The 57,671-nt window shown below is 57.9% G+C and carries 44 protein-coding genes (1 of these 44 running past the window's edge); 34 read left to right on the top strand and 10 right to left on the bottom strand.

Annotated features, from left to right (window positions below):
* The 3 genes from ACI5FR_RS31575 to ACI5FR_RS31585 form a co-directional block, all read left to right on the top strand.
* A partial coding sequence (locus ACI5FR_RS31575) for a sensor histidine kinase (protein WP_405461957.1) occupies positions 1 to 1,196 on the top strand: 1,196 nt, incomplete at its 5' end.
* The gene (locus ACI5FR_RS31580; RefSeq protein WP_405461959.1) at positions 1,174 to 2,760 is read left to right on the top strand and encodes a response regulator transcription factor; all 1,587 of its coding nucleotides are present in this window, start codon (positions 1,174 to 1,176) and stop codon (positions 2,758 to 2,760) included. The genes ACI5FR_RS31575 and ACI5FR_RS31580, both read left to right, overlap by 23 nt.
* Positions 2,761 to 2,793: 33 nt before the next feature.
* Positions 2,794 to 4,455, top strand: coding sequence for a type 2 periplasmic-binding domain-containing protein (locus ACI5FR_RS31585; RefSeq protein ID WP_405461963.1), 1,662 nt, complete (start codon positions 2,794 to 2,796; stop codon positions 4,453 to 4,455).
* 457 nt (positions 4,456 to 4,912) lie between these two features.
* Here the strand turns inward: ACI5FR_RS31585 and ACI5FR_RS31590 are convergent, their stop codons facing one another.
* Positions 4,913 to 5,809, bottom strand: a complete 897-nt coding sequence (locus ACI5FR_RS31590; protein WP_405461966.1) for a LysR family transcriptional regulator — start codon at positions 5,807 to 5,809, stop codon at positions 4,913 to 4,915.
* A gap of 299 nt (positions 5,810 to 6,108) precedes the next feature.
* Between ACI5FR_RS31590 and ACI5FR_RS31595 the strand changes: the two genes are divergently transcribed.
* From ACI5FR_RS31595 to ACI5FR_RS31660, 14 genes are all read left to right on the top strand, one after another.
* Entirely contained in the window at positions 6,109 to 7,437 is a 1,329-nt protein-coding gene (locus ACI5FR_RS31595) for an LLM class flavin-dependent oxidoreductase (protein WP_405461972.1), read from the top strand.
* Between the two features lie 17 nt (positions 7,438 to 7,454).
* Positions 7,455 to 8,801, top strand: a complete 1,347-nt coding sequence (locus tag ACI5FR_RS31600) for an LLM class flavin-dependent oxidoreductase (protein ID WP_405461986.1) — start codon at positions 7,455 to 7,457, stop codon at positions 8,799 to 8,801.
* The gene (locus tag ACI5FR_RS31605; RefSeq protein WP_405461988.1) at positions 8,798 to 10,444 is read left to right on the top strand and encodes an ABC transporter substrate-binding protein; all 1,647 of its coding nucleotides are present in this window, start codon (positions 8,798 to 8,800) and stop codon (positions 10,442 to 10,444) included. The genes ACI5FR_RS31600 and ACI5FR_RS31605 overlap by 4 nt, the downstream gene beginning before the upstream one ends.
* A 44-nt stretch (positions 10,445 to 10,488) precedes the next feature.
* Positions 10,489 to 11,412 (top strand): ABC transporter permease, encoded by a 924-nt coding sequence (locus tag ACI5FR_RS31610; protein WP_405461991.1) that lies wholly within the window; start codon positions 10,489 to 10,491, stop codon positions 11,410 to 11,412.
* 43 nt (positions 11,413 to 11,455) lie between these two features.
* Positions 11,456 to 12,352 carry an ABC transporter permease gene (locus tag ACI5FR_RS31615; RefSeq protein WP_405461993.1) on the top strand — a complete coding sequence of 299 codons (897 nt, stop codon included), beginning with the start codon at positions 11,456 to 11,458 and terminating at the stop codon, positions 12,350 to 12,352.
* A gap of 30 nt (positions 12,353 to 12,382) precedes the next feature.
* Positions 12,383 to 14,428: a dipeptide ABC transporter ATP-binding protein gene (locus ACI5FR_RS31620; RefSeq protein ID WP_405461995.1), complete on the top strand. Its 2,046-nt coding sequence runs from the start codon at positions 12,383 to 12,385 to the stop codon at positions 14,426 to 14,428.
* Between the two features lie 50 nt (positions 14,429 to 14,478).
* Positions 14,479 to 15,363, top strand: a complete 885-nt coding sequence (locus tag ACI5FR_RS31625; protein WP_405461998.1) for a CoA transferase subunit A — start codon at positions 14,479 to 14,481, stop codon at positions 15,361 to 15,363.
* Entirely contained in the window at positions 15,360 to 16,106 is a 747-nt protein-coding gene (locus ACI5FR_RS31630) for a CoA-transferase (RefSeq protein ID WP_405462001.1), read from the top strand. Before ACI5FR_RS31625 ends, ACI5FR_RS31630 begins: the two co-directional genes overlap by 4 nt.
* 40 nt (positions 16,107 to 16,146) lie before the next feature.
* Positions 16,147 to 16,737, top strand: a complete 591-nt coding sequence (locus tag ACI5FR_RS31635; protein WP_405462004.1) for a cysteine dioxygenase family protein — start codon at positions 16,147 to 16,149, stop codon at positions 16,735 to 16,737.
* 42 nt (positions 16,738 to 16,779) lie between these two features.
* On the top strand, positions 16,780 to 18,003 hold the full coding sequence (locus ACI5FR_RS31640) for a CaiB/BaiF CoA transferase family protein (protein ID WP_405462006.1): 1,224 nt from the start codon (positions 16,780 to 16,782) through the stop codon (positions 18,001 to 18,003).
* Complete coding sequence (locus tag ACI5FR_RS31645; RefSeq protein WP_405462008.1) at positions 18,000 to 18,479, top strand: DinB family protein; 480 nt, start codon at positions 18,000 to 18,002, stop codon at positions 18,477 to 18,479. Before ACI5FR_RS31640 ends, ACI5FR_RS31645 begins: the two co-directional genes overlap by 4 nt.
* 200 nt (positions 18,480 to 18,679) lie before the next feature.
* Positions 18,680 to 19,603, top strand: coding sequence for an ABC transporter permease (locus ACI5FR_RS31650; RefSeq protein WP_405462010.1), 924 nt, complete (start codon positions 18,680 to 18,682; stop codon positions 19,601 to 19,603).
* Between the two features lie 52 nt (positions 19,604 to 19,655).
* Positions 19,656 to 20,525, top strand: a complete 870-nt coding sequence (locus tag ACI5FR_RS31655) for a carbohydrate ABC transporter permease (RefSeq protein ID WP_405462013.1) — start codon at positions 19,656 to 19,658, stop codon at positions 20,523 to 20,525.
* Between the two features lie 86 nt (positions 20,526 to 20,611).
* Complete coding sequence (locus tag ACI5FR_RS31660) at positions 20,612 to 22,210, top strand: extracellular solute-binding protein (RefSeq protein WP_405462016.1); 1,599 nt, start codon at positions 20,612 to 20,614, stop codon at positions 22,208 to 22,210.
* 77 nt (positions 22,211 to 22,287) lie between these two features.
* On the opposite strand, the gene ACI5FR_RS31665 is transcribed toward ACI5FR_RS31660, so the two are convergent.
* Entirely contained in the window at positions 22,288 to 23,235 is a 948-nt protein-coding gene (locus ACI5FR_RS31665) for a nucleoside hydrolase (RefSeq protein WP_405462019.1), read from the bottom strand.
* Positions 23,236 to 23,356: 121 nt separating this feature from the next.
* On the opposite strand from ACI5FR_RS31665, the gene ACI5FR_RS31670 reads away from it, so the two are divergent.
* Positions 23,357 to 24,109: a helix-turn-helix transcriptional regulator gene (locus ACI5FR_RS31670; RefSeq protein ID WP_405462022.1), complete on the top strand. Its 753-nt coding sequence runs from the start codon at positions 23,357 to 23,359 to the stop codon at positions 24,107 to 24,109.
* A 188-nt stretch (positions 24,110 to 24,297) separates the two neighbouring features.
* Positions 24,298 to 25,314 carry a M14 family zinc carboxypeptidase gene (locus ACI5FR_RS31675; protein ID WP_405462023.1) on the top strand — a complete coding sequence of 339 codons (1,017 nt, stop codon included), beginning with the start codon at positions 24,298 to 24,300 and terminating at the stop codon, positions 25,312 to 25,314.
* Between the two features lie 418 nt (positions 25,315 to 25,732).
* Here ACI5FR_RS31675 and ACI5FR_RS31680 read toward each other — a convergent pair whose 3' ends face one another.
* Complete coding sequence (locus tag ACI5FR_RS31680) at positions 25,733 to 26,377, bottom strand: transcriptional regulator (protein ID WP_405462026.1); 645 nt, start codon at positions 26,375 to 26,377, stop codon at positions 25,733 to 25,735.
* 339 nt (positions 26,378 to 26,716) lie between these two features.
* Between ACI5FR_RS31680 and ACI5FR_RS31685 the strand changes: the two genes are divergently transcribed.
* From ACI5FR_RS31685 to ACI5FR_RS31710, 6 genes are all read left to right on the top strand, one after another.
* Complete coding sequence (locus tag ACI5FR_RS31685) at positions 26,717 to 27,685, top strand: ABC transporter permease (protein ID WP_405462029.1); 969 nt, start codon at positions 26,717 to 26,719, stop codon at positions 27,683 to 27,685.
* A 2-nt stretch (positions 27,686 to 27,687) separates the two neighbouring features.
* Positions 27,688 to 28,560 (top strand): carbohydrate ABC transporter permease, encoded by an 873-nt coding sequence (locus tag ACI5FR_RS31690; RefSeq protein ID WP_405462032.1) that lies wholly within the window; start codon positions 27,688 to 27,690, stop codon positions 28,558 to 28,560.
* Between the two features lie 86 nt (positions 28,561 to 28,646).
* Positions 28,647 to 30,236 carry an extracellular solute-binding protein gene (locus tag ACI5FR_RS31695; RefSeq protein WP_405462034.1) on the top strand — a complete coding sequence of 530 codons (1,590 nt, stop codon included), beginning with the start codon at positions 28,647 to 28,649 and terminating at the stop codon, positions 30,234 to 30,236.
* 199 nt (positions 30,237 to 30,435) lie between these two features.
* The gene (locus ACI5FR_RS31700; protein ID WP_405462036.1) at positions 30,436 to 33,999 is read left to right on the top strand and encodes an OmpL47-type beta-barrel domain-containing protein; all 3,564 of its coding nucleotides are present in this window, start codon (positions 30,436 to 30,438) and stop codon (positions 33,997 to 33,999) included.
* 59 nt (positions 34,000 to 34,058) lie between these two features.
* Complete coding sequence (locus ACI5FR_RS31705) at positions 34,059 to 36,407, top strand: helix-turn-helix domain-containing protein (protein ID WP_405462039.1); 2,349 nt, start codon at positions 34,059 to 34,061, stop codon at positions 36,405 to 36,407.
* Positions 36,404 to 38,128 (top strand): hypothetical protein, encoded by a 1,725-nt coding sequence (locus ACI5FR_RS31710; protein WP_405462041.1) that lies wholly within the window; start codon positions 36,404 to 36,406, stop codon positions 38,126 to 38,128. The genes ACI5FR_RS31705 and ACI5FR_RS31710 overlap by 4 nt, the downstream gene beginning before the upstream one ends.
* Before the next feature lie 115 nt (positions 38,129 to 38,243).
* On the opposite strand, the gene ACI5FR_RS31715 is transcribed toward ACI5FR_RS31710, so the two are convergent.
* Entirely contained in the window at positions 38,244 to 39,608 is a 1,365-nt protein-coding gene (locus ACI5FR_RS31715; protein WP_405462044.1) for an extracellular solute-binding protein, read from the bottom strand.
* A 102-nt stretch (positions 39,609 to 39,710) separates the two neighbouring features.
* Positions 39,711 to 40,154: a DoxX family protein gene (locus ACI5FR_RS31720; protein ID WP_405462047.1), complete on the bottom strand. Its 444-nt coding sequence runs from the start codon at positions 40,152 to 40,154 to the stop codon at positions 39,711 to 39,713.
* 285 nt (positions 40,155 to 40,439) lie between these two features.
* Here ACI5FR_RS31720 and ACI5FR_RS31725 point away from each other — a divergent pair, with 285 nt between their 5' ends.
* The 4 genes from ACI5FR_RS31725 to ACI5FR_RS31740 all read left to right on the top strand — a co-directional run bounded on the left by ACI5FR_RS31725 (position 40,440) and on the right by ACI5FR_RS31740 (position 45,119).
* Positions 40,440 to 41,426, top strand: a complete 987-nt coding sequence (locus ACI5FR_RS31725) for a hydroxyacid dehydrogenase (protein ID WP_405462050.1) — start codon at positions 40,440 to 40,442, stop codon at positions 41,424 to 41,426.
* Positions 41,427 to 41,497: 71 nt separating this feature from the next.
* Entirely contained in the window at positions 41,498 to 42,451 is a 954-nt protein-coding gene (locus ACI5FR_RS31730) for an aldose 1-epimerase (RefSeq protein ID WP_405462053.1), read from the top strand.
* 264 nt (positions 42,452 to 42,715) lie between these two features.
* Positions 42,716 to 44,362 (top strand): MDR family MFS transporter, encoded by a 1,647-nt coding sequence (locus ACI5FR_RS31735; protein ID WP_405462056.1) that lies wholly within the window; start codon positions 42,716 to 42,718, stop codon positions 44,360 to 44,362.
* A 166-nt stretch (positions 44,363 to 44,528) separates the two neighbouring features.
* Positions 44,529 to 45,119, top strand: coding sequence for a hypothetical protein (locus tag ACI5FR_RS31740; protein ID WP_405462059.1), 591 nt, complete (start codon positions 44,529 to 44,531; stop codon positions 45,117 to 45,119).
* A 244-nt stretch (positions 45,120 to 45,363) separates the two neighbouring features.
* Here ACI5FR_RS31740 and ACI5FR_RS31745 read toward each other — a convergent pair whose 3' ends face one another.
* Complete coding sequence (locus ACI5FR_RS31745; RefSeq protein ID WP_405462060.1) at positions 45,364 to 46,029, bottom strand: DNA-binding response regulator; 666 nt, start codon at positions 46,027 to 46,029, stop codon at positions 45,364 to 45,366.
* Positions 46,030 to 46,309: 280 nt separating this feature from the next.
* Positions 46,310 to 46,729, bottom strand: coding sequence for a MarR family winged helix-turn-helix transcriptional regulator (locus ACI5FR_RS31750; protein WP_405462062.1), 420 nt, complete (start codon positions 46,727 to 46,729; stop codon positions 46,310 to 46,312).
* A 219-nt stretch (positions 46,730 to 46,948) separates the two neighbouring features.
* Here ACI5FR_RS31750 and ACI5FR_RS31755 point away from each other — a divergent pair, with 219 nt between their 5' ends.
* The gene (locus ACI5FR_RS31755) at positions 46,949 to 48,187 is read left to right on the top strand and encodes an MFS transporter (RefSeq protein WP_405462064.1); all 1,239 of its coding nucleotides are present in this window, start codon (positions 46,949 to 46,951) and stop codon (positions 48,185 to 48,187) included.
* 33 nt (positions 48,188 to 48,220) lie between these two features.
* Here the strand turns inward: ACI5FR_RS31755 and ACI5FR_RS31760 are convergent, their stop codons facing one another.
* Positions 48,221 to 49,891 carry a response regulator gene (locus tag ACI5FR_RS31760; protein ID WP_405462067.1) on the bottom strand — a complete coding sequence of 557 codons (1,671 nt, stop codon included), beginning with the start codon at positions 49,889 to 49,891 and terminating at the stop codon, positions 48,221 to 48,223.
* Positions 49,854 to 51,692: a cache domain-containing sensor histidine kinase gene (locus ACI5FR_RS31765; protein WP_405462070.1), complete on the bottom strand. Its 1,839-nt coding sequence runs from the start codon at positions 51,690 to 51,692 to the stop codon at positions 49,854 to 49,856. Before ACI5FR_RS31765 ends, ACI5FR_RS31760 begins: the two co-directional genes overlap by 38 nt.
* A gap of 233 nt (positions 51,693 to 51,925) precedes the next feature.
* Here ACI5FR_RS31765 and ACI5FR_RS31770 point away from each other — a divergent pair, with 233 nt between their 5' ends.
* Genes ACI5FR_RS31770 through ACI5FR_RS31780 form a run of 3 tightly spaced genes read left to right on the top strand, consistent with a single transcriptional unit; the run spans position 51,926 to position 55,422 of the window.
* A complete protein-coding gene (locus tag ACI5FR_RS31770; protein WP_405462073.1) occupies positions 51,926 to 52,897 on the top strand; it encodes an ABC transporter permease in 972 nt (323 codons plus the stop codon).
* 18 nt (positions 52,898 to 52,915) lie between these two features.
* Positions 52,916 to 53,782 carry a carbohydrate ABC transporter permease gene (locus tag ACI5FR_RS31775; protein WP_405462075.1) on the top strand — a complete coding sequence of 289 codons (867 nt, stop codon included), beginning with the start codon at positions 52,916 to 52,918 and terminating at the stop codon, positions 53,780 to 53,782.
* 56 nt (positions 53,783 to 53,838) lie between these two features.
* Positions 53,839 to 55,422 carry an extracellular solute-binding protein gene (locus ACI5FR_RS31780; protein ID WP_405462076.1) on the top strand — a complete coding sequence of 528 codons (1,584 nt, stop codon included), beginning with the start codon at positions 53,839 to 53,841 and terminating at the stop codon, positions 55,420 to 55,422.
* A gap of 4 nt (positions 55,423 to 55,426) precedes the next feature.
* Here the strand turns inward: ACI5FR_RS31780 and ACI5FR_RS31785 are convergent, their stop codons facing one another.
* Complete coding sequence (locus ACI5FR_RS31785) at positions 55,427 to 56,299, bottom strand: AraC family transcriptional regulator (protein WP_405462078.1); 873 nt, start codon at positions 56,297 to 56,299, stop codon at positions 55,427 to 55,429.
* A 153-nt stretch (positions 56,300 to 56,452) separates the two neighbouring features.
* On the opposite strand from ACI5FR_RS31785, the gene ACI5FR_RS31790 reads away from it, so the two are divergent.
* On the top strand, positions 56,453 to 57,671 hold the 5' portion of the coding sequence (locus ACI5FR_RS31790; RefSeq protein ID WP_405462081.1) for a DegT/DnrJ/EryC1/StrS family aminotransferase. Its footprint extends 32 nt past the window's final position; only the first 1,219 of its 1,251 coding nucleotides appear in the window; it begins with the start codon at positions 56,453 to 56,455; its stop codon lies beyond the right edge, outside the window.

A 57,671-nucleotide genomic window follows, 5' to 3' on the forward strand; every position in this document is an offset into this window, starting at 1 on the left:
TCGGGGGTTCGCTCGATCCGCTGATGGCCGGGCGCACGACGGGGGCGTATATTTACGACCAGAACAACAAGCTGCTGTACAGCCGGGAGCCGGATGGCCGGGCCGGGTACGAGCCTCAGCTGGCGAATCAAGCCGGCATGTTCATCCAGCATTTGGACGACGAGGACTACCTGTTCGTGAAAAGCAAATACGAGCCCCGCTCCTTCACCTTGGTAAGCGGCATCTCGCTTGCGGACATCAAAGCCAAAGGGAGCAGCGTCTACAAGCTCGCGTTAGTGTCGGGACTCGTAAGCGTCCTGCTCATGGCGCTCAGCGTCTCGTTTTTCAGCGGCAAAATGCTGCGGCCTCTGCACATGCTCGTTCGGGCGATGCAGCGGGTCCGGGAGGGAAGCTTCCGGGAGGTGATCCCGAAGACGTCGAACGACGAGTTCGCCTTCCTGGCCGAGAGCTTCAATAAGATGGTCGCCGATATCCAATCGCTCATTCAGGAGGTCTACGTCAGCAAGCTGAGCGAGAAGGAGGCGGAGCTCAAGGCGCTGCAGGCTCAGCTTAATCCTCATTTTTTGCATAATGCTTTGAACTCCATCTACTGGAAAATCATGTACTTGTACGACGACGCCGAGACCGCGTCGCTCGTGACCAGTCTGTCAGAGCTGCTGCGCTACTCGCTCGCTTCGGTGTCGACGCCGACCACGCTCAGGGAGGAGCTGGCGCAAATCCGCAACTACATGACGATCCAGGAAGCGCGTCACGGCGAAGAGCTCACCGTCCGCATCGAAGCCGATGAGGAGCTGCTGGAAGGCCGGATGCAGCGGCTGCTCTTGCAGCCTTTGGTCGAGAACGTGTTCGTACACGCGTTTCAGGATCAGACGGCCGATAAGCGGTTGTCGATCCGCGCCTTCCGGCAATTCCGGCAAGGCGCGCAGCTCATCGTCGAGATTGAGGACAACGGCTGCGGCATGGCGCCGGAGACGATCCGCCGGGCGATGGAGGACCGGGGTGTCTACGAGGAGCGCAGGGAGCGGGAGAGCATCGGCATCCGCAACGTCGCTCGCCGCATTCATCTGGTGCACGGCGAGCCGTATGGGCTGGACATCCGGCCGCTCGCCGAGGGTACGCTCATTCGGCTGACATTGCCTTATGAGATTGAGTCTACTGGAGGAGGGGCCGAAGATGACACGCATCGTGCTGGTTGAAGATGAGCCTTTGTTCCGCAAAGGGCTGGCCAAGATGATCGCCGGCTCCAGCACGAGCTGGACCGTATGCGGGGAGGCGGATAACGGGCAGGAGGCCGAGCGGCTGATCGCCGACTGCCAGCCGGACCTCGTCATCACCGACATCCGCATGCCGATAATGGACGGCTTGGAGCTGCTGAAGCGGGTGAAGGCCCGGTTCTCTCACATTGAGTTTATCGTCATTACGGGCTATCAGGATTTCCAATACGCCCAGACCGCTCTGCGGCATGGCGCCTTGGATTTGCTCGTCAAGCCGTGCGGCAAATCGGATATCGACGAAGCGTTGCTGAAGGTGGACGCCCTCTTGGCGGACCGGCAGGCGCAGGCGCGGAAGGCGGCTAGCGAGCATCAGCTGCGGCTGGAGAGCGCGCTGCGCTCGGTGTTCCTCCGGCTCCCCTATTCGGCGGAGCTGTTCCCTGAGTTGGAGCGGGCCGTGGTCGGCGGCCGGCTCGTCGTGTTCCAGATAGCGGATTTCTTCCCCGCGCACAAGCAGTTCCAGAAGCAGGACGTGCCGCTTTTGCAGTTCGCCGTCCTGAATATCATCGGCGAGATGCTGGACAACCACGCCCTCTCCGGCACGCTGCTGCTCATCGAGGCGGGGCGGTTCGGCTTGCTGCTGCAGCCGGCGGCCCAGGAGCAGCCGTTCTGCGACGCCGTCTGCGGGACGATCGGGCAGCTGCTCGGGCTGTCCGTGCGCGCTTGGCAGGCGGGCGTCGTGCCGCGTCTGCTGCAGCTGCCCGACATGTACGAGGCGGCTGCAGCTGAAGCTCGGGCCGCGTACCCCGCGGATCGCGGCAGCGGCAACGGCGGCGTGGTCGGCGGCACGAGCGCGAGCGACGGAAGGGACGGAAGGGACGCGTTCCCGATCAACCGCGCCCGGCAGCAGCTGATCAGCGCGCAGACGGTTGCGTTCATCACCGCCGGGCAGTCGGAGGCGCTGCGGACCTACCTGGACGAGCTCGTCCGGGAGATCGTCCGCTACGGCGTCGAGACGGACGCGTGGAAGATCGAGGCGTTGTCGCTCAGCTTCGGGCTTCTGGATACGGCTCGTAAGCAGTTGGAGAGCGTGCACGATCCGAAGGCGATGACCGAGCGGATCGATAAACTCCATGAGTGCCGTACGACGGAGGAGGCCGGGCACTGGCTCGCGGAAGAGACGGACTCCTTCCTGCGGGCGTTCCAGGAGTGGCAGCGGAAGTACAGCGCGAGCGCGATCAACCGGGCCGTCCGCTATATCGAGGAGCATTTCGCGGAGCCGTTGTCGCTGCAGCAAGTGGCGTCCCACATTCATCTGAATGCGGCTTACTTCAGCCACCTGTTCAAGAAAGAGACTGGACGCAGCTTCGTGCAGTTTCTCATCGACCTGCGCATGGAGCGGGCGAAACAGCTGCTGTCCAATACCGATATGAACGTGACCGAAGTGTCCGGCGTCGTCGGATACGATTTGCCCAATTATTTTGCCAAGCTGTTCAAGCAAGCGACCGGCTGCTCGCCGAAGGAATACCGCAAGCTGTACCAAAGCTGAGGAAAAGGGATAAAGTAGAAGGGGGAGTCCGCCATGGGGAAGTTCCGCAATCGAATAGGCCAGCTCTACGTCACCGCTGTCCTTCTGCTGTTGGCCGGCTGCGAGGCGGACGCGAAGCCGGAGGCTAGCGGTCAACCGGCGTCCACGGCCAAGCGGGGCAGCATCTCGGTATCGATCTATGATCGCGGTACAATTCCGTCAAGTGTTGGGACGGTCGACAACAACCGGATTACCCGCTGGATTAACGAGAACGGCCCGGTGGACGTCAAATTCGTGTCCGTGCCGCGCCTTCAGTCGGAGCAGAGGCTGAATACGCTGTTCGCCGCCGAGGAAGCGCCGGACTTGATACTCGAATACGCGCCACAGATCAAATATCCGTGGATCGACCAGGGGCTGCTCCGTCCGATCGACGATATGATCGAGAAGTACAGCGTGACCTACAAGGAGCTGCTCAAGAAATATCCGATCCTGGTCAAGGCGGGGACAGGTGCGGACGGCAAGCTGTATCAGTTCGGCCGTATTAACGAAACGATCCCGATGCGTGGCTTGTTCATCCGCACCGATTGGCTGCAGAAGCTGAAGCTCGACATTCCGCGCACGACCGAGGAGCTGTACCTCGCCGCCAAGGCGTTCACCGAGCTCGATCCGGACGGCAATGGCAAGCGCGATACTTACGGGCTCGCGATGTCCAACAATTCGGGGGCGATACTGGACGAGATGTTCGGGGTGACCTACCCGGACTTCGTCGTGCAGGGGGGCGAGCTCGTTCACGGCTGGGACAATATCGCGGCTGTGACGGAGTTCAAGAAGCGGCTGTACACCGAGGGTCTAGTAGATCGCAACTACTTGGGCGACAAAAACGGCTGGAAGGCGAAGCAAGATTTCCTGAACGGCAAGATCGGCATTTACATGGAGCAGTTCAACGTGCCGATTACGTTCTATACCGACTTTTATTTGCCGCTGAAGACCAATGTGCCGGAAGCCGAGCTAACCGTTATGCCCTACCCGAAGACGTCGGTCGGGCAGTTCAATCCTGTGTTCGTGAATCCGTTTCAGATGACGGGAGTCGTCAATGCACAGGCCAAGGATCTGCAGGCGGTGATGCAATACGTGGACTTCGCCGCTTCGGAGAAGTTTATGAAGACGATGTATTACGGCTTCGAGGGCGTGCACAGCATGACCGTCCAGGGCAAATGCCCGCAAATGCTCAATCTCGACCGGTGGCGGGCGGAGTTCAACTTCGGCTCGGGCGATTATGCGATGTTGGCTTCGCCGTTATTGTCTGGCCCCTGCTACTACGGGACGAACAAGCTCGACGCATCGGATCCGTTGCAAGCGAAGGTGAAGACGATGTTCGAGATGAACTCGTCGTTCGTCAATTTCGATCTGCAGGTGGCCGGACCGACGCATTCCGAGCAGATGCCTCAGCTGCCGAAGGAGCTGCAGATGATTTTGTCCGCCACGGCGCGGCAGGTCGGCTCCGCCGAGGGCGACATCTGGATCAAGGCGATCCTGACGCCGGGCTACACGGCGGAGATGGCCAAGCAGGACGCGATCGCGGCTTGGACGCGGGCCGGCGGCCAGCAGGTTGACGACTGGTACCGCAACTTCTACGCGAACGACCGCGGCCGGATCATTTTGACGAAGGACATCTACGAGATTTTCAAACAGCAGCGGGCCGAGCAGAAGAAGTAGGGGGATATAAATGAAAAATTTTCTTCTAATACCGGAAATACCGGGTTTTCTGAGCAAATAGATAAAGAAATTGCCGCTATCCCTTTAATTCGGGTCGAGACTTGGCTCGTCTACAGAATTAGAGGAACATTTTTCTTCTAGCTCCCTTTTGATTAGCCTCCATTCTCAATTAGAAGCAAATTTTGCAGCTAATCCGGACCGCGCCGTGTATTTCACTGTGGGGTCTTATTAACGTTCCACCTGGAATCATCCAATTTGCCGGATACCTGCGCCATAAACAGTAGCCTCTTCCAAAACAGGTGTGTCACGGCACTTACGAAGGCCCCAGCAGTCTGAGTGAAAGGGATAGTACCCTTAAGCAGTCCGTGCCTTTAATGACAATCCGCCGTAAAGAGGAGGAGCTAACAAACGAATTAGCAGTCGCCGTGCAGCTCTTGCCCGTGGTGCAACAGCTGTTCTACGAAGCGTGCGCCGATTGCCGCAGTCCTTCCTGCAGCGCGGCGATCAGCTTGACGGCGGCGGAGCTCAGGAAGGAGCTGCCTTGCTTGTGCAGCAGCCCGGTCACAAGCCCCGACTCGAGATCGGCGATCGGCTTGAGCACCGTGCCTTCGGGCGCGGGGGTGACGGTGATGACCGGTACGACGGCTATGCCGAACTGCGCCTGGACATAAAATTTGAGCGCGGACATGCTGCCGATCTCCATCCCCGCATACGGACTTCCGCCCTTTTCCAGCAGGGCGCTTTCGAGCTTTTTGCGGTATGGGCAGACGCCGGTCGTCATCAGCAGCCGTTCGTTTTGCAGGTCCTGCAGGAATACCGGATCCTTCGACGCCAGCTTGTGCGTGGTCGGCACCAGCAGGCGGAGCTCCTCGGAGAACAGTGGCTCGAACGAGTGATCGACCCCGGTTTCTGGCGTCGAGCAGATGGCGAGGTCGATCAGCCCGTCCGCCAACATTTGGCCGAGAACGGTCGTGTTATTGATTTGCACACTGATCTGCACCTTCGGATGTTCCCGCAGGAAAGGGCCGATAATGTGGGGCAGCCGATAGCTCGCGGTCGGTTCCATGGCGCCGATCCGGATTTGCCCCGCTTCGCCCTGCAACAGCTCGGTCATCATCGCGTGCAGATGATCGTAATCCTTTAGCAGCAAATCCGCCTGCTGGTGGAACAGCCGCCCGGCTTCGGTCAACTGCAGCTTCTTGCCGCGTTCGAGCAGCTTGATCCCCAAATCGCTCTCGAGCTTCTGTACGTGCATCGTGATGGTCGATTGGCCGTACAGCAGGTCTTCCGCCGCCCGCTGAAAGCTCCCCAGCCTGACGATCGTCTGAAACGTTTTGATCGTGCGAATGTCCATCCTCGCATCTCCCTTCTGCTCCGTTCAAAAAACATGAACGATCCGTTCCGATTTTTCCATTGTACAAAACGATGAAGTTCCGATATAACTATCCTATCACAAGAAAATTGACTAATCCAACCGGAATACTAAACTTTCTTCCCGTGTCCTGTATCACTTCAAAAAAAATGGAGAATCGGTTCACATCTTTGAATTTTACATGTGAAAGGGGATGAGATATGATTTTAAATCATAGTAAAATAATCGGAATACTAACAGATTGTAAAACATTACGATCTCAAATGAGGAGGAAGAGAACGATGGGCAAAAAACAATTGAAGCTGGGCGCAATGATTCAAGGGGCTGGCGGAGGCTGGGCGGACTGGCGCCATCCGGAATCGGTGGCGGACGCGGCGATTAATTTTCCTTATTACAAAAGGCATGCGGGCAAGGCGGAGGAGGGCAAATTCGATTTCGTGTTCATTGCTGACAGCGTCAGCATCAACGCCAAGTCGAGCCCGCATTACCTGAATCGGTTCGAGCCACTGACGATTCTATCGGCGATCGCGGCCGTAACCGAGCGTGTCGGGCTTGTTGCTACTTTGACTTCGAGCTATAGCGAACCATACACGGTCGCGAGACAGTTCGCATCGCTCGATCATATCAGCGGCGGCCGGGCCGGTTGGAACGTCGTCACCTCCTGGCTGTCCGGAAGCGCGGAGAACTACAGCAAGGCGGAGCATCCGGAGCACGACAAGCGGTACCGGATCGCGCAGGAGCACCTCGACGTCGTCAAGGGTCTGTGGGATTCGTACGAGGACGACGCGTTCCCCAGAGACAAAGCGACCGGACTGTTCCTCGATCCTTCGAAGCAGCACGCGTTGAACCATAAGGGCGAGTTTTTCTCGGTCAAAGGTCCGCTGAACATTTCCCGCTCGAAGCAAGGGCAGCCGGTCATCTTCCAGGCGGGCACGTCGGAGGACGGTCGCAATTTCGCCGCGAAAAACGCGGACGCCATCTTCGTCGGTCACGAAAATATCGGAGACGCGAAGCTGTACTACCAGGATTTGAAGCGGCGCGCAGCCGGATTCGGCCGCAATCCCGACGAGCTGTTCATCTTGCCCGGTATTGGGCCGATCGTCGGCCGCACCGAGGAAGAGGCGGAGCGCAAATACCAGGAGAAGCTCCATCTGGTTACGATCGAGGACGCGATCACCGCGCTCGGGCGGCCGTTCAACGACCACGACTTCTCGCAGTACCCGCTCGACGAGCCGTTTCCCGATCTGGGCGATCTCGGCATAAACAGCCATCAGGGCGGCTCGGACAGGATCAAGAAGCTGGCCAGGGAGAACAACCTGACGCTGCGCGAGGTGGCATTGCGGTTCGCGACGCCGAGAAGCACATTCGTAGGGTCGGCGGTCAAGGTCGCGGATACGATCGAGCGCTGGATCGAGGAAGGGGCGGCCGACGGGTTTATCGTGGCACTGGCGACGCCGAGCGGCCTGGACGATTTCGTCGAGCTGGTCGTGCCGATTCTCCAGGAGCGCGGCCTGTTCCGCACCGAGTACGAGGCGGATACGCTTCGCGATCACCTCGGCTTGAAGGTCCCGGTCAACCGCTACACCAAGGAAAAGGTTGGACAGGCATAACAGAAGGAGGGAACAGCATGGCAAAACGCAAGCAGTTGGTGCTCGGCGCACAGCTCCACGGAGCGGGGGCCAGTTGGACGGACTGGAGGCATCCGGAAGCGTTCGCCGACGGCAGCATCAACTTCCCATTCTACAAGCAGCAGGCGAAGCAGGCGGAAGCGGCCAAGCTCGATTTTCTGTTCGTCGCGGACAGCGTCTATATTACCGAGAAGTCGAGCCCGCACTATTTGAACCGCTTCGAGCCGCTCACCGTTTTGTCGGCCTTGGCGGCCGTCACGGAACGCATCGGCGTCGTCGCCACCGTGACGGTCAGCTACAGCGAGCCGTACACGATCGCACGCCAGTTCGCTTCGCTCGATCACCTGAGCGGCGGCCGGGCGGGGTGGAATGTCGTTACCTCGTGGCTCGAGGGCAGCGCCAGCAATTACAGCAAGGAAAAGCACTACCCGCACGAGGTGAGGTACCGGCTTGCTCACGAATATTTGGACGTAGTGCGCGGGCTATGGGACTCGTACGAGGACGACGCCTTTCCTCGGGACAAAGCGACCGGCGTGTTCCTCGATCCTTCAAAGCAGCATGCGCTGAATCATAAGGGCGAGTTTTTCTCGGTTAAAGGCCCGCTCAACATTTCCCGGTCGAAGCAAGGCCATCCGGTCATCTTCCAAGCGGGCAATTCGGAGGACGGACGCAACTTCGCCGCCCGCCACGCCGATGTCGTATACGCCGGCCACGGCTCGTTCGAAGAAACGCAGAGCTACTACCGCGATTTGAAACAACGGGCCGTGTCCTTCGGACGATCTCCAGACGACCTGTTTATCATCCCGAACATCCGGCCGATCATTGGACGAACGGAGGAAGAGGCCGAAAGCAAGTACCGGCAAATCGCGGAGCTCGCGGACATCGATCAAGCGCTCATTGCTCTGGGGCGTCCGTTTAACGATCACGATTTCACCGTATATCCACTGGACGCGCCGTTTCCCGATATCGGCGATCTCGGCAGCGACAGCATGCAAGGTGCTTCGGCTCGGATCAAGCGGACGGCCAAGGAGAACAACTGGACGCTGCGGGAAACCGCGCTGTATTGCGCTACGCCGAAGAGCCGCTTCGTCGGAACGCCGCTCCAGCTGGCCGATCGGATACAGACATGGTTCGAGAATGGCGCGGCCGACGGATTTATCATCGCCACGGGCACGACGGGTGAGCTGAAGGATTTTACCGAGCTCGTGGTGCCGATTTTGCAGGAGCGGGGGCTGTTCAAAACCGATTACGAGGCGGATACGCTGCGGGGGCATTTGGGACTGGCGGTCCCTGTCAACCGGTATACGGCCGAGCAAACATTTCGAGATCAGGTGGGAATCCGATGAAAAAATCCGTATTCGCTATAGCGGCCGTCGTCCTGAGCGCCGCGCTCCTGACGGCAGGCTGCAACGACAAAACAGAGGCAGGCGCATCGTCGTCCGCTTCGGCCAAGCCCGATGCGTCTAAGGTTACGCCGGGCGGCGAGCTAACGTGGGCGCTTGCCGGTACGATCACCAACGACAGCCTCGACGCGCATAAGGCCGGCTTCGCACCAACTACTAGGGTCATGCGCAACCTGTACGACAGCCTTGTCGTCGAGTTGCCGGATCATACGTTCAAGCCGTGGCTGGCCACCTCCTGGGAGCTGTCGGAGGACAAGAAGAGCTACACGTTCCACCTGCGCAAGGACGTTAAGTTCCATGACGGCACGCCGTTCAACGCTGAGGCGGTGAAGTTCAATTTCGACCGGATCAAGGACCCGGCGACCAAAGCGTCCAGCTCGCTGAACGAAATCGGCCCGTACGAGTCGACGGAGATCATCGACGAATATACCGTTCGCATTCATTTCAAAACGCCGTTCGCTCCGTTCCTCAGCAACGCGGCCAAAGTTGATCTCGGCTTCGTGTCGCCGACGGCGGTCCGCAAATACGGCGATGCGTATCCGCAAAATCCGGTCGGCACGGGACCGTTCAAGCTGTCGAAGCTGACGCCGAGCACACAGGTCGAATTCGTCAAAAATCCAGATTACAATTGGGCGCCCGAAACCGCGGGGCATCAAGGCACGGCCTATCTCGACAAATTAACGGTCAAATACGTCGACGAAGAGGCGACCCGCGTCAGTGTGCTCCAGAGCAAGCAGGTGCAGGTGGCCGACATCATTCCGCCGCAAAATCTGGTCGCGCTCAAAGCGGACAAAAACTTCAACGTCCAAGAGACGGAGCTGCTGCAGGCCAACTTCAACTTGTACCTGAATCAGCAGAAGGAGCCGTGGAACAACGTGAAGGCGCGGGAAGCGTTCCGTTCGGCGCTCGATATCGACTCGGCGGTCAAGACGATTTATCTCGGCACGTCCAAGCAAGGCTGGTCGCCGATCTCGCCGCAGCAATTTGCTTATACGCCGACGCTGGAAAATACGTACAAACCGGACGTGGACAAGGCGAATCAAACGCTGGACAGTCTGGGTTGGGTGAAGGGATCGGACGGCTACCGGACCAAGGACGGCAAGCGGCTGACCGTGGAACTCATCGATACGCAAGGCAACCGGGAGAAGCGGCTGGACTTGATCTCCATCTTCATCCAGCAGCTGAAGAAGGTCGGCATCGAGCTCAAAATCGTGTCGCTGCCCTCCGGCACGTACTCGGAGCGGCGTCTGAAGGGCGAATACGAGCTCGTCGCCGGCAGCCAGTTCTCAGGTGACCCCGACGTTCTTCGCCAACTGTTCTCGACCAAGGGGCCCTCGGGAGTCAACAACATCGCTCGAGCCAACGATCCACAGCTGGACGCTTGGCTGGAGGAGGGCTATCTGGTAACCGATCCCGGAAAGCGCAAAGAGATTTACAAAAAGGTGCAGGAATACATCATTCAGAATGTGTACGCGATCCCGACCTACGTCTTCCAATATTCGGTGGCGTCGGTCAAGGAAGTGAAGGGCATCACGTTCGACTCTCCGGCGTGGCCTGTGTTCTATGATGCGTGGATCCAAAAGTAATCGTAGCGAAGCGTGAAACGTGAAGCGCGCGGAGGAGGGAGTCCATGATGGTGAAATTTATTGTGAAACGGCTGATCGCATCCATACCGGTCGTGATCGGCTCGCTCACGATCGTGTTCCTGATCATCCACTGGCTGCCGGGCGACCCGGCGCAAATGATCGCGGGCGATGACGCCGCTCCGGACCGCGTCGCCTTTTTGCGGGAGCAGTTCGGCCTGAACGAGCCGCTTTGGCGGCAGTACGTGTCCTACCTATGGGACAGCGCGCGCGGTGATTTCGGCAATTCGTTCGCCAACTCCCAGCCGGTGCTGGATCGGCTGATCGCGCAGCTGCCGGCCACGCTGTCGCTGACGGCGCTTAGCACGGCGATGGCCGTTGTGATCGGCGTGGTGCTCGGGGTGCTGTCGGCCGTGTACAAGAACCGGTTCTTCGATTACATCGTCCGGGTGATCAGCCTGCTGGGGGTGTCCATGCCGAAATTTTGGCTAGGCATCCTGCTCATTCTCATTTTCTCCGTACACTTTCAGCTGCTGCCGGCGATCGGCAACGGCAGCTTCAAGCAGCTGATCATGCCGGCATTCGCCCTGGGCGTCACAGGAGCCGGCATGCTGGCGCGGATGGTCCGCAACAGCGTGCTCGAGGTGATCGGCGAGCCGTTCGTCGTCACGCTGCGGGCCAAAGGGCTGACCGACCGCATCATCCTGTACCAGCACGTCCTGCGCAACGCGCTGCTGCCGGCCATCACGGTGCTCGGCCTGCTCGTTGGCGAAATGCTGTCCGGCGCCGTGGTGACGGAAACCGTCTTCTCCCGCCAAGGACTCGGCAAAATGGTGGTCGACGCGATCAACCAGAAAGATATTCCGGTGATTCAAGCGGCCATTCTGATCACCGCCTTGTTTACGGTCTTGTGCAACTTGCTGGTGGACATTTCCTATTCTTATGTCGATCCGCGCGTGCGCAAATCGTAATGCGCCGAACTAAGTATAAAGCCATTGTGAGGTGATTGACGCCATGTCGACGAATACGGTATCGCAGGAAACGGTTTTACCCCAACGCGTCAAGCGGGAGCGTCCGGCAGCCAAGGCGTTCAACTGGTCGGTTTCCAAAGTGCTGCTCTCGTTCTCTTTGTTCGTGCTTGCGTTTGTGATCGTGTGCGCGATCGTGCCGCAATGGATCGCGCCATATTCGCCCACCGACATGATGACCAACAAGCTGCTGAAGCCCCCGAGCCTGGCGCACTGGCTCGGCACCGATCAGTTCGGCCGGGACGTCTGGTCGCTGGTCGTATATGGGAGCCGTCAGTCGCTTACTATGGGCGTCGTGTCGGTCGTCATCGGCGGCTTGGCCGGTACGCTGCTCGGGCTCATCGCCGGCTATTGGGGAGGCGTCGTCGATTCGCTGTTCATGCGGGTCAACGACATTCTGATGACGATTCCCGGTATATTGCTCGCGATCGCCATTGCCGTCGCGCTCGGACCAAGCTTCTTCAACGTCATTCTGGCGATCAGCGTCGCCTCTATTCCAGGCAAAGCCAGGGTCGTGCGCAGCCAGGTGATCTCGATCCGCAGCCGGCCGTTTATTGACGCGGCTCGCGCGATCGGCACATCCCACTTGGAAATTATGCTGCGCCATATTTTACCGAACTGCTTCTCACCGCTGCTCGTGATGATGACGATCGGCGTCGGCACTTCGATACTCGTCGGCACGGGACTCAGCTTCCTCGGGCTCGGGGTGATCAAAGAAATTCCCGACTGGGGGTACATGCTGTCGCAGGGACGCAGCTACATGACGGTGGCATGGTGGATCGCCACGTTCCCGGGACTTGCGATCACGCTGCTCGTCGTGATCGTGAATTTGCTGGGCGACGATCTGCGCGACCGATTCGATCCGAAGAAAGGTCGGGCGTAAAGCAACGCTTCGGCCCGGGAGGTGATCTAAATGAAGGAATTGCTTCGGATTGACGAGCTCTCGGTCGATTTCCGTACCACCGGAGGCTCGCTGAACGCGATCAACAACGTCAGCCTGCGGATCGGCGCCGGGGAGATCGTGTGCCTCGTCGGCGAATCGGGCAGCGGCAAAACGATTACATCGCTGTCGATCATGCGCCTGATCGATTATGACAACGGACGCATCACGCATGGCGACATCCTGCTGGACGGGAGGAGCCTCGCAGCGCTGTCGAAGAAGGAAATCAACGAGCTGCGCGGCCGCAAGATCGCGATGATTTTCCAAGAGCCGATGACGGCGCTCGATCCGGTCTTCACGATCGGCTACCAGATCATGGAGGTGATCCGGCGGCACAAACACGCGACCAAAGCTCAAGCGCATGCCGAAGCCGTTGCGCTGCTTCGCCGCGTCGGCATCCCGGAGCCGGAGATTCGCATGAAGCAATATCCGCACGAGCTGTCCGGCGGCATGCGGCAGCGGGCGATGATTGCCATCGCGCTGGCTTGCGGACCCGAGCTGCTCATCGCCGACGAGCCGACGACCGCGCTCGACGTGACGATTCAGGCGCAAATCTTGAGCCTGCTGCAGGAGCTGCGGACGGAGTTCGGCATGTCGATTCTGCTGATTACGCATGATTTGGGGATCGCGGCCGAGCTGGCCGACCGGATCCTCGTCATGTACGCCGGCAAAATCGCCGAGCAGGCGCCAGTAATCGAGCTGTTCGAGCAGCCTTACCATCCGTATACGCAGGGGCTGCTGCAGTCGATCGTAACGCTGGACAGCGACCGCGATGCCAGGCTGTACACGATCCGGGGCGCGATTCCGAGCCTGAGCGCGCTGCCGACTGGCTGCCGCTTCCATCCGCGCTGTCCGCACGCGTCCGAACGCTGCGCCGCCGAGGAGCCGCCGCTGCAGGAGCTGCACGGCCGCGAGGTCGCCTGCTGGCACGCGGAAGCACTGCTGGAGACCGCGGCGGCGGAGCAAGAACGCGAGCGGCGGGGTACGCCGGGGCCAGATGCGGAGCGGCCGGTCGCAGAGGTGCGGCGGCCGGACACGATGTCCGAAGAGACGATGCGGCCGCTGTTCGAGATTCAGTCGCTTCAGAAATACTTCCCGCTCAGCAAAAGCTTGCTGCAGCGCCACAAACGGTTCATCCGCGCCGTGGACGGCGTGTCGTTCTCCATTGAAAAGGGAGAAACGTTCGGGCTCGTCGGCGAGTCGGGCTGCGGCAAGTCGACGCTCGGCCGGGTCGTGCTGCAGCTGGAGCAGGCGACCGGAGGCCGGGTGCTGTTCCAAGGGCGCGACCTGACTCGTCTCGGACGCGGTGAGTGGAAGACGACGCGGCGTGATATGCAAATCGTGTTCCAGGACCCGTACGGCTCGATCAATCCGCGCTGGAAGGTGGGCGACATTATCGGCGAGCCGCTGTGGGTGCACGAATCGCTGCGCGGAGCCGCCAAACGGGAGCGGGTCGAGGAGCTCATGCAGCTCGTCGGCTTGAACGCCGGCTGGATCGACCGCTACCCGCACGAATTTTCCGGCGGCCAGCGGCAGCGGATCGGCATCGCCCGGGCGATCGCGCTCCAGCCGCAATTCATTCTGGCCGACGAAGCGGTGTCCGCGCTCGACGTGTCCGTGCAGTCGCAGGTGATCAACCTGCTGCAGGATTTGCAGGAGCGGCTTGGCCTGACTTACTTGTTTATCGCCCACGGCCTGAACGTCGTACGCCATATTTCCGACCGGATCGGCGTTATGTATCTTGGCAAGCTGGTCGAGATCGCGCCGACCGACGAGCTGTTCCGGCATCCCGCTCATCCCTACACGCAAGCGCTGCTCGCCGCGATCCCGGTGCCCGATCCGAAGCGTCGCCGGACGTTCGCGCCGATCGCCGGCGAGATGCCCTCGCCGGCGAATCCGCCCTCCGGCTGCCGCTTCCATACGCGCTGCCCGGCGGCGACCAGCCGCTGCCGCAGCGAGGAGCCGGAGCTGCGGGAAGTGGCGCCGGGCCATTTGGCGGCCTGCCACTTCCCGCTGTAGGCGAGCTCGCTTCGCGGCTACGCCATTTCACTGAAAAAGGAGTGACGATCGTGACCTCTCCCTATGGAGTGGATTCGTCTAAAATCGTTTCGCTGGCCGAGTCGGCCCGCTTGGTGGAAGACGGCGCGCAGCTGGCGATCAGCGGCGGCATGGACATGGCGCCGATGGCGCTCGTGCGCGAGACGGTTCGCGCCGGAAGGCGCGGCCTGCGGCTCGTCTGCGTCGGCTCGTCCGCGATCGGCGCCGATCTGCTGATCGGCGCCGGTGCGGCGACCAGCGTCGAGTTCTCGCAAATCTCGCTAGGCGAGTACGGCTTCGCGCCGCACTTCCGCCGCGCCTTCGAGCAGGGCTCCGTCGAGGGGCTCGAGCACGCGTGCCCGACGCTGCTCGCGGCTCTCCAGGCGGGAGCGTCCGGCATCCCGTTCATGCCGGTGCGCGGCCTGATCGGCACCGACTACTTGACGATCCGCGGCGATTTCCGCACGGTCGTCAATCCGTACGACGAGCGGGAGCGCATCGCTGTCGTACCGGCGCTTCGGCCTGACGTCGCGTTCTTCCACGCGTATGCGGCCGATACGCTCGGCAATGTGTGGGCCGATCCGGCGCAGAACAACCGTCTGTTGGCGCAGGCGTCGCGGCGCACGATCGTCACGGCGGAGGCGATCGTCACGCCGGAGCGGCTGCGCGAGGAGAGCGCGCGGCACGGCGGCGCAATCGTGCCGTCACTATACGTAACGGCGGTCGTGCACGCGCCGCATGGCGCCCATCCAACCGCCTGCCCCGGCCGTTATCCGGTCGATGCTTCACACGTGCGCGCGTACGTTGATGCTTCGCGCTCGGGCGAGTCGTTCGCCGATTATTTGCGCCGATACGCCGGTGAGGCGGACGAAGACGCCTACCGAGTGCTGGTCCGCGTCCGCGTGGAGGCATCGTGAACGCGCGCACCGAAGCGGCGTCCCGAGCGTACACGGACGAGCAGTTTTTGATCTGCTCGCTGGCCCGGCAGCTGCGGGACGGTGAAACGATCGCAGTCGGCAATCTGTCTATGATTCCGGCCGCCGCCGCACTGCTAGCGCAGGCCACACATGCGCCGCGGTCGACGGTGTACATGCTCGGTCAACCCGGCTGGCCGTTCGATGGGACGAAGGAATTTTTTGACTTTATGCAGCGCGGAGGCGTCGACGTGTTTTTTCTGAGCGGCGGCCAGATCGATCGCTATGGCGGCATCAATCTACAGGCCATCGGCGATTACCGCCGGCCGAAAGCGAGGCTGCCCGGCGGGGCCGGGTCGGCCGTCGTCGCGTTCGTCTGCAAGCGGGTGCTGCTGTTCAAAACCGACCATACGGTCAAAGGCTTCCCCGAACGGCTCGACATGACGACGAGCACATTCGCGCAGGCGGAGGATGTATGGCGCCGGGGCCGACTTGACGGGGTGTTCACGCCGCTCGGCACGCTGCGGCCGACGCCGCCGGACGGAGCGCTGCGGCTAACGGAGACGGCGCCGGATTGGGCGCCGGAACAGGTGCAGGCGCGCACCGGCTTCGACGTGCGTGCCGGAGCGGACGGCATCGCCCGTGCGGGGCCGCCCACACCGGCTGAATTGGAGGCGCTTCGGAGCGCGGTGTTCGAACGGCTGCTGCCGGTGTACCCGGTATTCGCCCGCAGCGCGCTAGGCTGACGATCGCATGCCAACATATCATACGAGGAGACTGACCCAAGTGAGCGAACGATACGAATGGAAGCAGCTAGAGCAGGATATCGCCGAGGTGCTGGCACATGCCGGGAGCAACCGCGCGATCGTGGACGGGGTGCGACCCCATCTGCAGCGGCTGCTCGCGCAGGAGGAGCTCATCCCGGCCGAATACCGGTCTCCGCTGCCGCATAAATACGCGCAGTATTTGCTGTATAAGCCGGAGGACGAGTCGTTCTCGGTCATCGCCTTCATCTGGGGGCCGAAGCAGACGGCGCCGGTTCACGACCACCTCGTCTGGGGCCTGGTCGGCCTGTACGAAGGCGCGGTCGTGGAGAAGCGGTTCCGCCGCGAAGTTCTTGGCGAATCGGCCGAGCCGCGCTACCGATTGCGCGAGGTGGGGGAAGTCACGGCGAGGAAAGGCGACATTTCGTTTGTATATCCCCCGGACTACGACATTCACGGCGTGTCCAACCCGTTCGACGACGTGGCGATCACTGTTCACATTTATGGCACGGACATCGGCAAGCAGCCGCGCCACATTCACGATGTGGAGACGGGCGGACTGCGCGACGTGGTGACGCGGCACGACAACGAAGCTCCGGTGTATGCCGGATAAGCGGCATCGCACCGCATTTCAACGAGAGGAACGAAACGGGTTATGACACTACCATCTTCCGGCCACGGACAGGGACTCGCACACGCACACGGATCAGGATACGGACCTGGACCGCTGCACGGCTTGAAAGTGCTCGAGTTCGGGCAAATCGCTGCCGGCCCGTTCGCCGGCATGCTATTCGCCGATTTGGGCGCCGACGTCGTGAAGGTCGAGCGCCCGGACACGGGCGACGGCATGCGAGAATGGCCGCCCTTCGTCGAAGGCGAGGACGGGGATCCGTTCAGCGCCAACTTCAGCTCGCTGAACCGCAACAAGCGCAGCGTCGCCTTCGACTTCAAATCGCCGGAGCAGCTGACACGGCTGCGCGCGCTGTGCGCCAAGGCGGACATCATCGTGGAAAATTACCGGCCCGGCGTGCTCGGCAAATTCGGGCTCGATTACGAATCGCTCGCCGCTCTCAATCCGCGGCTCGTGTACTGCTCGATTTCCGGCTACGGCCAAGAAGGGCCCTATGCGGGCAAAGGCGCGTTCGACGTGACGATTCAGGCGATCAGCGGCTTGATGAGTGTGACCGGCGAAGAAGAGGGCGAGCCGGTCAAATGCGGCGTGCCGGTCGCCGATTTCGCCGCCGGCTTGTACGGCGCCTACACGGTGCTGGCCGCCGTGCTGCAAGCCGACCGCACCGGCCGCGGCGCTTATATCGACACGCCGATGCTCGGCAGCGTGCTCGGCATCTCTGCGCTGCAGACGAGCGAATACTACGGCAACGGCGCCGCGCCGAAGCGACTCGGCAGTGCGCATCCGCGCAACGCGCCGTACCAAGGCTTCCGCGGCAGCGACAAGCCGTTCGTCATCGCCGCGGGCAACGACAAACTGTGGGGCGAGGTGTGCGCCGCGGTCGGCCGGCCAGAGCTGGAGTGCGATCCCCGCTTCCTCCGGCAAATCGACCGCGCCCGCCATCAGAAGCAGCTCGCGGCGCTGCTGCAGGAGACGTTCGATCGCCGCACCGCGTCTGAATGGCTCGCCGAATTCGACCGGCGCGGCGTGCCGTGTGCGCCGGTCAACGATTTCGCCGACATTTTGCGTGATCCCGCGGTGGCCGATTCCGGGCTGCTGCATGAGCTCGATCTGCCGAATGGCGCCAAAACGACGACGGTCGGCTATCCGGTCAAGCTGTCCGGGTACACGTTCCGCATCGGCAAACGGCCGCCACGCAAAGGCGAGCACAATCAAGCGATTTTCGAGGAATGGGGAGTGGAACTATGAGCGATACGGCAACAAGATCCATAGCGGAATACAAGGATACGCTGCGGCGGATTCGGGAAAGCATCGAAGGCTTGACCGACGAGCAGCTGAGCTGGAAGCCGTCGCCGGAACGCTGGAGCGTCAAGCAGGTGGTCGCTCACCTGGTCGACTCGAGCTTCGTGCACGCCGTGCGCATACGCAAAATTGTGGCCGAACCGAACCCGGCACTGCCGGTCTACGATCAGGACGCCTGGGTGGAGAGCTCGAGGGCGAACTCGGCGGACATCGAGGCGATTTTACGCGCATACGAGGCGATATTACACTACAACGCGCTGTATTTCGAACGATTGGTCGAAGAGGACGGGGGGAGAACGGGCGACAACAATGGCAAGCCGGTCACCGTGGATGAGCTGTTTCAAGGCTTCATCCGCCACGTCGCCGTTCATCTCGCGCAGATCGAGCGAACGAAGGCGGCGCAAGCGGCCTCGGTGCGCTAGACGCCGCCTATCCGCGATAACCGTCGCGCTTCGCCCAGCACCTAACGAAGAGGACTTCCGATTTCCGTCGGAGGTCTTCTTTTTTTCTCCCTTTGCCCCCACCTAAAAATCGTATCCATTTCCCCAAAGTCCGTAGATGTTTGCCCCGGCCGGAAATCGTACACTTAAGCCAACAACCAACGACGATCAGAGGTGACGAGATGGGTCGGTCCGGCAGCTGGAAACAGGCGCTCCGCTATTTGAATCAAAAAAAGTATTTGTACATTCTGCTTATCCCGTGCGTGGTCTATTTCTTCATCTTCAATTACATCCCGATGTACGGGGTCATTATGGCGTTCAAGGATTTCAACTTCGCCAAAGGCATCCTCGGCAGTCCCTGGGTCGGGCTCGACAACTTCCGGTACATGTTCGGGCTGAGCGACTTCTACCAAGTGTTCTGGAACTCGTTCTACCTCGGCATCCTGCGGCTCGTGTTCGGTTTCCCGTTCCCGATCCTGCTCGCCCTGTTCCTGAACGAGATGCGCAGCATGATCTTCCAGCGCGTGTCGCAGACGATCATTTACTTGCCCCACTTCATCTCCTGGGTCGTCATCGGCGGCATTCTCGTCAACTTCCTGTCCCCGACGTGGGGCGTGGTGAACATCTTCCTCGGCAAATTCGGCTTCGACCCGATCTTCTTCCTGGCGGACACCGACTACTTCCGGCCGATCGTCATTCTGAGCAGCATCTGGAAGGAATCCGGCTGGGGCAGCATCATCTATCTCGCGGCGATCGCGGGCATCAACTCCGAGCTGTACGAAGCGGCAAGCATCGACGGGGCGGGGCGGCTCAAAAAGCTGTGGTACATCACGCTGCCGGGCATCAAATCGACGATCGTCGTGCTGTTCCTGCTGCGGCTCGGCCAGATTATGGGCAACGGCTTCGAGCAGATCTTCGTCCTGCAAAACCCAATGAACCTGAGCGTGTCCGAGGTGTTCGAGACGTACGCATATCGGGTAGGCATTCTGGGCGGGCGCTTCTCCTTCGGGACGACGGTCGGGCTGTTCACCTCCGTGATCGGGCTTATCTTCCTGCTGATCGGCAACGCGATCGCCAAGCTGTTCAAGGAGGAAGGCATATGGTAGTCCGCTCGCCGCACTGCACGATTGCCGCAACCAGAGAAGGAGGCCTCAGCAGGTGAAAATCAGATCCGTCAGCGACCGCATTTTCGACCTTATCAACTATTTGGGCATCGGCCTGTTCGCCTTGGCTTGCTTGTTCCCTTTCTACTACGTAGCCGTACTGTCCGTGACGCCGTATTCGGAATACTTGGACAACCCACTGCTGCTATTCCCGAGCCACTTCGAGTTTGGCGCGTACAAGCAAATTTTCAACATGCCTCTCATGTGGTCCGGATACCGGAATACGATTCTGATCACCGTGCTCGGGGTGGCGCTCAACATCGCGCTGCTGCTCGTCTCGGCCTACCCGCTGTCGAAGAAGGATCTCAAGGGCCGGAACGTCATCCTTATTCTCATCACGTTTACGATGTTTTTCAACGGCGGTTTGATCCCGAACTTCTTCCTCGTGAAGGAGCTGCATCTGTACAACACCATCTGGAGCATGATTTTGCCAGGGGCGCTCGGGGCGTACAACCTCATTTTGATGAAAAATTTCATCAGCGAAATCCCGCCCAGCCTGGAGGAGTCTGCCTTCATCGATGGGGCAAACGAGATCAAGGTGCTGACCCGCATCATTATCCCGCTGTCCAAGCCGGCGATAGCTACGTTCGTCATATTCCATGCCGTTACGCAATGGAACACGTTTTTCTCGGCGATCATCTATACGTCCAAACGGGACTTGTGGCCGCTCATGCTCATCCTGCGAGATCTCGTTGTCGACGACGGAGGGGTAGCGAAGGATGCGATGGACGCCTCTACCGGCGTGACCGTATTTACGATCAAGATGGCGATTATCATTTTCGCCACGCTGCCGATCATCCTCGTGTATCCGTTCTTGCAGCGGTTTTTTATGAAAGGGCTTATGGTGGGCTCGATCAAAGGGTAATCTTGGCCAGTTCGGTTTCATCCGTTTATAGCTGCCGGCCTCGCTTGCAGTTGTAATACATTTCAAACGAAAAGGGAGAGTTGGGTATGGAAAAAAAGGCGGTCAAACCGTTCGTACGCAGTCTGGTTACATTGGCACTGCTCGTGCCGGTCGTGGTGGCCTGCGGAAAGACCGGCGACACCAAGGACACGGGCAGCACCGCGGCTAGCAGCACTCCGGGAGCAAGTGCGGGGGCCAGCGCCAAGCCGGCCGCCCCGACTACGATCAAGATGTTCAACCGGGTGAACGCCGGCATCGTGCTGGAGAACAATCCGGTCGTCGCCGAGATGGAGAAGCTCGCGAACGTCAAGCTGTCGATCGAAGCGCCTCCGATCAACAACTACGTCGATAAGCTGCAGGTCATGATGGCTTCCGGCGACTTGCCGGACCTCGTGTACAACTGGGGGGGCGCGGACGCCAATATGGAGACGTGGGCGAAGAACGGCTTGCTGACCCCTTTGGACGACAAAATTTCCAAGTACCCGAACCTCATGAAAAACATCACAAAGGAAATGTGGGACGGCGCCAAGTCGACGACCGACGGCAAGCTGTATTTGATTCCGCGAACGAACGTCGTCAACCATTGGGGGTATTTGGTCAACCAGACGTGGCTTGACAAGCTGCAGCTGAAGGCGCCGACTACGCTCGACGAATTCACGAACGTATGCAAGGCGTTCACGAAGAATGATCCCGACGGCAACGGCAAGGCCGACACGTACTGCGTCAGCTTCTCCAACCCGACGCTCGGCGGCAACACGATCTGGAACTCCACGAACTTCCTCGCTTCGGCGTTCAGCCTGCCGATCGTGAATGGGGCGAAGGATACGGACGGCAACTACAAGATCCGCGAGAAAATGTCCGGTTACCTCCCATACTTGACGTACCTGAAGCAGCTGAATGACGAGAAGCTGATCGATCCGGAATTCCTCATCAACAAAATATACGTGGACCAAGACAAGTTCAATCAAGGCAAAATCGGGATTATGTACGGGCACCAATATGCGGTCATGGGCAATCTGGCCAAGGATAAGGAATCGGACAAAAAGTACACCTACCATGGCGTTCTGAAGGATTCGAACGGTGTCGCTTCGGATTGGGTGACGCCTGCAGTCTGGGGCGGCTGGATGATTCCGAAATCGAGCAAAAACGTCGACGCAGTGCTGAAGTTCCTGGACTGGGGCAACACCGCCGAAGCGAATACGTTGCTGCAAAACGGCGTGAAGGGCCTCACCTATGACAGCTATGACCCGGCGACGAAGAAAATCAGCCGCACCGCTGAGCAAACGACGAAGCTCTCCACCCTTACGAGCACGTACATGACGCTTGCGAATGCGATCGACGGCAGCGGTTCCACGATCGAGGGCGCGGATACCGACGAGCGGCTCAGTAAATACAAGTCCCAGCTCGACGACGCGCTGAAGCAAATGAAGGTGATCAACATTCCGGCGGTCCGCTCGCCGAAGATCCTGAACCTGAATAGCGCCATTCCGGATCTGGTGAAGAAGAAGGACGACCAGGAGATGAAGTTCATCCAAGGTCAAATTTCGCAGCAGCAGTTCAAGGACTTCCTGGAGAAGGAATGGTACCCGGCAACGGCCGATGCGGAGAAAGAATACGTGGAGTATATGAGCAAGCAAGGCAAGTAATCGTATGCTACGGCGATCGCCCTAGCCCTGGGTTTACCCGGGGATAGGGTCGATCGCATTTTTTTGCCTGCGTGGCGTTAGGGGTTGGTGTGCGGTTGTGCCGCGCTCTGCTCGAGCTTGCGGAACAAATCCCGGAAGATTCGATCTCGCGACAGCCCGCTGGCGCAGCGGATCATATGCCGGGTGGCGTCCTGGCTCCAAGTCGCCTGATCGGTCAGCACCGGGCTATGCGTGAGCACGCTCGCCACCGATTCCGGATCGACGAGCCAGCCGATGACGGAGATGTCCCAGATGACCCGGGAATACGCATAGTGGTCGGGCTTGCAGCTCTCGTACCGCTCTGCCAGGAAGTCGCCGATCGCGCCCTTTCCTCTCACGTAGCGGTCGATCTCGGGAAGCGTCGTCAGCAGGTGGGACGCGACGCCCATACATGGCACGAGCATAAGCGGTACGCCGCAATCGAGCACGATCCGCGCAGCCGGGATATCCTGCGCGAGATTAAATTCTCGCGTGTTGCGCCAGTGGAGCGCGTGGCCGCCGAGCCAGACGACGACGATACGCTCGATGATGCGCGGCTCGAGCAGGATGGCCGACGCCACGTTCGTGATGGCGCCGATCGCGACGACATAGAGCGGTTCGTCGTCCGGCGCCGTCATCGCCCGGTCGATCAAGTCCCGCGCCGCCGGACTGTCGACGGGCGTCTCGGTGCCGGGCAAGTAGCGATCGGAGCCGCGGAAAACGGGATGAGTGGCCGTTGCGTTCAGGCGGCCGAGAATTTCCTGGATTTCGACGTAGCTCTTCTCCATGCCGTCCTTCGGTCCGTCGGACAAGGAATTGTGGAACGGCGCGGCATAGAGCGCCTGCACGTCCAGCCGGTCTTGCGACTGCAACGCGTACACGATCGCGAATTGATCGTCAATCTCGTTGTAGGCGTCCGTGTCAAGGACCATCCGTACGCGGCCTGCGGGCGGCTGCAAACGACGCAGTCTGGCCTCCTCGGATATCGGGGGATAGGCGATCGGCATCTTAGGGTCTCCTTTATCGTTAGTGGCTCTGTTCGCATTCATAGTACCATCCGATCCGTGGCTGTTCTATAATGAACTGGTCATCTTTTTATGGTTTTCGGCTATTGTGGAGGTGCGTGGGATGAACTGTACGTTGGATTTTTTCGTGGCTGATACTAGAGCGGGCGGCACGCATATAGACTTTCACGAGCATGCCGGGTATGAGCTCGTCTATTATGCGAGCGGAATCGGAAGCACGCAGATCGGGGACGCGGCGTTCGAGTATGGGGGAGGACATTTCGCGATCATTCCGCCGAGATGCCGGCACAACGAGTATAGACGGAGCGACACGTACGTCTTGTTCTTCGTGTTTTTTTACGACAACACGCCGATTCCCCTGCGCAGCGGACTGTACACCGACACGTCGGGCGGCCGGATGCTGGAGCTGCTGCACTGTATGATGGAAGAGTTGCGCGGTCAGTCCAGTTTTTATGAAATCCAGCTCCGCAGCCTGCTCGCCCAGCTATTAGTGGAGGTCGGCCGCGTCCAAGGGGCGGGTGAGCGTGGTGAGCTGGGCGACAAGCTGGTCTACGCGACGAACTATATCCAGCAATATGCGGGGGAGAAGCTGAACCTGCCGGCGCTGGCCGCAAGCCTGGGGTACAGCTACGATTACTTTCGCCATCTGTTCAAGCGGGAGACCGGCTATTCGCCGATGCAATATGTCGTGCACCGACGCGTCGACCTCGCCAAATCGCTTCTGCGCGACTCCGGCAAGCCGATAACCGCGATTGCGCTCGAGTGCGGCTTCGGCAGCGGCCCGCAATTCAGCGCGATGTTCAAGGAACGGACAGGCGTTAGCCCGAAAGAGTACCGTCGGTCGTCGCGCGGGTAGCGGCGGGCAACGGGATTTTGGGCAGCGGAGCCGCCAGACAACCTGGTCACTTTTACGGAACTTGAGCTTTTTCGCATAATTGTGCACCATTCGGCTGTTAATCCGAAGTTGTGAGGATATACACCTCCCGGCACCTTTGCTAAGATTTGATGGTGAATTTATTGATCCAGCATAATGGAGGGGTCTCTGTGGTTCCATCATTTTGGCAGAGCCGGTTGAGCGAGATCGAGACCGGTGTTCGGCAGGTCGTCAAAGGACAGACAAGCGTGCTCACGACATCGGCCGGCGGCCGAAGCATCTATCTCGTGGAATACGGCGAGCGGGAAGATTTCGGGCGCCGGGCGAATTATAGCTCGGCCTGTGGAGCGGGCAGCGCGGACCATTATGCCCGGAAGGGCCCGGACGCGAAGCCGGTGCTGCTCATCGTCGGCGGCGTTCACGGCGGGGAGCTGGAAGGCATCTCCGCGGTGATGAACCTGATCCGGCTGCTCGAGACGGGGACGGATTACCGGGGAGTGCGGCATGATTATGTGTTGGAGCGAGCCGGCCGGTTCCGCCTGCTGCTCCTGCCGTGCATGAACCCGGACGGCCGGGCCCGGCTGCCGGTGGATTCGCTGCTCGACGTGCCGTACGAGGAGTTCGTGTACTACATGCAAGGGTCCTGGAAGGACGGGTCCCTCTGCCGCTGGCCGGACTGCAAGGCCGTACATCCGATCAAAGAGGCGAGCGGCTTCCTCGGCTCGTACTTTAATGACGACGGCATCAATTTGATGCACGACAACTTCTTCGCGCCGATGGCGCGGGAGACGGCGGCTCTGCTCGCACTGTCGGAGCGCGAGGCGGTCGATTTTGCCGTCCAGCTGCACGGCGGGGCCGACACGGAGGTGCACTTCCCGGCCATCCATTACTTGCCGCAGGCGGTCAAGGAACGGCAGATGGCGTTCAACCTGCGGATGGCCCTCGCGTGTACGGCGCGGGGAATCCCGTTCACCGTGGTGGATCAAGTCGTGGTAGATGGGGCGAAGTCCCCCTATCCGTCGTTCAATCTCACCTCGGCGATCCATCATACGTGCGGCGGCATGAGCATGACGTTCGAGTCCAACATGGGGTTGGATTCGACGGGAGTGAAGCTGACGCCGGACCAGGTCCTCGACAGCCACTTCGTGCTGTTCGAGGAGATGTTCCGCACTTTCGAGGCGCGCTAACGGAATACACACGTAGGGGAACAAGACGGAATCACGTACCTGCGCAGGTTCGGGAACGTGGTTCCACTAAGTAGGGAAAAAGGCTTATTTTGTTTCATTAAAGGGAACGACGTTCCGCTATTTCGGCGATCTGCACGTGTTATGCCACGTTTTCGATTAAATAGCGGAATCTCGTTCCACAAAGTGTCCAAAACTTGTTTAAACAAAGAATTAGCGGAATGACGTTCCAATTCCCGTGCTCCCCGCAAACCCGGCAATTCTCGCACCTCCTATGAACCCACATTCCCCCGACCCACCGAGCCCTCGCCGAACCAACGAACCCGCGAGCTCGCGAACTCGCGAACCCGCGAACCCTGCCTCACCCGCCGCACTCGCTGAATCCCGGAATCAGCCAAGAACACCCCGTCCCCCAACCCTCCTAAAAGTTAATTCTATATGTTCGTGCCCGTTCGTTCCCGCTAGCGACGGAAAGCAACTGATTGTCCACAAGACGATGCAGAATGGTCCGAGCATGTTTGGTGCTTATGCGCAGATGGGCCGCGGTTTCAGCGGCATCGAGCGGTCGGAGCATGCGGCGTGCCAACCGAATCGTCTCCGCTTCGAGCCATGATAAATGCTCTGGCGTTTGAATCGATAGAAACTTGCCGACGAACGACAGGATGAGTTGCTGGCACAGTTTGGGGTCGTCGATGAGAGAGGGATATGCGAAATGCATCACGACCCAATTGTCCAGAGCCAGCAGGCTATGGCGTAAGCAAAGGTCCTTGAAGCGTGACACTTCGATGTCGCGTGCATGAGAACCATACCCTTGAACTTCAATCGCCCCTTTGGCTTCGGCCGGCAAAAAGGCGTGATCAATATATCGGTACCCATTGTTCAGATCGCGAACCTCCCATTCCGGGAATAAATGCTCGAAATGTCCAACGGTCGGATACCAGCCGATTCGAAGAAAATCGATGTTTCCCTTACCCAGCCCCCGCTCTAAGCGTTCTCGCCTCCTGACGTTTTTCTCTCCAGTAATCTGCTTATGCATAAATTGTTCAAAAGCTTGATTGAACTTCATGCCTCCACGCTCCTTGATCAATTAGAATACAAAAGCCGCCCACCCAAGGTACGGTGCAGAGATCTGCCCGGTTCACAAGGGTGGACGGCGTATGCTTTACGACGTCAACGTAATTCAGTTCTTGTAGTGAGTATACCGCATGCGTTGACATCCCTCAATATCTAATTCAAACATCCCAAAACAAAAAAAGCACACAATCACAAAAATTGCAGGGCCCCGTTAACGGGAAAAGAAGCGCCTCACAAAAAGTGAAGATTTGCCCCACGCGGAGCTTCTGCTACCTTCATCTCAGGCGGTCCAACACACCGCCGAGAACAGACGAACGATAGGAGGGGGCCCATGGAATCGACAGCCAGGCCGCAGGACGTACAGGCGGCCGCAGGGGCCGGAACGCGCAAGCCCATATCCGCCTGGCGGAGACGCTTAAGCCGGGACAAGTATTTGTACATGCTGCTGTTGCCGGTAGCGATCTATTTCTTGCTCTTCAAGTACGGACCGTTATTCGGCGAGATCATCGCCTTCAAGAACTATCGGTTGATGGAAGGCATCTGGGGCAGCCCGTGGGTCGGTTTCGACCAATTCCGCAAGCTGTTCACAAGCCGCGATTTCCTCGAGATTCTCCGGAACACACTGCTGTTGAACGTGTACGGCCTCGTCTTCGCCTTTCCCGTGCCGATCATCCTGGCGCTTATGCTGAACGAGCTGCGCTCGGAATGGTACAAGCGCGTGCTGCAGAACTTCCTCTACATCCCGCACTTCATGTCGTGGATCGTGCTCGGCAGCATCGTCATCGCCATCCTGTCCCCCAGCACCGGCGTCGTGAACAGCGTCCTGAAGCTGCTCGGCTTCGAGCCGGTTTACTTCATGGCCAGCACGTTCTGGTGGCCGATCTCGTTCGTGGGCTCGAGCATATGGCGCGAGGCGGGATTCGGCACGATTCTGTACTTGGCGGCGATGGCGTCCATCGACCCGAGCTTATATGAAGCGGCCGCGATCGACGGAGCGAACAAGTGGAGGCAGATGTGGCACGTGACGCTGCCGGGCATCCGCAGCACGGTCGCGATCCTGCTCGTCCTGCAGATGGGCCGGATGATGGACGTCGGCTTCGAGCACGTGTTCGCGCTGCAGAACTCGGCGGTCGGCAGCGTCTCCGAGGTCATCAGCACGTACGTCTACAAGCGGGGGATCGTCGGACTCCAATACAGCTACACGACGGCGCTCGGACTGTTCCAATCGGTCGTCTCGCTTGTGCTGGTCGTCATGGTCAACCGGCTCATCCGGGCGATGGGCGAAAGGGGGTTGTGGTAGGCATGGTGCAAGCCTCCCGATGGTTTCGCTGGCTCAACGCCATTTTACTGGCCGTATACGCCTGCGCCACGCTATTCCCGTTCATCAACATCCTCGCCGTCTCCATGAGCGGCAGCCGGGCGATCAATGCCGGCGAGGTGTCGCTGTGGCCCGTCGATTTCACGTGGGACGCATACCACAATTTGCTGGCCGACGGGCAGCTGCTCGTCTCGATGAAGAACACCGTGATCATCACGGTCGTCGGCACCGCGCTCAACATGCTGTTCACCGTTATGGCCGCTTATCCGCTCTCGAAGCGCCGGTTGAAGGGCCGCAATACGATGCTTATGGCTGTTCTATTCACGATGCTGTTCGGCGGGGGACTTATCCCGCACTTCCTGCTCGTCAGCTCGCTCGGACTCGTCAACTCCTATTGGGGACTTTGGCTGCCGGCACTGATCAGCGTATACAACATGTTCGTGTTGAAATCGTTTTTCGAAGGGTTGCCGGAGGAGCTGGAGGAATCCGCTGCGATCGACGGGGCGAAAGACTTGACGATCCTGTGGAGAATCGTATTGCCCCTATCGCTGCCCGTCATCGCCGCCCTGACATTGTTCTATGCCGTCGGCTGGTGGAACTCTTACTTCAATGTGCTGATTTACATCAAGAGCACGGACAAATTGTCCGTCACCGTCAAGCTGTACCAGATGCTGCAGAACGTCGGCCAGGATCTGCTCAGCACGACGAACGCCGAAGGCGTGACGCAGACGACGATTACTCCGGAGGGCGTTCGGGCAGCGGCGATCATAATCGCGATCCTACCGATCTTATGCGTCTATCCGTTTTTGCAAAAGCATTTTGTCAAAGGGGTCCTGATGGGATCCGTGAAAGGCTAAACTAGCTTTTCCGCATCGGAAGTTCATAAGAGCCTTGCGGCCTTGTGATAGATTAGGTTATTTTTGATATAATGAGGAGGAGTCACATGAAATCGAAAGTCAAATGGAGCACCTCGTTGGTGGCCGCCGGATTAGCCGCCGCAGTAGCGTTGTCCGGATGCTCGAAGGACCCGACCACCCCTGGGGCCAGCACAAGTCCTAGCGGGCAGCAGGAGGACAAGTACGACAAATTGCCGAAGGACGTAAGTGTCTCCATGTTCGATCGGGGGCAGGTATCCAGCGATGAGGGCACATACGAAGAGAACCGCTGGGTGAAATGGATACGCGAGCAGTCCGGCATCAACCTGAAGGTTGTTCCCGTTCCTCGGAATCAGGCGCAGGATAAGCTGAACGTGCTGATCGCATCCCAGCAGGCGCCCGATCTCCTCTGGGAATTCGACCGCAATTACATTGGGAATCTCGTAACGCAGGGCGTCATTCAACCGATCGACGAATACATCGACAAATACAGTACGGTTTATAAAAAATATTTGCAGGCAAACCCCGACCTGAAGCAGTATACGACATTTGACGGCAAAACATATGCCCTCACGACCCGCAGAACCGTCAGCACGGTGGCGAATCACGGAATGTGGATCCGTCAGGACTGGCTCGACAAGCTGGGCTTGAAAGCGCCTACAACCACGGAGGAGTTCATCGCGGTCGCCCAGGCGTTCAAGGATCGAGATCCGGACGGCAACGGGAAGGCGGACACGGTCCCGATCATCGGCTATACGACGGGAGACGTGTACAACGCGCTGCATGGGGTGACATGGGTCGATTGGTTCTTGGAGAACGGCAAGATGAAATTCGGCCCTACGCTGGACCGCTATGGCGATTCACTGGCGTTGGAGAAGAAAATCTACGACCTTGGGTTGGCGGATAAAGAATATTTTACGGACAAAGACAACTCACGGGCGAAACAGCTGTGGACGACGGGGAAAGCCGGCATCTGCATGTGTCAATGGGGCGGCACGACCTCGACGATGAACCGCGACTTGCTGCAGAACGATTCGAAGGCGCAGCCGGTTGCGCTGGAGCCTTTCTCCACGAAATACGGCAAATATGGGTTGTATCAGGAAACGCCGGCCAATATCTATGTGACGTTCAACAAAAATATGAAAAATCCGAAGGCGGCCATGCAATATCTCGATTGGATGATGGAGAAAGGCTGGTTCGCGCTGACTAACGGTGTTGAAGGCACCCACTACAAGCTCGTGAACGGGATCCCGCAAAAATTGGATGCGGATAAAGTGAAGAAGGAAGTCAGCTATGCCGCGGAATATGCGGTCCTAAAGCCGATGGAAGAGAAGCCGGAGGACCTGCTGGTTCGTGCGGCCCAGGATCCGCTCTCCCAACAGCTGGCGAAGCTGGACATGGAATCGCTGAAACTGGCGACGAAGAACAAATTCCGCCGCGACATCCCGTATCAGCCTAACATAATCGAGATTAACGAGCTGAAGGCATCGTTCCTGAAGTCGGTCGACACGATCCGCGCGAAGACGGTGACGCAGAAAGACTACTCGGCGGAGAAGTCACTGGAGGACATCCGCGCCGAGTGGAAGCGTCTGGGCGGCGACAAGGCCGAGCAGCAGGCGCAGGATTGGTACGAGAAGAACAAGGCTAGCTTCAAATAACGGACAGCGAACAGGGGAACAGGGCTTGAGCAATCTTTCAATCCCGCTCGTGGAAACGGACGGTGGTGGTGTTGCTCCTGCTCCTGCTCCTGTTCTTCGTGGTGTCCATGGCTTATAGCGGGTCGTTGTGAACAAGTCCCGATTCCGTTAGCAGGCGCACACATCCAAAACTATCCAGGAAGAAAGAGGAGGTTTCGTGGTGGGAAAGTGGCGTAGTATGGATCGAACTCGTGGTTTGACATGCTTTCTGGCATTCATGATGATTGCGGTCTTTTTCCCGGCCGGAGGTGTTCATGGTGAAAGTACTTTGCTAAAAACCGGAAATTATTACTTTAGCCATGCGCCGGATGGCGGCAATTCTCCTGACAAAGGCGCAATCGGGCTGGTATCCTCAGTGGGCGGTGTGCTGCTTGACGGATCAACCACCACGTATGCCGGATGGATGGGGACCGGCACAGGGACCCCTGAGACCGTGCAGGTCGCATTCGACCTGTTGAGGGATTACCCGTTGGACCGAATAAACGTCGTGCTAAACTCTCCCAATTCCTTTTGGGGATTTAAAGATCTTACGGTAAAATACCGCGCTGAGGCTGCAACGGACTACGTTATTGCTGCCCAACACACCAGAACACCTGTAATAACCTCAACGAGCCCAAGCACAGACTGGAACTATTCGGTCAACATTCCGATGTCGAACAAAACGGCCCGATTTATTGTCATCGAAATTAAGCGCCCTCATGCCTTTCAGCATATCCCGCTTACCGAAGTTCAAATTTTCAAAGGGACCGGACAGGAAGGCGTGAATCCCGGACCTGCCCTTACTGCAGAGGAAATGGCTCTCGAACTGAAAAAAGACAGCTTATCGGCAGAAAATTTGCTAAAAAAAGGGAATTATTTCTTTAGCTATGCCCCGGATGGCGGCAATTCTCCTGACAAAGGCGCTACCGGACTGGTATCCTCAACGAACGGCGCGCTCCTCGACGGATCAACCGCAACGTATGCCGGATGGCTGGGCAGCTCTAGTGCCCCGGGGACAGTAAAGGTCGTATTTGACTTGTTGAAGGATTACCCGTTGGACCGTATAAACCTCGTGCTGAATTCACCCAATGCGTTTTGGGGATTTAAAGAGTTTACCGTAAAATACCGCCCTGAAGCTTTAACGGACTATTATTATCTTGCTGCTAAACACATCCGAACACCGGGAATCGTCTCAACGAGCCCAAGCACGACCTGGCCCTATTCGGTCAATATCCCGATGTCGAACAAGACGGCCCGATTTATTATCATCGAGATTAAGCGTCCTCATTGCTGTCAGCATATCCCCCTCACCGAAGTTCAAATTTTTAAAGGGACCGGACAGGAGGGTGTGAATCCCGGACCTGCACTGACCGCGGCGGAAATGGCTCTCGAGCTGAAGAAAGACGCCTTGTTGGTAGACAAGTACGGTCAGTTTTATTATGAAACCTGGCCGGGCAAGGTAACCTCCGACGAGCAGCTGCAGCAGGAATATGCGATGGAGTCGAACGCGCTGGAGGATGTTTCGCTTGACCTGACCCAATACGATCCCTATGGCGGGATCAAAAGCGGAGGACAATACACCGGCACCGGTTATTTCAGACTCCAGCAAATCGATAACAAATGGTGGTTTATTACCCCGGACGGGTATAAATTCATTCTGAAGGGCGTTGACGCCACAAGTATATGGGAATGGGGATACGGAACGCCGCTCAAAAAGGATGACGGCACGCTAAAAAAGGTGTTCGAGGAGCTCCCCGATCCGGTTGCCTATTCGCCCGCCTATGTCAACGATTCCAATGGCGAACGCGTCAGCTTCGTCATCGCCAACGTGATGAGAAAATATGGCGGCGACTTTGAGCGGAAATGGGAGGCTATAACCAAAAAACGTCTGATCGATTGGGGCTTTAACGCATTCAGCAAATGGACCAAGCCTACCAATGTTACGTTTCCCTACATTCAGGTCCTGCAAGACCCGATGAATTTAAAAAGGATTCAATGGACATACGATGTGTTCGACCCGCGGAATGAATCCATTATTGAAGCCGCATTGGGTTCACAGCTTGAGAGCGCGAAAAACAGCAAGTGGCTGATCGGGTATACGTACGATAATGAGGCTGGATGGACGACCGATATCGTGAAAGAAGTTCTTACCTATAATTCGACATCTCCGGCAAAGAACGCATTTGTGGATTTCCTTGCACCGCGGTACAACAACGACATTGCCGCCGTCAACCAGCTTCTGGGTACGAACGCCGCATCGTTTGCAGCGCTGAAGGACATTTCGATTAATATTGCCAAGGTGCCCGCTGCGGATATATCGGAATATATCAAGCTGGCTTCCAGAACTTATTTCTCCACCGTCAAGAGTATCATCAGAAAATACGATACCAACCATCTGTTCCTGGGGGTGTCAGTCGTTCCCACTTGGCGGACCGATCTGAATTGGGATTCGGCGGCTATGGAGTTTGTCGATGCGTTTTCCGTTGACAATTACACGAGCGATGCAAGCTGGATTTCCAGATATGAAGGTTTCGGTAAACCGCTGTTGAATTTGGAATATACGTTCAGTACTACCGAACACGGTTTGTCGCCCGTTAATGCGGCTACTACGGTACCAACGACAGCGGATCGAGGATATGCCTTCCAATCGTTCGTGGAAAGTCAAGCCTCCCACCCGTTGTTTGTCGGCTCGGGCTGGTTTTCGTACTACGATCAAGCCGTTCCAGGGCGCAAAGACGGCGAGAATTACAACATAGGCTTGGTAAACCAGCAAGACCAGCCCTATACGGATATGGTCAATATCATGAAGACCGTTAATGCGGGGTTGGAAAATGTACATGCCGCATCAGACAATTCCCGGGGCCCCGAGACTTCGGCACTGTTGACGCCGGCGCAACCGGACGGACAAAATGGCTGGTACGTGAATCCGGTCACGCTGTCCTTACATGCTTCAAATAATCCGTCAAGCATTTTGAAGCCGGTATACAGTCTGGATGGAGGCGTCGCTTGGAAGCCCTATACTTCGCCTTTGACGTTTAATCAAGACGGAAGGTATACCGTTCATTACCACTCGACAGATGAAGTAGGGAACGAAGAAGCGATAAAAACGATCGGCTTTATGGTGGATACGACGGCGCCGACAACCGTAGCCGCCCTAAGTCCGGCAGCGCCTGACGGCAACAACGGATGGTATACATCGGACGTTACGGTAAGCTTGGCGGTTTATGACCCAATATCCGGCGTAGCGAAGACGGAATACCGGGTGAATAACGGGGGTTGGATCGCCTATACCGGTTCGATTCCTGCTTTCGGCGAAGGGAATTATAGGATCGATTATCGCAGTATGGACCAAGCAGGCAATATGGAACAGATTCGAACGGTTGAGTTTAAGATTGACAAAACGGCACCGTTATTAACGGTTGAGCTGGATCGTACATCCATATGGCCGTTAGATCACCAAATGGTCGATATCCAGGCGACACTTCATCCGATCGATGCCGGAGCGGGCGTTGAATCTGTGGTGTTATCCTCGGTTACAAGCAATGAACCGAACAGCGGCCAAGGCGACATAGAAGCCAATATCGGCACATCGGACACCTTGATACGTTTACGCGCCGAAAGATCGGGCACCGGATCGGGACGTATCTATACCATCACGTATACCGTAACCGATAAAGCGGGCCATAAAAAGGATGCTTCGGCGATTGTCACCGTTCCGCATGACAGGGGTGCGGAGAAACAATGAATGCGGCCGAAGAACAAGATTAACTACAAATAACGGACAGCGAACAGGGGGAACAGGACATGGGCATCTTTCAATACCGCTCTACGAAACGAACGGTGGTGGTGTTGCTCTTGCTTCTGTTCCTTGTCGTCTCCATGATCTCCTTCCTCTCCTATTGGGTGGCGACGAATCGGCTCAAGTACGAGACGGTCAACACCCATATGGCGCTGCTCGGCCAGATCGATCACAAGCTGGAGCTGATGCTGCAGACGATCGACAAGGAAACGATCCAGATGCTCGAGAATGACGACGTGAAAAAGTTTTTCGACTACGCGATGAGCGAAGAGGACAGCCGGGACAATATGTATCGGCTCAACAGCTATTTCCGGGGCATCGTCAATTCCGGCGAATTCGTCTATTCCCTTGACATGTATTCCTATGTCCGTAAGCTGCTCTTCTCGGGCAATGCACTGCGTGAGGATCAGGCACCGAGCGATTACGAGTGGATCGGCTCGTTCGAGAAGGAGGACAAGTATTCGAGCTGGCTCCCGACGCGGAGGCTGACGCTGAGCACGTCGAACTTCCCGATCTACCGCAACGTAGTGACGCTCCTCCGCACGTATCCGCTCATCCATTCTCCGGGCTTCCGGCGCGGCGCGGTCGCGATCAACATCAAGGAGGAAGCGGTGTATCAGCTGCTAACCGACTCCCACAGCCGCACTCTGGGAGACACGTTCATCGCGGATGCGGAAGGACGTATCGTCTCGAGCGCGGACAAGAACAAGCTCGGCCAGAACATGAGCGGCTCGGACGTCATGTCGGCCGTGCTGAAGGGCCAGCAGGAAGGGAACTTCCGCGCTACGATCGGCGGGGAGCCGAGCTCGGTGTTCTATGTCACCTCGGAGTTCACCGGGTGGAAGATCGTCAATGTCGTGCCCGAGATTCAGCTGAACCGGCCTCTGATCAAGGTGCGCAATGCGCTTATCGTCATCGCGGCGGTGTTGTTCGTGGCGGCTGGCGTCAGCGCGGTTCTGCTCGGGCTATGGACGTTCAACCCGCTCAACCGGTTCGTCGCGAACGTGTCCAAGAAGCTGAAAACGCACCCGCTGTACGCAGGGACCGAGTGGAAGCCGGGCACCGAATTCACGAACTTCGAGAACGTCGTGCAGCATATTCTGACCGACAGCGAGCAGCTGCAGAGGCAGATCAAGGAGAGCAAGCCGATCATGAAATGGCGGCTCCTGACCGAGATTCTGACCAATTACCCGGTGCAGAACCGGAATATCGGGCAGTACATGGACTTGGTCGGGGTGCAGCTGTACCCGCACTACTTCATCGTCATGAGCGCGGAGTTCGACCGGAAATCGGAGATCCGATCCGCCCGCGATCTGCACCTGTACGCCTATGCGCTGTGCAACGTGGCCGAGGAGCTGATCAACGCCGAGTGCAAAGGCGCGGCGATGGAGTGGGAAGACGGCCAGTGCGCGATCATCCTGAGCTTCGACGACGAGGATGTGGAGCAGCACGCCATCCGTGCCGTTGCGGTAGCCGAGATGCTGAAGAACTTCGTCCAGGAGCACTTCAAGAAGACGATTACGATCGGCATCGGCAGCGAAGTGCGGGAGCTGCGGGACGTCCCCGTCTCACACAAGATGTCGCAGGAGGCGCTCAAGTACAAGCTCGTCATGGGCATGGGCACGATCATCGCCGCCGACGACCTGCGGGGATACCATTCCGGGCAATTCCACCGGCTATTCGCCTACACCGACACGATCGTCGATTCGATCAAGGTGCTCGACGAGGAGAAGCTGCATCAGCAGCTGCACCGCTGGTTCGAGCAGCTGGCGTCGCTCGGCGTGCCGCCGGACATCATTCGGCAGCTGATCGTGCAGCTGCTCATGAAGGCCGCGGTTCTGGCCGGCGAGCTCGGCGTAGCGCAGGAGGACTTGATCCCGGCGGAGAACGTGCAGGAAGCATTGGAGCAGCACGACAGCCTGGAGCTGCTTCGAGAGTTCGTAGAGGGGACGCTCGCCAGATTCATTGCCGGCATTCGCCACCGCCGCCACCATCATGAGAAGAACGACGCGATCGAGCAGGTGATGCGCTACATTCAGCTGAACTACGGCAACAGCGAGCTGTCCCTGAACGCGCTGTCCGATGAGTTTCGAATGAGCGTGTCCCACCTGAGCAAAATGTTCAAGGATTACACGGGTGGCAATTTCATCGACTATCTGATGGAAATCCGGATCGAAAAGTCGAAGGAGCGGCTGGCGGAAACGAGCGACAAGGTTCGGGACATCGCCGAATCCGTCGGTTACACGAATGTCAACAGCTTCACCCGCATATTCAAAAAATTTACCGGCCTGACGCCCAGCGAATATAGAGACCGGGAATGGGACAGGCGCGGAGAGGATCGGGAGGCATTATGAGCAACGGGAGTCACTGGTTCCCTTATTTTCTAAAACGTGTCGAGGAGCTGCATGCGGACTATAACCCGGAATGGCGGCTGCTGCGCCGGCCGTTCCGCAGTCCGGGCTATCACACGGCGATCCGCAAGGCCGACTACGTGCACCCGACCAGGGAAGCGTTGGTCTATGCAGTAGCCTTATTGGATATGGGCGACGAATCCTACCGGGAGCGCGCCTTTCACCTCATCGAGCGGATCGTGTCGCTCCAGGATACGGATCCGTCGTCGCCTACTTTCGGCATCTGGTCGTGGTTCTATGAGGAGCCGCTGGAGAAGATGTCGCCGCCGGACTGGAATTGGGCGGACTTCAATGGGAAGCAGCTCCTGCTCGCCGTCATCCGGTATGCGGACTTGTTCCCGGCGGAGCTGCTCGCGCAGACGAAGCAAGCGATCTGCAATAGCTGCGACGCGATTATTAAGCGCAATGTCGGCCCGGACTACACCAACATCGCCATCATGGGCGCGTTCGTCACGCTTCTCGCGGGGGAGACCCTCGGCATCGAGCGGTATCGGCAATACGGCCTGGACCGGCTGGACCGGTTCTACCGCTACACCCTGGAACGCGGCGCGTTCAACGAGTACAACAGCCCGACATATGCGATCATCGCGGTCGAGGAGCTGTCGAGCATCGCGACCGAGACTTCGGAACCGCGCGCTAGGGTGCAGGTGGCAGAGCTGCTCGACATCGCCTGGCGCATGATCGCGGTACATTATCATCCGCCGACCGGGCAATGGTCCGGGCCGCAGAGCCGCGCGTACGATTCGCTCTTAACGCCCGAACGGCTTACCTTTCTGCAGATGGCGTGCGGTGACCGGGTTTCGTTCCTGCCTGAGGAGGGGTATGTATACGGACTCACATGGTACGGGAACGAGATCGTTTGTCCGGAGAAGTACATCCCGTATTTCACCGGTGAGCCGGATCGAGAATGGGTGCAAGGGCTCGGCTCTGCAGGGGCCGGCCGGGAACGCCGAGCGAGCACGTATATGAACGGCCGACTGTCGCTAGGCACGTTCAACTCCAATATCATGTGGAACCAGTGCCGGAACTTGCTCGGATACATGGTGAACGACAACGGGGCGGCCTATGTGCACCTTCGCGTGCTCCATGACGGGTACGATTACTCGTCGGCCGTGTTCTCGGGCGTGCAGCGGCAGAGTACGGTCCTCTGCGGCATCACCTTCGCGACCGACGCCGGCGGGACACACCCGAATCTGGACCAAGTCCATGGCCGCATTGACGCGAGCGACCTGCGGATTCGGTTCGAGCTGGGCGGCTGCCTGGACGGCGCGCAGGTGTCGACGGAGGACGCGGGTGTGTCGCTGCGATTGGGAGACCAAACGCTCAAAGTCAAGACGGTGTATGGAGAATTCGACGGGTGCCCCGTCACGGAGTGGGAATCGTCGAGGGAAGGCGATAAGCTGTGCCTCGATCTGGTCTTGTACCGGGGCGAGCCGCGATTGTTGGACTTTCACCGGATCGAGTCGGCCTGTATCGTAATCGCCTTCGAGGCGGACGGGTCAAGACGTGCCTGGCAGACGGAGGTGCAGAAGCAGGATGCCGGCGTAAGCGGTAAGCTGCTGCTTGGCGAAGGCGGGGTGTTGGAGCTGGATGCGCCGCTGAAGCCCGACACGCTGGAGAAGCTGCTGTGGCACAACGCGCCGATGACCGGGGCGTCGAATTAACCGGGTATGGATATGGATCGGCCGGGTGAGGGAAATCCTCTCCCGGCCTTTTTGTGCGGGTATGAACTTTGTTAAACAATGTGTTATTCCTTACAAAAGGGGAAGCTTCTGACATTCACAACTTCTCCTCCAGCCGATTCAGAATCGTCTCCAGGCTGTCGAGCTTGGAGATGTAGTACATTAGCTCCTGCCGGATCATCGCCAGCTCGTCCGGCGACAGGTTCAGGTCGGCATACGTGCGGAACGTATGCACGATCTCCCGGTACATGTGGTACCGGTACGGGCGCTTCACGACCTCCTCGCCGACCCATTCGGCCGCTCGCTTGAGGCTGGGGAGGTTAAGCGTGTGCTTGCGGATGTGCAGCTGCGTCTCGTACGAGAGCAGGTAGTCGACGAATTGCTTCGCGGCGGCCTTACGCGGCGACATTTTGTTAATCGCCAGCCCGATGATGACCAGCATCGTGCGGCTGTTGTCCATATGCGGCAGCGGCGCGATATCGTAATGGAACTCAGCCAGCTTCAGCTCGTTCAAGTTCGAGTACGTCGCCATGATCATGGAGGCGCGTTCGTGCAAGAACATCGACACCACATCGGCATCATTTTCTGTACTCAAGTTGGGGAATTGCTCTTGGGCTATCGTGTTCAACATCTCGAACGCTTCTTTAACCTTCGGATCATGCAGGTCGTAGCGGCCGTCTTCGCCTCGTAGGAACTTCACCCCGTTCTGGAGCAGGAAGACGGGCCACCGGTTATCGGAGAGCAAGTGGATCAGGAAGCCCAGCCTCTCATTCCCTTTCTTAAGCTTATGCGCCGTCTCGCGGAGGTCGTCCCACCTCCACCCGCTGTGCGGCTCCGACAAACCCAGCTCGCTGAAATGTTCCTTATTGTAGCACAGCATAACCGGCGTAAAAACGAATGGCATCACGTATTGTCGTCCGCCCATTAGAAAAGGCGCATTCAGGAACGGATATAGCTCAGGATGCGGATCGAACGGCTCCAGGATGCTCTTCTCCGGGGTATCCGGCCGCATATATTCGTAGTTGTACAGATTGACGGTAATGACGTCGAACAAACCTTCCTGCAAATAAGTTTCGATCGCGTCGTGCCGCCGAGGGAACCCAACCGGGTAAGGCTCCACCTGGATATCGGACTGCGTCTCATTGAAGCGATTGACGAGCTCGAGCAGTTGCGTTTCTCGGTCCAGCGAAGGGTAGTACCCGAACCGGATGATCTCCCCGGTTTTCTCCTTCTTTCGGATAATACGCGCGCCGATGCGAGGCACCTTCTCGATGAAGCCGTCCGCCACGAGCACGTCGAGCCCTTTGCGTACCGTGTTTTTGCTAAGTGTGTACTGCGCCCCGAGTTCCAGCTCAGACGGCAGGAAATCCCCTTCCGACCGAACCCCGGTCAAGATGTCTTGCTTGAGCGTAGCGACCATATGTTCCAGACGGCTTCGCGAGGCAGCCCTCTTCGGTTTCATTAGCTTCGATCCTCCATCACATCTTCCAGCATTCCTAGCAACTTTTGATTCAAAGTATACTATAGACTCCGTTTCAAGTCATGTTTCGTTCCTAACGCTCGGTTAGCCGAACCAGCCAGCCATTAGCACGGCTGCGAGAAATACGAGCTGCAGGACGGTCCGGACCGCCAATCCCGGGACCGGTCTGCCGCCGATTGTGAGCCGTTGCCGGGCGGCCCATACATTGGCGGGGAACATGGCGATCAGCAGCACCGCCAGGCAGACGGAAGCGGCTCGAGTAGTGAGGGGCAGCACAAGGCCAATAGCTCCGGCAAGCTCCAACCACCCTGTGACCGATACGAGCAAGTCCGGCTTTGGGAATACGGGGGGAACCATCCGAATCAAGTCCGGCCTGCGCTTGCCCCAGTGAGCCGATGCCGTAAGGAGCAGCATGACGGCGACCGCCCATTGGAGCGGGTGCTGCCATCCGTCGTAATAGGACCAGCCAAGCAGGCTGCAGCCTTTGAACACTAGAAAAGAAACGATGAGCACGTAAAAGGGAAGCATAATGTTTCCTCCTTTGATTGCGATTAATACCCTCATTATACAAACAGACCATCGGTATGTAAATAAATAAATGGGAAAGAATGAATAACCCGTGAGCGACGATTGACGAGAATGGAGGACGTCCAAGGAAACATGAAAATATGAATTGACAGCTCATTTTAACGTTATTAGAATCTAAAGTATACCAAGATATATTTTTTTATTTTTCTGGTTCACTTTGATTGGAATTGTGCGAAGGATTCGGCAGGTATTATGACAAATTAACGGACTAGGAGTGTGTACATTTTGAACATTGCCATTCTGCAAGCGAAACAACAGCGGGAAAAAGTATTCAAGGATGTTCACCTAAACCAGCTGCGCAAACACGGAAACGTCGTGCTGAACGATTCCGGCGTCTGTACCGACGAGCAAATGAAGCGTACTATAGCCGGGGCGGACATCGCGATCACCTCCTGGGGGGTGCAGCCGCTCACTCGAGAAGTGCTCGACTGCGCTCCGGATCTGAAGCTCGTTGTCCACGCAGCCGGCACGGTCAAGCCGATCGTGACTCCGGTGTTGTGGGAGCGCGGCATCCGGGTGACGAACTGTACGGCACCGCTCGGCCGGGGCGTGGCCGAGACTGCGCTCGGCTTCACGATCTCAGCGCTGAAGAACATGTGGCGGCTGACCCAAAGTTCGCGTGAGGGAAAATGGGGTACAAACGATCGTAACGTCCGCGAGCTGTACGGCATCACGATCGGCGTAATCAGCGGCGGCCGCGCCGGTGCGCATTACATCAAGCTGCTGCAGGCCTTCGAGGTCGACGTCCTTCTGTATGATCCATTCATCTCGGCAGAGCAGGCGGCGCAGTTGGGTGCGAGGAAGACGGAGCTCGATGAGCTGCTCGTCTTATCCGACGTCATCTCGATTCATGCCCCTTCGATTCCCGAGACGGACGGGATGTTCAACGCGGAGAGGTTGAAGCGAATGAAGGACGATTGCATCCTCATCAATACCGCCCGCGGCTCGATCATCGATGAGGAGGCCTTGATCGCCGAGCTGAGCCAAGGCCGGCTGTTCGCCTGCCTCGACGTGACGAATCCCGAGCCGCCTCGGGCCGATCATCCGTTCCGGACGCTGCCGAATGTCATCTTGACCCCGCATCTGGCGGGTGCCGTGAACAATGGGCTTCAGCGAGTGGCGCAATATGCGGTCGACGAGTTGGAGCGATACTTGAACGGGGCCAAGATGGAGGGTGAAGTGCGAGCGGAGCAGCTGAATATGTTCGCGTAAATCGTTTCTTTCCTATATGTTTCCTTCTATACTAGGTAAGGAAGCAGATCAATGGGATGGGAGCGTAGACATTGAAACGATATGAGGTAAGCGTGCAGCAAGCGGAAGGGTATGAGACGTTCGTCCTGTCGGATCGGGCTACGAACGCCGAGGCTCGGATCGTTCCGGCGCTCGGCAACAATGTTTATTCCTTCTCCGTTAACGGGGAGCAGCTGCTGCTCGTTCCCCCCAGCCTGGCGGAATTGAAGGAGAAGCCGAGCCGGTTCGGCGTTCCGATTCTGTTCCCGCCGAACCGGACGGCCTATGGCACATTCAGCTATGAGGGCCGTACTTACACATTCCCTCCGAACAACGACGCTCATTACATTCACGGCGAATTGTGCAGGCGTTGCTGGGCGGCGGAGTCGAGCCAGGCGAATGAAACGGAAGGAGCCAGCCTGGTGTCCGTATTCCGGTTCGCCGATCATCCCGATATCATCCGTGCGTTTCCGCATCCTTATACTTTTCGGTTGACGTATCGGCTGGCGGAGGGCCGGCTCGAGCTTGAGGGCGAAGTCCATAACGGCGGGACGGAGAAGGCTCCTTTCGGTCTTGGTTTCCATCCGTACTTCAGCAGTACTGAGGATGCGACCGTAGTCGTCCCCGCGAACACGGAATATGCCGTGCAGGACACATTCGTAGCCGGGCTTCCCGCGGTAACCGGACTCAGCGCCGCGTACCGCACCGGGGTTCCGGCGCGCGAGATCGAACCGTCCGGCTACAAGCTGTTCCGCATGGAGGACGGCGTCAACCGTTCGGAGATTCGCCTTCCGGCCTCGGGAACGACGATCGTCTATGAGACGGACGCCGCGTTTCCGTTCATGGTCGTGTTCAAGCCGCATTGGGGGGCTTCCATTTCCCTCGAGCCTTATTCGATCGTGACAGACGGCTTCAACTTGCCCTGGCCGGCCGAAGTTACCGGCGTACGGGGTGTCGATGGGGGCGTTACGGTGCGGTTCCACACTTCTATTTATAAGGAAAGTTAAAAGAAAACAAACGGAGCGATTCCACATTAACCGTCCGGATTTACCGGGCGGTTTTTTCATTTGGAACAATCGGCGGATATGGGCGATTTCTTATAGAAAATGCGGGAAATGCTAAAACTAACTCTCAATTAATCGAGATTTGCAGGGTGTTTTTTCATTTGACAACGATGGTTTAACGAATTATTATTTAACTTGTTTAAAGAAATTAGTGATAAACAAATTACTAATAAGAAAAAAAGATCACATACAAGGAGAGAAACCATCTTGGAAGATTTGTCACACAAACGAAAGCTGACGATTATGGCCGCCATTATCGCGGCTATGTTCTTCGCCGCCATTAACCAGACGATCGTCAGTACGGCGATGCCGCGCATTATCGCGATTCTGGGCGGCATGGAATACTACACTTGGGTTATTACGATTTATATGCTCACGTCGACCATCGCCACCGTCCTCGTCGGAAAGCTGTCGGATATTTATGGACGGAAGCCGTTCATTTTGGCCGGTATCGTCTTTTTCATCATCGGGGCGTTCCTGAGCGGATTCTCTAAGGATATATTCCAGCTGATCACGTACCGCGGGATTCAAGGGATCGGCGCCGGCGTTATTATGGCCTCCGCATTTACGGCCGTAGGGGATTTGTTCGCGCCTCGGGAACGGGGCAAGTGGACCGGGGTGATGATGGCCGTCTTCGGATTCTCGAGTGTGTTGGGTCCGACGTTAGGCGGCTGGCTCGTCGATCATTTTGCATGGAAGTGGATCTTCTGGATTTTCTTGCCGATCGGCGTGGTCGCGTTCTTCATGATCATGTCGCTGTTCCCCAAAGTGGATCGCAAACAATCGGAGAAAATCGACTATCTCGGCTCCGTGCTCCTCAGCTTGATGCTCGTCGCTCTGTTGTTAGCTTTTTCATGGGCCGGCACGAAATATGCGTGGGGCTCGGCACAAATTTTGGGCCTGTTCGCCGCTTCTATCGTCTTGCTGGTACTTTTCGTCATCAGCCAAAAATTCGCGAAGAGTCCGGTGTTGCCGTTGTCTCTGTTCCGCAACGATATTGTTACGATTTCGAACTCCATCGGGTTTATTCTGAACGCGGGCATGATGGGCGCGCTGATCTATCTGCCGTTCTTCGTCCAAGGAGTGGAAGGCATCTCGCCGACTTACTCGGGTTACGTCACGATGCCGATGTCAATCGCGATGGTCGTGCTCAGCACGTTCGCGGGTCGCTGGATTACGAAGACGGGCAAATACAAGAAATACGCCGTTATGGGAATGCCCATCATGATTGCCGGTATGCTGATCATGGCGTTCATGAACAGTGTATGGATGGCTGTCGTGGCGATGATCGTGTTCGGGGTCGGGCTGGGCGTAGGCATGCCGGTGTTCTCGCTTACGGTGCAGAACGCCGTCAGTCCGCAGCAGCTGGGGGTAGCGACGGCCTCCTCGCAGCTGTTCCGTAACCTCGGGGGCACGATCGGGATCGCCGTAATGGGCACGATCATGCAATCCAGCTTGAAATCCAATGTGAAGGAAGCGATGACTTCCGGTGAGGGGATCGACTTGACGAAGCTCGACCCGGACACCGCGGCGCATCTGGCTCCGTTCCAGAATCCGTCGATGCTGCTCGATCAGCCGCGCCTGGAGGAGCTGCATTCCCAGCTGCCGGCGAGCGTGCAGCCGGTCATTACGAAGATGATCGATATGATGCGGGACGCCTTGAGCGCCTCTCTCACGACGGTGTTCCTCTCCGGAGCCGCCCTACTCGTACTGGCGCTAATTCTGGTGTTCTTCCTGCGGGAAATCCCGCTTCGCACGTCGAACAAAATGCCTAGTCCGGACACGGCGAATGAGAACCGTGCATCGGCTTCCGTTGCCGCCGCCGGGGGACCTAATCCGGAACCGGCCAAATAAGGCGAAACGATTGGAGAGTCTGCTCCAGAAGGAAATCTTCTGAGGCAGGCTCTCTTTTTTGCCCATTGCGTGTCCGTCTATTTTGTACTCTACTGGGAAACAAGTCCAATCGGCCTTCTCTTGTTCGAATAAGCTAACTAGTAATTGACAGAGAGGAGGTTGAACAATGTTCAATCAAGGGAATACGAGCAATCGCGGCCAAGCCGGGGCGCAGGGTTGGGGCATGGGGGGCCATCGCAGCCGCGAGATGCATAGCTTAAGTGGCCTGAACCTCAGCAAAAGTCGCGTGGATCGCATTCTTAGCCATCCGGTCTGGAAAAACTGGAATATCTGGAGCGACTGGGGCAGCGTGTGGCAGCATCCCGACCGAGTAGACGGGGCCAGCGGAGAAAACAGTGGCGGACAAAGCGGGGGTACAAGCGGAGGTCATTGCAGCGACGGCACAAGCCAAGGGCAGAGCAGCGGACGCAGCCATGGCACAAGCGCGGGTAAAAGCGCCGGCAAAAGTACGGGCAAAAGTGCGGGCAAAAGCACGGGCAAAAGTGCGGGCAAAAGTGCGGGCAAAAGTGCGGGTAAAAGCGCGGGCAAAAGCGCGGGCAAAAGCGGCAAAAGCGGCAAAAGCCGCAAAAGCGGCAAAAGCGGCAAAAGCGGCAAGAGCGCGGGTAAAAGCGCCCGCAAGAGCCACGGCAAGAGCCACGGCAAGAGCCACGGCAAGAGCCACGGCAAGAGCCACGGCAAGAGCGGCGGACGCGAATAGCCAAGTGTGGCCAAGGGCCGATCGAATCGATCGGCCTTTGTGCGCTTGATGAGATGAGATCATAAGGTGATAGCATCCTCTTATTTTGTGGATGGGGTTCAGTTCGCGAGAAATAGAGTGATGCCACAGTGCTAATGCTCCATAAATTACAAAACACCTTGGAAACGGGAAATATTAGAATACCGTATCACCTTATTTTTCAGCAAAACCCGGTTTGGACGATGAATAGCATTACCCCATCACGTTATGGAAACCATCGCGCTGAGCGGGGTCCCAGCTTATACGTGCGAATCCGGGTTGAACCCGAGTCGGGCGCGAGCAGTTCGAGTTGAACGAGCTGCTGCAGCAAGTCTCGCGCATGTTGACCTTTCACGCCAAGCAGATCGCACACCTCCTGTGGGGTGAAGGGTCTCGACTTATGTAAAGCGTATCTCATAATTTCCCTCAGCTTCAATGGCAGTTGAAGGGGTTCGGGCGGCCCGCCGCCATACAGCTTCCCAAGCACCCGCAACACATCCTGCTGGCATTTCCGCGGGCGTTCCTTAATGGTATCCAGAGAAAAACGATAAATTTGCCAACTATCCAGCATAAGATCATTTTGCCTCTCACGCTCGTACTCGAAGCTTCTTCGGTTTATATGCCGTCCGTGGGTACTGAAATCGTCTACTTCCCAATTAATTTTAAATGGAGGTTGAATAAAGGCAAAATCCAGGTAGTAAAATCCGTTGCGATGATTGATCACTTGAAACTCCGCATGCAGATTGTTAAAATGTCCGACGGCTGGCCACCAGATGGTCTCGGCAAATAAACGCTCAGCGTGAGCGTGGCCCTCCTCGAATCTTCGTAATGCTTCTCCGGACAAGCCCTTCCTCTGGATATTAATCCACTTTTCATATGCTTCCTCGAACATAAGCAATCCTCTCCAATCCGCATAAAATAAAAAAACCGCACCACCCTGTAAAAGGGGGAACGGTGTGCTTCACTCGTCAATTGAAAATCTTTCTAACACTATATCACGATTTGTGTCCGACTGCCATAGACTTGGGCAAAAGGTGTGGTTGAATTTCATAAAATAGTCATTTTGCCCCTGGCTCCGTTGATCGTGCGTACGGATTCCCGTTCAAAGGTTACGGAATACTTCGCCAGACAAGCCATCACGCACGACTCAGGTCTGACCCTCATGGCATTCATCAAAAGGTGCGGTTGAATTTCGTCAGCAGCGCCCCGAATTGTTCGCGCTCTTCCTGCGTCCAGTCTTTCAGCAGCTCCCGCACACGCGTTTGGCGAGCTTGACGCGACACCTCCAGCTCCTGCTCGCCCAGCGGCGTCAGATGCAGCGAATAGGCTCGTCCGTCTAGAGGATCCGGGACGCGATACACATATTGCTTCTGCTCGAGCGCGGCAGCCTGACGGCTGACGGTGGAGATGTCCAGCTGGAATTCTTCGGCGAGCGCCTTAATCCCCGCCGATCCGTGCGCAGAGATCTGGTGGAGCAGCAGGTAAGCGGAGCGGTCCAAGTTTCCGTATTTTCTAACCGTACTGAGGGAAGAAACCCGGCGAGTCAAGATGGCGATTTCCAATTCGATGGTCTCGTAGGATCGATCCTCCATGTACGGGCCTCCTCATCCAAGCGCAGCGGGAATAAGTGTGCTTTATCCGTATTATCGTAGCAAGAATGCTTGGATTAATCAAATCGGATGTGTGGCTTGCCAGCAAAAACGGTATTGACACCGGCTCATCTAGTTGTATAATACAATTATATTTAGTTTCATCATACAACTAGTTTGCAGATAATCGCAATCTGCAGTAGAAGAGGAGTTATTGGCCGCATGTCTTCGATTTCCAGCACTAAAGCTACACCGTCATCATCCGCCACAGCTTCATCGCAGTCGGGCTTGCTCAAGCAGCCAAGAGCCGTATGGGCTGTCGGCTTCGCCTGCATCATCGCCTTCATGGGACTCGGGCTCGTAGACCCGATCTTGCCGGCGATCGCGCATAAGCTGAATGCTTCGCAAAGCGAAGTGACCTTGCTCTTCACCAGCTACAACGCCGTCATGGCCGTAGCGATGCTCGTTACAGGCGCCATCTCTTCCCGGCTCGGAATCAAGGGAACGCTGCTGAGCGGGATCGTGATCATCGCCTTATTCGCCGCACTCGGCGGTTCGTCCAACGGCATCTGGACGCTCATCGGCTTGCGCGGCGGCTGGGGACTCGGCAACGCTCTGTTCGTGGCGACCGCCTTGTCGGCCATCGTCATGATGTCCAAATCCGGCACGGCGAAGGCCATCATCTTATATGAAGCGGCGATCGGTTTGGGGATCTCCGTCGGCCCGCTGCTCGGAGGCGAGCTCGGCTCCATCTCCTGGCGTGGACCTTTCTTTGGAGTAGCGGTCCTAATGGTGGTGGCCTTCATTAGTCTCTCCATCATGATGCCCAAATCGACTGCGCCGAAGTCGGCGCGTCCCAAAACGTCGATTCTCGATCCGTTCCGTGCGCTCAAGCACCGTTCGCTCGTCGTATTCGGCGTCGCCGCTTGCTTGTACAACTTCGGCTTCTTCACCCTGATGGCCTATGCGCCGTTCGTTATGGACTTGAATGAGCGCGGCCTCGGTTACGTATTCCTGGGTTGGGGCGTATTCCTGGCCATCACTTCAGTGTTCATGGCTCCGGTGCTGCAGCGCAGATTCGGCACTGTGAAGTCGATGTGCTGGATGCTGTTCCTGTTCGGGCTCGTCCTGCTCGCGATGGGCATCTGGACATCGACGCAATGGGTCATTATCGCCGCGGTCATCGTGGCCGGCGGACTGCTCGGCAACAACAATACGCTGATCACCACCGGCGTCATGAACGCCGCTCCGGTCGAGCGGTCGACCGCTTCCGCGGCATACAGCTTCTTGCGGTTCATCGGCGGCGCGATCGCCCCTTACACGGCGGGCAAGCTCGCCGATCACTTCAATCACCAAGTCCCGTTCATCGTAGGGGCGGGGTTCGTCATTTTATCCGTCCTCTTCATCTGGATGAACAAGAAGCACATCAACCACGTCGATCAAGTCGAAGCCGGACATTAAGGCACGAAAGCCAAAAAAGCGCCAGCGCATAGTTCACTGCGTCTGGCGCTTTCGGTATTCGCTCGGCGTCATGCCGGTCAGCTTCTTGAACACGGTGCAGAAATGCGGGTAGCTGATGAACCCGGTTTTCTCCGCCAATTCATAGTTTTTGTATTTGCCGGAGGCCAAATATTCCTTCGCTTTCCCGATCCGCTGGAGAGTAAGGAAATCCAGAAAGTTCTCCCCGGTCTCTTCTTTGAACAAATGGCTCAAGTAGCTCGGGTTCATATGAATATGCTCGGCGACACGCGACAGCGTCACATTGTCGCCCAGATGCTCGTAGATGTATTGGATCGCTTTGCCGATGTCGGGATGCAGGCCGTCGTACAGCTGAGGTTCCTGGCGAGGCACCCGGGTCAGAAGCTTCTCGAGCGTCTCGAACCAGACGTCGTGAGGGGCATTGTCGGCCAGGCGGCTCCAATCGAGCCGGTGCAGCGTAACGGAATATACGGACTCCAGCCAGTGGACCGCCTTTTGCTTCAGTAATCCAGGCAGAGGGCGGTTTTGGCGTACAAACTCCCGGAGCTCGCGCAAGCCGTTCAGACGGTCCTCCACGGAAGAAGACCCCCACCCAGCGAGCACACGCTGCTCCAGCACGTCCCAATCCATCCGGTCGCCCTTATTCCAGATCCGGGCTGCCGTCCAATAATGATAATGTACGGCAGCCGGCTCGTAGAACGCCGCTTCGGCCGCGGCAATCGCCTCGGTGATCGCCCGCTTCATCTGGCCGAGCTCGGAGGCCGTCTCGCCTACCCCGAACCGGGCGGCCGCGCCGAAGTACCGGTGAAACCACTGGGCGAGCCGGTCGCACAGCTGGTGCAGCAGCGACTCGGACTGCGCCTTGCTCTCCGGGGTAGGCAGCCCGACGACGAGGACGAGCTCGCCTTGCCGGAAGGGCAGCACCGTGCCGACCCCGAGCTCGGCGATCGTCTCCAGCGCCGCCTGCCGCATCGTGTAATCGAGCAGGGGCCGGTCGGACTCCGGGTATTGTGCGAAAAACTGCTGCCGCTCCTCCAGCGTCATATATACGGCAATATATGCCGACGCGCGCCCTCCGACGCCGCTGCTGGCGCCACTGCTCCCTGCAGACCCTGCAGGTCTCGCATACCAGGGGAACACGTCCGCGAGCGGTTCCGCTCCGATGTGCGTGCCCCGCAGCAGATCGTCCAGCACGCGGCCGCGCATCGCCCACATGTGCTGGGCTTGAATATGCTCCGCGCGGCGGACGCGGCGCTGCAGCCGATGCTCGAGGCGGACCGTCTCGGCGCACTTCTGCAGCGTGCGCTCGATCGCCTCGGCGTTCATCGGCGTCTTCAGCAAGTAGCCGAGCGCGCGCATCTCGACCGCGCGCTGGGCGTACTCGAAGTCCTTGTGCGCCGTGAGCACCGCGAAGCGGGTGTGGGGATAATCGCGGCTCAGCGTCTCCATCAGCACGAGCCCGTTCATGACCGGCATCGTCAAGTCGGTGACGATGAGGTCCGGCTGGTGCAGCGCGCACTTCTCGAGCGCGATCTTCCCGTTCATCGCGGTGGCGACGACCTCGAGCCCGAGCTCGTCCCAGCGGATGAGCGAGAGCAGCGTGTCGAGCACCATATATTCGTCATCGACGAGCAGCACCTTGAGCGGCTCATCCGAGAGCCCGTGTCCGTTCGCTTCCGGTATCATCTTCCGTCCTCCTTTCCTTACGCTTTTCCCGAAGCACTTCCTTATCCGTTCCATGTAGAGTAAAAGGCAGAAGCATTTCCACGACCGTGCCCACGCCTTCATCGCTCGTAATCCTCAATCCGTACGGAGCACCAAAATAGAGCCCAAGCCGGTCATGAATGCTGCGCACCCCCAAGTGCGTGTAGCGCGAGACGTCCGTCGCCGCCGGTTCCGCCGGCGGCTTCAGCAGCTCCGTCAGCGCCGCCTCTGGGATGCCGACGCCGTCGTCGGCAATGCGCACCCGCACCCCTTCGGCCGTCACCTCGCTCGTGACGACGATGGAGCCCGGCTGCAGCTTCGGCAGAATGCCGTGATAGAGGCTGTTCTCGACGAGCGGCTGAATCGAGAACTTCGGCACGAGCATCGGCAGCGTCGCTTCCTCGACGTCCACCTCCAGCACGAACTGATCCGGGAACCGGACCGACATCAGGTAGACGTAATGTTCGACCGCCTGCAGCTCCTGCGCGAGCGGGACGAGCTCTTCGGTCTTATCCATATGGAGGGGGAGGAGCGCGGAGAGGCTTGTGATCATCCGGTCGACCTCTTCCGATTGTCCGTGCCTGGACAAATAGCTGATCGAGTTGAGCGTATTGTACAGAAAATGCGGCTGCATCTGCGCCTGCAGCACCTTGAGCTCGTAATGCTTCTTCGCCTTCTCCGTCGTGACCAGGTCGTCCATAAGCTGCTTGATCCGCCCGACCATCTTGTTGAACGTCGACACGAGGATGCCGAACTCGTCGCGGTAGCGCTGCTCGACCGTCGAGCGGAAGTCCCCCGCGCTCAGCTTCTCCATCTGGCGCGCTAGCGCCTTCATCGGGCGGGTCATCGTCCGCGACAGCCAGAGCGAGACGATGGCGCACGGCACGATGCCGAGCAGCCCGATCAGCAGCGCGTACGTGCGGATCCAACGGATCGAGGCGTACATCTGCTCTTCCTTCAGGACGGCCATCACCTGCCAGCCCCACTTGTTGTTCGTCATGCGGGTCACGTAGATCGGGTTGCCGGCGGTATCTTTCGTCTTGTAAGGCTCGACCAGCGTGCGCTCCATCAACTCTTCCGGGAGCCCGGCCAGATCGTATTGCTTCTTATAAACGTCGTATTGCACATACGGGTTGTTCACGGTGAGGGGCCGTTTTTTGGCGCTCAGCAGCAGCAAATCCTGCCGGGACGTATACGTCCAATCCCCATAAGCCGCCAGCACCCCCTGGATGTCGAGATCGGCCACGAGGTTTCCGAGAATTTCCCCCTTGGGCCCCAGCATACGCACAATATATGAAATCGTGTAGTCCGACACCGGCGACATGTAAGGCTCGGTCCAATACGTGACCGCCGAGCCCGGGACGTCATGCTCGAGGATCGCCTTGACGTGCTCCGCCCCTTTGATTTCCCACAAGTACCCCGAGGTGCCGGTCATTTGGCCGTCTGGGGCGATAACATACAAATTTTTGATGTCGTAATTCCAATACAGCCTGTGGTTCTCGAGCAGCTTGGTGACCTCGGCCTTATCCGGAGACAGGAGCCGTTCGTCCTTCGACAGCGCGAGCAGGTTGCCCTGCAAATCCTTCATGAATTGATTGAGCAGAACATCGGTCCGTTCCAGCAAGTGCGCGACATAGCCCGTCTGCTGCTTCGTGAATTGGTGGTAGACGTATTGCTGCGAGCCGTACCCCAGCAGGACGATCAGGCAACTGGTGGAGAGGAAGCTGAGCAGGAACATTTTCATGCCGAGTTTCGGCCGGCGCAGCCAGTGCATGGGCGACATCGCACCTCCCTGGAGTCGAGTTGATCTATTATACCGCTTCGGCGGCGGATGCACATGCGTATTTTTTTGGGAAACCTGCTTCGGTTTTAGATGTTGGACAATGCTTCCCGATCGGCGGCCACATGCCAAAAATCAGAAAGGTTTGGATAAAAAACCGAAAAGTCTGGCGGACGGAAGCTCCTTACAATGAGAATTACGCCACCCATCAAAACCATCATCAAGGAGCAAGCCCTATGGATCAGAGAGAACCTACTGTAACAACCCACGCGTTGGAGGTGAATCCAAGTCCAGTCCCCCGCGCTCGACCGGCATGGCTGACCGTGCTGATCAAGCACCGGTACCGCTACATGCTGATCTTGCCCGGACTGCTGTACATTTTGCTGTTTCGCTACGGCCCGATGTATGGCATTGTAGTTGCTTTTCAAAATTATAACGGATTCAAGGGGATCACCGGAAGTGAATGGGTCGGATTCAAATGGTTCATCCAGTTTTTCGAAGGCCCGGACTTTTGGCGGTTGCTGCGGAACACCCTAGTGATCAGCCTGCTGAAGATCGGGCTCGGCATGGCGCCGGACGTCGTCTTCGCGATCCTGCTGAACGAGGTGCGGGGCCGGGTGTTCAAACGGGTCGTACAGACTTTGACGTACATGCCGCATTTCCTGTCCTGGGTCATCATCTACGGCATCGTGCTGGCGTTCCTGGCGACGAGCAACGGCCTGATCAATCAATGGATTAAGGAGCTCGGCTTCCAGCCAATCCCGTTCTTGACGTCGAACGATTGGTTCCGCTGGGTCATCGTGTTCTCGGACATTTGGAAGGACCTCGGCTGGGGGGCGATCATTTATTTGGCGGCACTCGCGGCGATCGATCCGCAGCTCTATGAGGCGGCGGTCATGGACGGGGCGAACAAGTGGAGGCAAATCTGGCACATTACGCTGCCCGGCATCCGCAATGTGTTCATTCTGCTCTTGACGCTAAGGCTCGGGAGTGTGCTGGATTCCGGCTTTACCCAGATTTTCGCCATGTACAATCCGCTCGTCTATGACTCGGTCGACATTATCGACACGTGGGTGTACCGGGCCGGGATCGTGGAGAATAAGGTTAGCCTCGCCACGGCGGTCGGCTTGTTCAAGTCGGTGGTGGGGCTGATCCTAGTCGTCAGCGCGAACCGCGTCGCCAAAAAATTCGATTCGCAGCTCTGGTAGCGGAAGGAGTCATCCATCATGAGAACGTCCCGAGGGGAACGATTGTTTTACGTATGCAATTATGCGGTGTTGGCGGTTAGCGGATTTCTGGCAGTGTTCCCGTTCTTCTACATCTTGTCCGTCAGCCTCACCCCTTACGTGGAAGTGATCCGGCACGGAGGATTCATCATCATCCCGCGCCATATTACGTTCGAGGCGTACCGCCAGCTGTTCGAGAATTCGGAGATTCCCCGGGCGTTTCTGAATTCGCTGTTCATTACCGGGACGTCGACCCTGCTCGGTCTCGTGCTTACGACGATGCTCGCTTACGGCCTCGCCAAGAAGACGCTGCCCGGCCGGAAGGTCATCTTGCTCGTGCTGCTGTTCACGATTTTTTTCAGCGGGGGGCTTATTCCGCAATATTTGCTGATGAAATGGCTCGGCCTGCTGAATACGTACACGGTGCTGATTTTGTCGGGGACGGTGTCGGTGTTCAATACGTTCGTGATGAAAGGGTTTTTCGAGAATATGCCGGAAGGGCTGGAGGAGGCGGCACTCATCGATGGAGCGACGGAGCTGCAGACGCTGCGCAAAATCATTCTCCCGCTCTCCAAGCCGGTTATGGCGACGATCGGGCTGTTCTACGCGGTAGGGCATTGGAATTCGTTCTTCGAGGCGGTGCTGTATGTGCGCGATACGGCCAAACACCCGCTGCAGCCCGTTCTGCAAAAAATGCTGATGGTGCCGGACGCGAGCGAGATCATGGGCAACATCGAGGATTACGTGCCGAGCGAGGCGCTTAAGATGGCGGCGGTCGTCGTGACGATCTTCCCCATCCTGATCGTGTACCCGTTCTTGCAGCAGCATTTTACCAAAGGCGTCCTACTTGGCTCGATCAAAGGCTAGTCTAGTAAGGCAGTTCGGTATGAAGTACACTTAACTTATTGGAGGAGATGTCCGGTATGTCCAAAATCAAACCAGTAGTCGCGGTCTTAAGTCTCGCTTCCATTCTGCTCGCCGCCTGCAGCGGCGGGGACGCCAAGCCGGCCTCGACGGCCACGCCGGGAACTGGCGCGAGTGCGAGCCCGTCCCAATCCCGTACGCCGATTACGCTCGAGATCGACCGCTGGTATCCGTCGGCCGTCGAGCTGCCGGCTCCCGAGAAAGATCCGATCAAGCTCCAGGCGAAGAAAGACTTGGGGATCGATCTGAAATTTACGGTTACGAACGGGAAGTCGGACGACTGGCGCGCGAAGCTCGGCACCCGGGTATCGTCCAACGATTTGCCGGACCTGATCTATTTCTTCAATATGAAGGATTACCGTACGGCGGCATCCCAGGAATACATCATTCCGCTGAACGATCTGCTCAACACGAAGAACCTCCCGTCCAACATGAAATGGGTGACGAACGACATGCTGAGCTCCATGACGGACGAGAACGGCAAGTATTACGGCATTCCGGTGCGCCCGTCTCCGTCCGTGCTCGGCTATTTCATCCGTAAGGATTGGCTCGACGCCTTGAATCTGAAGATGCCGGAGACGGTGGAGGACTTCGCCGCGGTGGCGACGGCGTTCGCGACCCAGGATCCGGACAAGAACGGGAAGAAGGACACGTACGGCTTTACCGCTACCGGGTGTATGACGTGCCAAGACTATTGGGGCCTGATCGGGCCGTTTATGGGCTTCACCAGCCCGGACGAATTCATGACCGAGGGCGACACGAAGATCAAGGGCGGGTTCACGTCGCCGGAGCTGCGCGCCTACCTGCAATACATGAACAAGCTGATGAAGGACGGCGCGCTCGATCCGGATATCGCCACGAATGATGCGAACCGCAAGACGCAGAAGATTGAGCAGGGGCAGGCCGGCATCTTCATGATGACGGGCGACTACCCGCGTACCCAGCTGGAGAACTTGAAGAAGCTGTTCCCGAAGGCGGAGCTGGCCTATGTGCCGGCCTTGAAGGGTCCGGCGGGCGTCGTCTCGGCGGCGCCGAAGTCGACGGTCGTGAACGCGATCGGCATTACGGTGAAGGCTGCGAAGGATCCGGAGAAGGTGAAGCGGATTCTGGAGTTCGCGAACTGGATGTACGGCGGCATTGGGGAGGAGCTGATGCTGTTCGGCGAGGAAGGCGTCAGCCACAAGAAGGCGAACGGCAAGGTGTCCGAGATTATCCCGGGCAAGCAAAGCGATTATCTGAACGTGTATTCGATGAACGGCGGTCTGTCGACCCGCTTCGGCGAGCCGGATATCCTGAAGCTGAAGTACAGCGATCCGAAGGAATTGGATGTGGTCAAGGCGATGATCGCAAGCGAAGGCAAGACGACATCCGTCTATAGCTTGGGCGCGAAGGAACGGCCGGAGCTGATCAACGACCTGAAGAAGTACCGCGAGGAGATGATGGCGAAGTTCATCTACAACGCCGCCCCGCTGGACGACGCCGGATGGAACGAGTACGTGAAGCAGCATAACGAGAAGTACAAAGGCAATGAGGTCCGCACCGTCATGATGGACGATCTCAAGAAGGCGGGCGTGCTGAAATAAAGGTTTATTCGATCACGGCATGGGCGTTCCGGTAATCGGTGGCGCTCATGCCGTTCGTTTCTTTGAACACGCGGGTGAACGAGCGCAGGGAGGAGAATCCTACGTCATAAGCGATCTCGGACACGGACATATCGGTGGCCGCGAGCAGGCTCGCGGCTCTTCTCACCCGGAGCAGATGCAAATATTCAAGGAAGTTGCGGCCGAGCAGCTTCTTGAATGCATTGCGTACGACGAAGACACTGACATGGAACCGGTCGGCCACATGTTCGAGCGACAGCGATTCCTCCATGAAGTGCGTGTTCACGTATTTGATGTACTCCCACTCCTGCGGCTGGGAGACGGCGGGCTGTCCGAGCGCCGAGAAGCCGGGATGGCTGCGGAAGAACATGTACACCGACTCCAGCAGCTTCAGGCGCATGACGCCCTGCTTGCCGATCCGGTCCGCCTGGTATTCCTCCCATAGCTCGGCCATCACCCTCTGCATCGCCTCGAAGGCGGCGGGCTGCAGGTCGTAGGACGGCGGCACGTCGTCCGACAGCCTCGGCAGCCATTGTCCCAGCTCGGCGAAATCCGCCTGGAACAGCAGGTTGACGTCGAACATGCAGATGAATTTCTTCAGCGGCTCGTCTTCCTTGTATGTGAAGGCGTGCAGGTGGTGCGGGAGCAGCAGGTAGACGCTGCCCGGACGAAGCGGATGCTCCACGCCGTTCACCGTCTGCGTACCGGTCCCGTTCGTCACGAGCGACATCTCGACGAACTCGTGGTGATGGTTGGGGTACCCCCCCTGCATGTTGTAGTAGCTCATGAAGAGCGGGAGCTCGCCCTTTTTGAACATATTCAATCGAATGGTATCTTGAAACACCGGAAAGGTCGTCATCGGTTTGCACCTCGGCATTGCTCGTGAGTTGTGTTGCTGCCTGTCAGTATTGTAGCAATTTTTGGCCTGTTTTGATATACGAAATGGCGCGTAACCGTTCTCAGCCGTCTTTATAATGGAGACAAAATCGGATGAATAAAGGAGATTTGAGCGATGAGCGAGAAATTGGCCATTCTGGGCGGACCGAAGACGAAGACCACGTCCTTCGGCACCGGCAAGCGATTCGGGCTGGACGAAGCGAAGGAGCTGCTCGAGGCGCTGGAGCAAAACACGCTGTTCTACCATTTCGGCAAAAAGGTCAAGCAGTTCCTGAGCGACTTCAACGACCTGTATGGGGTCAAGTATAGCGTCGCGACTACTTCCGGCACCGCTTCCATTCACGTGGCGCTGGGTGCGGCCGGCATTACCGTCGGGGACGAAGTGATCACTAGCCCGATCACCGACCAGGGGACGCTCATCGGGATTTTGTACCAGAATGCGATCCCGGTGTTCGCCGATCTCGACCCGAACACATACAATATGGATCCGAAGTCCATCGAAGCGAAGATTACGCCGCGGACGAAGGCGATCGTCGTCGTGCACTTGGCGGGCAACCCGGCCGATATGGACCCGATCCTCGAGATCGCGAAGAAGCATAACCTGAAGGTTATCGAAGACTGCGCGCAGAGCTACTTGACCAAGTACAAAGGCCGTCTGTGCGGGACGATCGGCGATTACGGCTGCTTCAGCACGAACGACTTCAAGCACATCTCGACCGGCGACGGCGGGATCGTAACGGTTAACTCCGGCGACGAGCAGGACTTCCTGACGACGCATGCGTTCGCGGACAAAAACTTCAAACGGTTCGGCGATCAGGTTCAAAAGGACCTTCACTACTTGGCCCCGAACTACCGGATGACCGAGCTGCAAGGCGCGGTCGGCATCGCCCAGCTGAAGAAGCTGCCGTGGATCTGCGAGCAGCGGAACCAGTACGGCGACCGGATTACGCAGGGGATCAGCGGGCTTCCGGGCATCCAGCCGCACAAGGTCGTCGAAGGCAACCAGTGCACGTACTGGTTCTACATGATGACGCTCGACGAGTCGCAGCTTACATGCACGCGCAAGGAGTTCAGCGAAGCGCTCGCGGCGGAAGGCATTCCGAATCAGGCCGGCTATATCGCGAACGTCATGTACTTGCAGCCGATGTTCGTCAAGCGCCAAGCGTATCTCGGCAGCCACTTCCCGTTCGACCTGTCGGATATTTCGTACAGCGAGGGCGATTGCCCGAATGCGGAGAACATCCTGAAGACCGCGATCCGGTTCTCCGTGAACGAGTTTTTCACGGAGCGGGATATCGAGGACATCATCGCCGCGATCCGCAAAGTCGCCGCGC

The sequence above is a fragment of the Paenibacillus sp. HJGM_3 genome (assembly GCF_045062745.1).
Taxonomy (GTDB): Bacteria; Bacillota; Bacilli; order Paenibacillales; family NBRC-103111; genus Paenibacillus_AA.

Excerpts from the sequence above, each read along its gene's own strand:
- ACI5FR_RS31580 (WP_405461959.1), top strand. The coding sequence starts at position 1,174 with ATGACACGCATCGTGCTGGTTGAAGATGAGCCTTTGTTCCGCAAAGGG.
- ACI5FR_RS31585 (WP_405461963.1), top strand. The coding sequence starts at position 2,794 with ATGGGGAAGTTCCGCAATCGAATAGGCCAGCTCTACGTCACCGCTGTC.
- ACI5FR_RS31590 (WP_405461966.1), bottom strand. The coding sequence starts at position 5,809 with ATGGACATTCGCACGATCAAAACGTTTCAGACGATCGTCAGGCTGGGG.
- ACI5FR_RS31595 (WP_405461972.1), top strand. The coding sequence starts at position 6,109 with ATGGGCAAAAAACAATTGAAGCTGGGCGCAATGATTCAAGGGGCTGGC.
- ACI5FR_RS31600 (WP_405461986.1), top strand. The coding sequence starts at position 7,455 with ATGGCAAAACGCAAGCAGTTGGTGCTCGGCGCACAGCTCCACGGAGCG.
- ACI5FR_RS31605 (WP_405461988.1), top strand. The coding sequence starts at position 8,798 with ATGAAAAAATCCGTATTCGCTATAGCGGCCGTCGTCCTGAGCGCCGCG.
- ACI5FR_RS31610 (WP_405461991.1), top strand. The coding sequence starts at position 10,489 with ATGATGGTGAAATTTATTGTGAAACGGCTGATCGCATCCATACCGGTC.
- ACI5FR_RS31615 (WP_405461993.1), top strand. The coding sequence starts at position 11,456 with ATGTCGACGAATACGGTATCGCAGGAAACGGTTTTACCCCAACGCGTC.
- ACI5FR_RS31620 (WP_405461995.1), top strand. The coding sequence starts at position 12,383 with ATGAAGGAATTGCTTCGGATTGACGAGCTCTCGGTCGATTTCCGTACC.
- ACI5FR_RS31640 (WP_405462006.1), top strand. The coding sequence starts at position 16,780 with ATGACACTACCATCTTCCGGCCACGGACAGGGACTCGCACACGCACAC.
- ACI5FR_RS31645 (WP_405462008.1), top strand. The coding sequence starts at position 18,000 with ATGAGCGATACGGCAACAAGATCCATAGCGGAATACAAGGATACGCTG.
- ACI5FR_RS31650 (WP_405462010.1), top strand. The coding sequence starts at position 18,680 with ATGGGTCGGTCCGGCAGCTGGAAACAGGCGCTCCGCTATTTGAATCAA.
- ACI5FR_RS31660 (WP_405462016.1), top strand. The coding sequence starts at position 20,612 with ATGGAAAAAAAGGCGGTCAAACCGTTCGTACGCAGTCTGGTTACATTG.
- ACI5FR_RS31665 (WP_405462019.1), bottom strand. The coding sequence starts at position 23,235 with ATGCCGATCGCCTATCCCCCGATATCCGAGGAGGCCAGACTGCGTCGT.
- ACI5FR_RS31670 (WP_405462022.1), top strand. The coding sequence starts at position 23,357 with ATGAACTGTACGTTGGATTTTTTCGTGGCTGATACTAGAGCGGGCGGC.
- ACI5FR_RS31680 (WP_405462026.1), bottom strand. The coding sequence starts at position 26,377 with ATGAAGTTCAATCAAGCTTTTGAACAATTTATGCATAAGCAGATTACT.
- ACI5FR_RS31685 (WP_405462029.1), top strand. The coding sequence starts at position 26,717 with ATGGAATCGACAGCCAGGCCGCAGGACGTACAGGCGGCCGCAGGGGCC.
- ACI5FR_RS31690 (WP_405462032.1), top strand. The coding sequence starts at position 27,688 with ATGGTGCAAGCCTCCCGATGGTTTCGCTGGCTCAACGCCATTTTACTG.
- ACI5FR_RS31695 (WP_405462034.1), top strand. The coding sequence starts at position 28,647 with ATGAAATCGAAAGTCAAATGGAGCACCTCGTTGGTGGCCGCCGGATTA.
- ACI5FR_RS31705 (WP_405462039.1), top strand. The coding sequence starts at position 34,059 with ATGGGCATCTTTCAATACCGCTCTACGAAACGAACGGTGGTGGTGTTG.
- ACI5FR_RS31710 (WP_405462041.1), top strand. The coding sequence starts at position 36,404 with ATGAGCAACGGGAGTCACTGGTTCCCTTATTTTCTAAAACGTGTCGAG.
- ACI5FR_RS31715 (WP_405462044.1), bottom strand. The coding sequence starts at position 39,608 with ATGAAACCGAAGAGGGCTGCCTCGCGAAGCCGTCTGGAACATATGGTC.
- ACI5FR_RS31720 (WP_405462047.1), bottom strand. The coding sequence starts at position 40,154 with ATGCTTCCCTTTTACGTGCTCATCGTTTCTTTTCTAGTGTTCAAAGGC.
- ACI5FR_RS31740 (WP_405462059.1), top strand. The coding sequence starts at position 44,529 with ATGTTCAATCAAGGGAATACGAGCAATCGCGGCCAAGCCGGGGCGCAG.
- ACI5FR_RS31745 (WP_405462060.1), bottom strand. The coding sequence starts at position 46,029 with ATGTTCGAGGAAGCATATGAAAAGTGGATTAATATCCAGAGGAAGGGC.
- ACI5FR_RS31750 (WP_405462062.1), bottom strand. The coding sequence starts at position 46,729 with ATGGAGGATCGATCCTACGAGACCATCGAATTGGAAATCGCCATCTTG.
- ACI5FR_RS31755 (WP_405462064.1), top strand. The coding sequence starts at position 46,949 with ATGTCTTCGATTTCCAGCACTAAAGCTACACCGTCATCATCCGCCACA.
- ACI5FR_RS31760 (WP_405462067.1), bottom strand. The coding sequence starts at position 49,891 with ATGATACCGGAAGCGAACGGACACGGGCTCTCGGATGAGCCGCTCAAG.
- ACI5FR_RS31765 (WP_405462070.1), bottom strand. The coding sequence starts at position 51,692 with ATGTCGCCCATGCACTGGCTGCGCCGGCCGAAACTCGGCATGAAAATG.
- ACI5FR_RS31770 (WP_405462073.1), top strand. The coding sequence starts at position 51,926 with ATGGATCAGAGAGAACCTACTGTAACAACCCACGCGTTGGAGGTGAAT.
- ACI5FR_RS31775 (WP_405462075.1), top strand. The coding sequence starts at position 52,916 with ATGAGAACGTCCCGAGGGGAACGATTGTTTTACGTATGCAATTATGCG.
- ACI5FR_RS31780 (WP_405462076.1), top strand. The coding sequence starts at position 53,839 with ATGTCCAAAATCAAACCAGTAGTCGCGGTCTTAAGTCTCGCTTCCATT.
- ACI5FR_RS31785 (WP_405462078.1), bottom strand. The coding sequence starts at position 56,299 with ATGACGACCTTTCCGGTGTTTCAAGATACCATTCGATTGAATATGTTC.